The organism is Dactylosporangium sp. NPDC049140, from assembly GCF_040648435.1.
The window spans coordinates 1-56,027 of sequence record NZ_JBEZDS010000039.1 but is presented as its reverse complement, the minus strand read 5'-3'; the positions used below and the strand labels follow the sequence as shown (position 1 = coordinate 56,027).

Sequence of the window (56,027 nt, the reverse complement as noted above, 5' to 3'; positions counted from 1 at the left end):
GCCCGGCGACGACGTGCTCGTGGGGCATGTGCCGGTGTAGCAGCAGAACCTCGATCAGGGCGCGGGTGCCGGCGGCGTCGCCGTGGGCCTTGCGGACGGCTTCCCACCAGGCGTCGTGCACGGGGGTGAACTTGCCGGCGGCGCGGGCCTGCTCGAGCGCGGTGGACCTGGGCAGCGCGCCGGGTTTGCGCAGCAAGGCCTCCAGGTAGTGGTCCAGGTCCAGGCGGGCGCCGCTCTTGGCCATCAACCGTCGTGCCGGGCAACCTCGGTGCGGCCGTCGTAGATGACCAGGTGGGAGGCGTGCAGGTGGACCCGGACCTGCCGGCCCACCAGTCGCGCCGGCACCGAGTAGCGGTTGGTGCGGACGGTGACCTGGCTGTAGCGGTCGACGCGCGGGCCCAGCCAAAGGCCGGTCTCGAACGGCTCATCCGGCAGTGGCGCCAGCAGCGGCTGCTCGATCGCGAACAGCTCCCCGACCGCGTGGGCCCGGCTGCCGATGCGCCGGGCGTCATCAGCTCGGTCCCAGACGTCGACCACAGCGTTGAGCTGCTCGAACGACTCCACCTCGGGAACAGGGACGAGGTGGTTGCGGCGGAACCAGCCGATCTGCCCCTCGACACCGCCCTTCTCGTGAGCCCCCTGCAAACCTGGCTGGCAGTAGAACGGATCGACCGAGAAGTGCGAACGAAACGCCGTCCATCGCGCAGTTTCGACCCGCTGCCGAGCGAAGCCGAGGACCTGGGCGACGGCCGCCTTCAGGTTGTCGTAGCGAATCTTGCCGGTCGGAACACCTCCCAGTGTGGTAAACGCGTGGACGTTGCCTTCCAGGAATGCCTCGCTGCCACCTGAGGCAAAAATCCTGTGGACGGCCTTGCCGGAGAAGGACAGCCGGAACGCGAACAACATGCAGGTCACCAGTTCACCGCGCAGGTTGATGGCGACCTCGCCGAAGCCGACCTCGGCCTCCGCGCCCGGCCGGTGGGTCTGCGGGAAGAACACGTTGGCCGGTCCCCGGCCGGCCTCGACGCGGATCTTCGGCTTGCGGTCCGCGACGTAGGCGAGAACAACCTGGTAGGACACGTCATGCATGTCGTGCTCGTCGATCAGCCGGTCATAGATCCGCTTCACGGTGTGCCGCTGCTTGCGGGGTGCGTCCAGGTCCGCGCGCAGGATGTCGTCGATGACCGGCTTGAACGGGTCCAGCTTCGAAGGCCGAGGCGGCATCGGCTTGCGCGGCGCCGGCCACGCCGACGTCAGCGCCGAACGGACCGTGCGGCGACTGACCTGATACTTGCGGGCCAGACCACGCACGGACAGGCCGGCGCGGGAGTCCCGTCGGATCGCCGCGAACAGGTCGACCTTCGACATCGGCGGCATCGGCGGGCTCCCGTCCAGACCCGCCGATGCTCCCACCGTTCGAGGTGGGCCCGAAATTGCCGAACATCGAATCCACCCGATCGAGGTGGGACCAGACATGCCGGATAACTTGCAGGTCACCGACGCCATGTCGGTCGCTTGGTTATGGGCGACGGTCTGCGGCAGGTCCGTGGATTCCCCGAGTGAGACCGGTTGCCGCCCTGACCCGAATCGACGTCCTGATGGCTATGCCCCGTAGAGCGTGAGCCCGCGCGTGAACCTGCGCACCGCGCTCTTGGTCCCGGCGACGACCAGGGCGAAGCACGCGAACGCCGCGGCGGGCTTGCCGCGGATGGCCTCCGCGTACTGGTCGTAGGAATTCGTGGAGAGCATCGCCTCGTCGAGCGCGACGACGACCGCGTCCGGATCCTGCAGGGCGGCGGCATGCAGTGCGTCGATGGCCTGCCTGCCGGTCACGAGCACGGGCATCGCGTGCCTGCTGAGGGGTCCGAGGTCCACGCCGTCGGCCGTCGTGATGCCCGGCCCGGTGACCTCCGACAGGCGCGTGCCGAGCGTGAGGCTCAGGACGGCGGCGGCGTTGACCGCTCGCCAGGCGGGCAGGTCGTCGCGCACGACGACGACGATCCGGTCGGGCGACGGCGTCCGGCTAGTCACGGGTGGGCTCCTTCTCGAGGTCGGGGCGGCTGCGCAGGGTTGTCCGCTGGGCCTCCCGCTGCCACGCGTGTTCCAGGTGCGCGAGGTGCTCGTCCATGACGCGCGTGACGGCGTCGGTGTCGCGGCTCATCAGCGCGGTGAGCGTGCGGGCGTGGACGTCGAGGGTGAACTCGGGGTCGTCGAGTCCGTAGCCGGGCAGCAGGCGCCTAGCCGCCCAGAGCGTGCCGGTCAGCTACTTGGCCAGCCGCAGGAGCGTCCCGTTGCCAGTGGCCCGGGCGATGCCGATGTGGAAGCGCATGTCCAGGGCCTGAAAGCGGTCGGGGTCGTCGGGTCGTTCCCGCATCGCATCGATCGTGCCTTGGAGAAAGGTGAAGTCGGCGTCTCGACCGTACCGGGCGGCGAGCTTCGCGACCGGCACCTCCAGCAGCCGCCGCGCCTCGAGCACCCCGGCCACCTCCCCGATCGTGATCGACGCAGCGGACAGCGCGGTGTCCAAGGGCAGCTCGTCCGAGGTGACCACGGTGCCCCCGGCGCCAGGGCGAACCTCGAGAACACCCGCGTCGACGAGCAGGTGCACACCCTCGCGGACCGTCGGACGCGACACGCCGAGCTGCCAGGCCAGGTCCGCGATCCTGCGACAGGGATTCCTCGTCGGGATCACGAACCCGAAGTCCACGGTGTTCTTCATCGCCGCGCTGCCACAGTTCATCGTCGCCGACCGCGTGCTCGTGCCCGTGCAGATGACCATCCTCGGCTGCGTGTTCATCCTCGCGACCCTCACCGTCGGGACCGCCATCGCGCTCGTCGCCGGAACCGCCCGAGAGTGGTTCGTACGCTCCCCCGAGCGCCTCGCCGCGGTCACCGGCATCGGCGGCGCGTTCATGCTCCTCCTGGCCAGCATCCTCGCCGTGCTGGCGCTGCTGCCAGGCACGCCATGAGAAGACAGCCACTGTCCGTTGTCAGCGAAGTTGGATCGCTGACAACGCAGTGACCTGGGCGGATCAGATTCGATGGCACCGACCGGAGCGCCGGGCGGTGCGAGCCAGAGATCGTGACGCAGTGTTTTGTCATTGAATCTGATCCGAATTCGCGTTCTTCACCCGTCGGCGTGCCGAGGTGTGTCTGTGAGTTTGGGTTCACCGTGACGGGTTGTTTCACGGTACGTCCCGACTCGACTCATGAGGTAAGACTGACCGTCGTGACGAACGGACGTGACCCACGGGCGCTGCGCGACGCCGGAGGAGCCGTGGTGTGGCTGCTTGCCTGGCCTCTCCAACGGCTACTCAAGCTCGCCGATACACCCGCGGAGGTCGCCTCCGAGGCGCGGGAGCGCCCGACCGACGGGTCGACCGTGTACTTGGTCAACTTCGTGCGGGCATGGGCCTGGGGCATACTGGGCGTCGCCTGGACGATACCCGGCCTGGTGGTGGTCAACCTGGTGCCTGGGCGGACCGTGCGGAGCGTGTTCTTCAGCGGGTTCGGGCTGTTACTGACCTGCGTGATACTGAGCGGGCTGCGCGCCGGGCTGGGCGAACGGTATGGCGATCGGGCCGTCGCCCGCCGGTTGCTGACTCCATCCAGCGTCGACATTCTGATCGCGGCGCTGGTCGCCGCGATGGTCGGGATGAGTTGAGGCCGGTGGTCGGCCCGAAGGAGCTGACACCGACGCCCGGCACCTGCAGTGGACAACCTTTACTGGCAGAGACAGCCATCGGTCCAGATGGGCTTCCCCCCGGGATGTGGACACCGGGTTATGCCGCGATCTGTTGCAGGGTAGTCGATGTGAGGGTTCGTTCGTAGTCGGTGGGGCTGTGGTAGCTGAGGGCTGAGTGGCGTCGGCGGTGGTTGTAGAAGGCGATCCAGCGGAACACGTCGCGGCGGGCGTCGGCCTCGCGAGCCCAGGTGCGGCGGTCGACGTCGAGTTCGCGTTTGAGGGTGGCGAAGAACGCCTCGGCGAGGGCGTTGTCATACGACGTGCCGGTCCGCCCGGTCGAGCGGCGCACGCCGTGGCGGTCGCAGACGGCGGCGAAGGCGGCGCTGCCGTACTGGGATCCCTTGTCCGTGTGGAAGATGACGCCGGCGACGTGGCCGCCGCGAGCGGCGACCGCGGCCTCGAGGGCGTCGACGACGAGGCTGGTGCGCATGTGGGTGTTGATCGACCAGCCGATGAGCCGGCGGGTGGCGATGTCGATGACGGTGGCCAGGAACAGCCAGCCGGCCCCGACGCGCAGGTAGGTGATGTCGCCGCACCAGCGCTGATCCGGCATGGTGGCGGTGAAGTCCCGGCGCAGCAGATCCGTCACCGCCGGCGCGGCCGGGTCCGGGACCGTTGTGCGCCGGCGGCGCCGTAGATGTTTCCCGGTGATGCTCCGGCGGCGCATGACCCGTTCGACCCGTTTGCGGTTGACCCGCACGCCCTGAGCGTGCAGCTCGGCGGTGACCCGCGGTGAGCCGTAGGTGCCGCCGGACTCGGTGTGCACCGCGGCGATTTGTGCCGCGAGCTGGTCCTCGGCCGCTGCGCGGTCGCGGCGGGCTGGTTCGGCGGCGATCCAGCGGTAGAACCCGGACCGGGACACCGCCAGCAGCCGGCACAGCCGCTTGACGCCGTAGGCGGCACGGTGGGCGGAGATGAACCGGAAGCGGCTGATCACCGATCCATCTCCTTCGCGAAATAGGCGGCTGCCTTCCGCAGGATTTCCTTCTCCACCCGCAGTTCAGCGACCTCGGCCCGCAGCCGGGCGATCTCGGCGTCTCGTGCCGCAGGGCGCGCGCGGCCGCCGACAGTCGCCGGTAGCCCAGCCGGTCGGCCAGCGCGACGGCCCGAGTCGCCCGGGCGTCGCGCAATCGCGCTGGTCCGGCGGCGCGGCCAGCCGGATGAGGGCCTCCACCTGCTGCTTGCCCGAGTCGATGGCGGTGGCGATGTCCAGGGCTTCGGTGTGGCGGGCGACCGCGTCGTCGGGGCGGTGCTGTGCGAGGAGGATCGCGCCGAGCTGGTTGAGGATCTCGGCTTCGCTGAAGGCGTCGGCGGTTTGACGGATCAGTTCGAGGCCGTCCCGCGCGAGTTGCTCGGCCGCCTGGTCGTCGCCGAGGTCGTGGCGGATTCCCGCCAGCACGCCGAGGCTGATCGCCTCGCCCTGGGTGATGCCCAGGTCCCGGCAAAGGTCAAGGGCCTCCTCGGCCGCGGCCTGGGCACGGGTCGGTGTCGCCGAGGGCGCGGTAGGCGATGCTCAGGTTGCACAGGGCGAGGGCGAGGCCGCTCGGGGAGTTGCGTTCCCGTTGGAGGCGGGTGGCGTTGGTCAGGACGCGCACCGCCGATTCAGCCTGCCCGAGGTCCACCAGGGCGGTGCCGAGGTTGCTGGCGTTGCCGGCCATGGCGCTGCGCCGGTGCAGCCGTGCGTTGATGGCGAATGCCCGCCGGTAGTACTGGGCCGATTCCGCGCTGGGCCGGTTCCATAGCAGGGCAGTGCTGCCGAGACCGTCGAGCGCAGCGGTCTGGCCGTGCAGCCAACCGGTGGTGCGCGCGTGCGCCAGCGCCGCGTTGTAGTGGTGCCACGATGATTCGAATCGGCTGAGCCGGAAGTGCACCAGTCCGAGACTAAGGTGGGCGGCCGCCTGGCCGCGTGTGTTCCCGGCGGTCCGCGCCGCGTCCAGCGCCGTGGTCGCCGCCTCGAACCATTCTCGGGTGCGCCGGCCGAGCCAGAGGTAGCCCCGCATCGAGTCGGCGAGCAGCCAGGCATACTCGGGGGTGGCCGAGCCGGCGGCCTGCGGGATCGCGGCCAACAGGGTGGCTCGTTCGGCATCCATCCACCGCAGTGCGGCGGCCGGATCGGGGAACGTGACGGCCGGCGGGAGCGGCTCGTCCAGGCGCACCACATGTGGATAGAGCTGCCGGGCCGCTGCATGCACGCCGTGCAGGTAGTGCGTGAACAGCCGCTCGACAACGCGATGCCGGTCCGTCTCGCCGTCCTCCGTGCTGGTCCTGGCCAGCGCGTATGCCCGCAGCAGGTCGTGCAGGGCGTACCTGCGCGGCCCGATGACCTCCAACAGGTTCGCCTCGACGAGCCGATCGACGATATGCGCCGTGGTGTCGACGTCGGCGCCGATCGCCACCGCGGCCAGTTCGGTCGAGACGTCCGGCCCGGCGATCAGCGCGAGATACCGGAACGCCCGCCGCTCGACCGGGTCCAGCGACCCGTACGACTGGGCAAAGGCCACCCCGACAGCGGCCCGGTCGTCGCCGGCGACGGCGAGCACAGCAAAGGTGTCCCCGTCGCGGATCCGTCGGGCGTGCTCGGCGATGTCCCGATCCGGCCGGCCGGCCAGCGTGGCCGCCGCGATCCGCAGCGCCAGTGGCAGCCGTCCGCACGCCGCCACCAGCGCGGCCACGTCGTGCGGGCGGCTGCCGCCGCCGGTCCCGCCGAGGATCGCGTCGACGAGCAGGCTTCCTTCGGAGTCGGTCAGCACCGGCAGGTGCAGGACCTGGGCACCGTCCACGGCGACCAGGCCCGTGAGCCGGTCCCGGCTGGTGATCACCACGACGCTGCCGGGTGAGCCCGGTAGCAGCGAGCGCACCTGGCGGACATCGGCCGCGTTGTCGAGCACCAGCAGGACACGGCGGTCGGCCAGGGCGGACCGGCACGCCGCCGCGGCCTGGTCGAGGTCGAGCGGTATCCGGTCCGGACTCACTCCGAGCGCCCGCAGGAAGCCGTCGAGCGCCGCCTCCGGCCGGATCGGCGGTGTGACGTCATATCCATGCAAGTTCACATACAGCTGCCCGTCGGGAAAGCCGGCCGCCCTCCGCCGGGCCCAGTGCAGCACCAGCGCCGTCTTGCCGACCCCGGCGGCCCCGGTGACCACGATGATGCGCGGCCCGACGGAACCCCGGCGCCCGGCCGTATCATCCGTCGTGGCGGCATGTCGATCCAGCTCGGCGATGGCCTCACCACGGCCGACGAAACCGCTCACCGCCGCCGGGAGCTGGGCCGGACGTTCGTATGCGACGGGCCGGGACCGGCCGGTCGCCGCTGCGGCCGTCAGCGTGGACGGCCGCTCCGGCGCCCTGGACCGCCCCACGACCGGCCACCCGTCAGTCAGCAGGGCAGCATCGTTGGCAAGGATCCGCCGATGCAGTAGCTGAATCTCCGGGTTGGGCTCCAGACCGAGCTTGGCGCGCAACCGCCGACGCAACTCCCGGAACTCGTGCAGAGCCTCGGCGGTCCGCTGCGTCCGGTACAAGGCGAGCATCAAATAGCCGGCGAGCCGCTCGTTGAGCGGATTGTCGGCCACCAATCGCACCAGATCGCCGATCAGCCCCTGCGGGTTGCCGAGCGTCAACTCAACGTCGGCCAGTTGCTGCCACGCCGTGATATGCCGCTCCTGCAGCCGAGCCCGGTGCGCGTCGACGAACCCGGCGTTGATGCCGCTCAGCGGCACGCCCTGCCACAGCCCGACGGCCCGGCGAAGCTCCGGCAGAGCGGCGGCCGCGGACTCCGCATGGCGCGCCTGCCGGACGTGCCATTCGAAATGCAGCAGATCCAGATCCTGCTCACCCACCTGGGCGACGTAGCCGCCTCCCCCGGACGCGATCGGGTTCGCACCGCCGGCGCGCAACGCCCGCCGGATCGCCGACACCGCCATCTGCACCTGGGCCACCGCGGTGGCTGGCGGACTGTCACCCCACAACGCGTCGACGAGCTGGTCGCCGAGCACGGGCACGCCGGCGTTGAGGAGCAGGTAGGCGAGGACAGCCCGGCGTTGAGCCCGGTCGATGACCACGGGGACGCCTCCGACAGTCACCCCTACCGGGCCGAGCACGCTGAACCACACGCTGGCCTCCCCGTCCGACCCGCCATCTGAACCGGCCGGAACAGTATGAGCGACCCGATCACCGCATCGCGGCCCGAGGGGCCGCGGCGGTTCGCGGCGTCGCGCGAGGGGTACCCGGTTGATAACGCGAGAGCAAGTGCTCGACACCGCCCGGGCCTGGGCCGCGACCAGCCTGCCCGGTGGCAGCGGCGAGGTCGTGCTGTGGGAATTCGAGCTGGGCTGGGTGGCCTGGCCGGTCGCCCCGCCGCGCCAGCCCGGCCAGCTGCCGACCCTGCTCGGGGCACCGAAGGCGGTCATCGACCGGGAATCCGGCGAACTGTCGCAGTGGCCGTCGCTCTCCGCCGAGCTGGTCGCCGAGCGGTACCGCGCCGACCGGACGGCCCGCGAGCGGCTGCCCGAGGACGTCCGCGAGGTACTGACCGCCGTCGGCTGGCGCTCCGGCCGGGACGTGTCCACCCGGGTACACCACTGGCTGGACGGCGTCTACCAGCAGATCCCCGCCGCCCCAGGGCGGCTGCCGCTGTTCCCGGCCGCCGAGCGGGGCGCTGGCCGAGTTCGGTGGGCTGCGCTTCACCCAACTGTCCCGGGTCGGCTACGCCGGTGGCGGGTTCCGCGTGGAGATCTGGCCCGACGTCGGCCGCGTGGTCCTCGACACGTACACCGATGTCGCCGCAGGCCGGGGCCAGCCGGTCTTCCCGTTCGCCTGGTACGAGGACGGTTCCAGCGACGCGGTACTGGCCGAGGACGGGCGGGTCTTCCTGCTGCACCCGACCGCCACCTTCCGGCTCGGGGCCGACGTGTGCGAGGCGGTCACCGGCCTGGTGCGCGGTACCCGCTGGCCCGAGGTCGACGGGCACGGCGACCCGCTGCCGCAGTAGCCCGCCGTGGCTCGGGCTGAACGTCACTCTGCGGGAGCCCCGATGGGCAGCTGTTCGAGTTTGCAATTGTCCACCGAGGTACCCGCTGGCCCGAGGTCGACGAGCACGGCGACCCGCTGCCGCAGTAGCCCGCCGTGGCTCGGGCTGAACGTCACTCTGCGGGAGCCCCGATGGGCAGCTGTTCGAGTTTGCAATTGCCCACCGAGCACTCGCGGGGTGCCGGCAAGGTCACCCACGACCTGTACGAGATCGTCCGGCAGGGCGCGTTCAGCACCGATGAGCGCGTGGATGCATTCCTTCGCATCCTTCAGGTCAGCCGGGAGTGGGAGCTGCCCACACACCTGCCGGTCGACCAGGACGGGCTTCCGATCGCCAAACTGCGGCTTCGCGGAGTTTGTCGCCGACGACCCGGCGTCCTGGGATTCCTACCGGGAGGCGCCGCACAAGTCCGGTCGGACGTTCGACGACGTCATCGCGGAGTACGGTCTGACTCGGGACGACTTCCCCGAGCCGAGGAAGTGGGGCTGTTCGATGGACGACCAGCAGGTTTTCTACCACGCGATCTATCGGACGCCGGCGAAGATCCCGCCAGCCACCGGCCTGTTCTGCCAGGAGAAGACACGCGGCCCGCTGCGGACCGTCTTCTGGAGCAGCGCGACGAGGCAGTGGGTGTTCAACCGGGCGGCCGGGGGGAGATTCCTGGCGGACGACGAGAAGACGGAGCGCAAGACGGTGGTCTCCCGGACGGAGGCGGAGCGGATCGCCCGCGAGGAGCTGGGGACCGAGTTGCCGAGCGAGGCGGAGATCCATCAGATCGTGCTGCGGGGCGACGCGGGCCTACTGAGCCCGTAGTACGCCGCGACGGCGAGGATGGCCGCTGCCCGCCGAGCGCGACACCACCACCGACCCCGACCCGACCCGCCCGGAATTCGAGCGCCCTCGACGACGTGATCGCGCAGTACGGTCTGACCCGGGGCGACCTTCCGCCGGGCTGAGGAAGCGGGTGTCTTCGATGCGCCAGAGCGTGTTCTACCACGCGATCTACCGGACACCGGAGAAGGTGCCTCCGGCGGGCGGCCTGATGTGCGACGAGGCGACGAGCGGGCCACCCCGGACGGTGCTGTGGAACCACGTGAGCCGGGCGTGGGAGTTCAGCCGGAGCGCGGGGGCCAGGTTCCTCTACGACGAGGAGGCGAGGGAGCGCAAGACGGTGGTCTCCCGGGCAGAGGCGGAGCGGATCGCCCGCGAGGAGCTGGGGATCGAGCTGCCGACCGAGGCGGAGATCCATCAGATCGTCTTGGCGGGCGAGGCGGCCCTGCCGATGAGCTAGCCGGCAACAGCACCACGCCCGCTGACCATGCTCCCGCGGACGACGCCCCCCGGCGGTGGCGGCCCAGCACGGCAGGCGTCGGCGCCGCCGAAGTTGGGGCGGTACGCCGGGAGTCGCCGTACGGTCCACAGTGGACAGCCGACGAGCTGACCCAGAATGGCCCGCAGGTGGCCCGATTCAGCGAGCGGCTGTGGCTCGACGAGCATTGCGGGTGGAGGTGGAGTGGCCGCGGCAGTCGGCGCCGGCGGTGCACCGGGCATACGCGGCCCGTACCCTCGCCGTCAACGAGATCGGCATGCACGCGGGGCGCGACGTGGCCTTCGCCCGGCTGCTCGCGGACCCAGCGTACGTGGAGGTGCAGGGCCGGCCCAGCGCCGCTCCGCGCCTCGGGGACGTACCCTGTGGTTCGTGCTCGGTGACGGATCGGTGCTGATGCTCCGTGGGGCCGCCCGGTGATCGGCTCCACCACGGTACTGTTGCGGGCCGGCGTGCCCGCATGGACGGTCGCCACCCGGATCGGCGACGCACTCGGGTTCCAGCTGTCCCGCCAGCCCAACCGCAGGATGGTCCTCACTGGTCCGGTCCGGGTGCCGGCACTGCGGCTCGTGGTCCAGGTGGAGCGGCAGCGGAACAACGAGCCGCCGCCCGAGCTGTTCATCGGGTACGACACCCGGCTCACGGTGTTCCCGGCCGACCCCGCCGACCTGGCCGCGGAGTTCTTCGATGAACTGTGCCGCGTGTTGGCGATGCCGGCACTGCTTGTCCACCGCCAGGTGTACGTCGCCGCCGCCTGGACGCCGATGCTCGGGCTACGCCGGTTCCCCGCCAACACCTACGCGGGGACTGCCGGCCGGCACCACTGGGCCGACTATGCGCAGCCGCCGGCCGCCGGTCCACCGATGTGGCCAGGGGCCGGAGCCGGCCCACCGCCGGTCGACCGGCTGGCCCCCGACTGGATCGCCCCGGACTGGATCGCGCCCGACGACGTGCCGGGCCAGCGCTACCAGCGGGTCCTCGCCGAACCCGACGCCGACGAGCCGCGCTTCGCGTACGCCGACGCGATCGCCGACGAGCAGCCCGAGTACGCCGGATTGATCCGCGCCCAGCTGGCCCACAACCGCGACATGCGGGCCGGGCTGCCGTGGGATGCCGACCGGACGGTGGCGCTGCACCGGCTGGAGCGCTCGTTGCGCGACAGCCTCACCCCGACCCGGTGGAGTCACCTGCTCGGGGAGGCGTGGCAGGTGCGGCGCGGATTCGTCGAGACGATCGACACCACCGCCGAAGCCTTCCTCCGGTTCAGCAGCCCGCTACCCGGTGAGATCCCGCTGCGGATGGTCTTCCTGACCCGGGGCGCGGATCGGGTCGTCGACGAACTCGCCGGCTCGGCACACCTGGACCGGCTGGTCGGCTTGTCCCTGTGGGGCAACCCGATCGGGGACGGCGGCCTGCGCCGGCTGCTGCGCTCCCCGTACCTAGGCCGGCTGCGCTGGCTCAGCCTCCAGAACACGGGAGTCACCCGGGCCGGGATCGAGTCGATCGCCGTCAGCGAGGCGCTGCCGAACCTGCGCTACCTGGAGGTTGACTCGCGGCTGCGGCTCAACCCGGCGGCCGGGTACGACTACCCGGGCGGGTATGACGCCCGTGCCCTGGTCGCCCGCCAGCCCGGTCCGCTCGCCGACGAGCTGGCACAGCGCTACGACCGGGCCTGGCTGCGGTGGGCCGCCACCCCGCTCGGACGCCTCGGGCTGGCGCCGGAGTACGACGAGGTCTGACGGATGTGCCGAGTCGATAGGATGCGGCCGTGACGTACCCTTTGGCGCGTACCACGGAGGAGGTGCTCCGTTACCTGGAGCTGCACCCCTGCGTCAACTGCGGATCGCCGGATTTCGGGTTGGACAGCGTCGTCTTCTCTGACGGCAGCGAGCTGGTGCGTCGCTACGCGGGGGCGTGCGCCACCTGTGGCGCTCCCCGGGAGTTCCTGTTCCGGGTACCGGCGCAGCCGCTGTCCCCCGCCCCGGACGGGTACACCCGCTTCGGTGGTCTGGAGCCCTCCGAACTGCTCGACGCCGGGGAGTGGATCGAGCTGTCCGACGACTACGCGCAGGGGTACCCGGCCGACCCCGCGCTGATCCCGCCGGCCGACCTGCCCCGGGTCCGGCGCCGCCTGGCGTACGCGCTCGCCGCCCTCGACGAGGTGGTGAAGTTCGCGCCGCCCGGCGCCGACACCGTCCCTGAGGCGGCGCTCTGGACAGACCGGGGACGGGCACTGTGGCAGCGCGATCCGGCCCGGTTCCGCCTGCCCGCGATCGACGCCTACCGCGACGCCTACCGCGACCTGATCGAGCTGCTCCGCCGCGCGGCGGCCAACTCCGGGCCGGTCGGTCCAGCAGTGTCAGGCGAAGCGCCTGCTGGTGCTGCGTCATCGGCGGGGGCGGCCGGGCACGGGCCGGTCTCCCTGGCGCTGCCGCGCCCCCCGGACGGGCCGGTCACCGACCGGACCACTGGGCTGCGGCGGCTCTCCGAGGCGCAGCTGCACTGGGCGGCCCGGCAGCTGATCGCCGCGGAACCGCTGCTGCACCTGGCCGATCCGCACCGGGCGGCGGCGCACCTGGGCTGGCGCGAGGCCAGTCAGCAGGACTACCCGGGCGGGCTCGCCGTCGACCCGCAGCTGGGGTTGTCCGGGGAGCTCGGCTCCGAGCTGGGCCTGGACGACGACGAACAGGGGGTGCAGAGCATCACGCTGGCCCTGTGCGACGTGGCCCGGCCACCGTCGGCCGCGACCGCCGAGTTCTGTGGAGACGTCTTCGCGCTCGCCGTGCGTACCCTCACCGACAAGCTCGGAGCTCCGACGGCCGTCGAACCCGGCGGCAGCCCGCAGGTGCGCTGGCAACTGGCTGACGTCACGCTGGTACTGCGGCTCAGCCCGGTGACTGTGGAGCTCACCGGGTACCGCACCGCCGACTTCGACGACCTGCTGCGCAACGTCGCGCAGGAGCAGTGACCGGGCCGGTCGCGACGGGCGAGGAGTGGGAGCGGTTCGCGGCGGCGCTGGCCCGGGAGATCGCCCGGCTGTCCCGGAACCGTGCGCCGTCCGGACGGGCCGGGCGGATCGAGCGGAGCGCGGCGAGGGTGTTTGCCGCGGACTTCCGGCGGTGCACGACACCCAGAGGGTGTCGTCGCCAACGCTGTAGCAGCCGTGGAACTGCCGGACCCCGTGCAGCTTGTGATAGTTGCCGGGCAGTCGGTCCGGGTGCCCGGCCGGCGCCCAGGCCGCGCCGCCGTGCGGGCGGATGGTCAGCGGCCCGAACTCGTCGAACGCGAAGACCCGGTCTGGGAACTCGGTCATGACCTGCTCGATCCGGGCGAGCTTGACCGCTTTGTCGGGGTCGTTGGACTCCTTCCACGTCTTCGTGCGCTGGAAGGTGATGTTGTGCTTGCGCAGCAGCTGCCGGAGCCGTTCCCGGCCGACCCGGACCCGGCGTGGTCCGTGGTTGTGGGCGAGGTAGTCGGCGAGTTTGCGCAGGCTCCACCGGGTGAACGGCTGGTCGAGGGCTTCGGGTCTGGTGCTGGCCGTCGCGACGATGAACGCTTCGTCGTCTTCACTGATCAGGCGGGGACGGCCACCGGCCCACCGAGGGTCCAGACAGGCCATGCCCATCTCGTTGAACCGGTGGATGACCTGCCGGACCGAGTCCTCATCCGCCTGTACAAGCCGGGCGATCACCGGCACGCTGTTCCCGCCGGCCGACGCGAGCACGACCATCGCCCGCCGCCACCTGATCGCTGAGCCGGTCCCTCGCCTCGTTATTCGCAGCAGCTGCTGACCTTCCTGGTCAGACAGCCGCCGCACACGCACGGGTTCTGCCACCCGCCCAGCCTGAACGCAGACACGCCACCCCACCGGGAGGTGGGGCGGCGTGTCATCCAACACCGTGAACGTTCGTGGTCAGAGCACTAGCGGCGGGCGGTGCAAGCCCCAGCGTGCTCGGTCAGCCACTGCAGCGCAGGAGCCAGCGCGACCGCGTCCTCGTCGATGCCACATCCGGTGCACCGCTTGGTGAGGTATCCGGAGAGGCCCATCTCAATCCACGCCTGCGCTCCGCCGGCGGTCGTGACAATGTCCGACACGATCTCCCGATACTCTTCCATGCGGTCATCGTGCTGTCGGCTGCGGGCTGTTGCTGCGCTAAGCCCGCACAATCATCAACGGCCCATCACCCTCACGCCATAGCCATTTCGCCCGTGCGGGTGCTGGTCGATCGCCGCGACGTCGTCCACCTCACCGGTCGACCTTGCTCTTGCCGAAAACCTCATCCGTGCAGGTCAGGCGGCATGTTGGTACTGGTGGAGGATGCCGCCGATGGGATCGCGTCTTCGTATGTCGAGGAGGGCGATCTTGTTTGGGTCGACGATCGGTGTGGGTAACGGGCGCAACGGTCGGGCGTTCGCGATCCCCTGGTGTGGGCGGTGTTCGTTGTAGAACTGTTCGAACTCGCGTAGGGCGTGGAGCAGGTGCCGCTGGTTCCAGATCAGGGTCCGGTCCAGGAGTTCATGGCGGCAGGTCTGGACCCACTGTTCCATGATCGAGTTCATGCTCGGCATCTGGATGCCGCTGAGCACGACGTCGATGCCCGTGTCGGCGAGGGTGGCGTCGAACAGTTCGGGGAGCTTGCCATCCCGGTCGCGGGCCATGAACCGCGCCCGGGAGTCGTTGTCTTCGAGGTCGATGACGAGGTTCTTCGCGGCCTGTACCACCCATGCGGTGGTTGGGTGTGGGGTGGCGCCCAGGATGTGGATTCGGCGGCTGGCGTGCTCGATCGCCGCGAACGCGTACATCTGCGCTCCGGTCGGGGTGACCGTTTCGAGGCAGTCACATGCCGGCAGGGCATCGGCCTGAGAGCGCAGGAAGTCGGCCCTGGTGCTGGACGCGGGCTCGGGTGTCGGGTCGATCCCAGCTCCTTCAGGATCTCCCAGACGGTGGACGTGGCCGCCTTCGCTCCCAGCACCAGCAGTTCGCCGTGCAGGCGCCGGTAGCCCCAGCTGGGTTCTCCCGCGCCAGGCGCAGCACCAGGCCGCGGACGGAACGCACGGTCCCCGGGCCGGCCGGGGCGTTTCGGCTGGGACATGCGCGCGTGACGGCGGGCGAGCGGGTCGCGGTGCCAGCGCAGCACCGTGTCGGGGCGCACCAGCAGCCGTAGTCGGCGCAGCACGTCGCGCGGCAGCCGGTGGAGCAGGGCCGCCAGGAACGCCCGATCACTCGCGTCGAACCGCACCTTCTCCTTGCCGAGTTGGCGTTCCAGCACCGTGATCTGATGGCGGAGGGCAAGGATTTCCACGTCCTTGTCCCAATTGCTCATCGGCAGCAGGCGCAGCACCGCGAACGCGTTCGTCACGGTCAGGTAGGCCGGTCGCAGCAGCACGGCAGCCCATCATGCCGCATCGATCACCAGCTACGCCCAGGCCCAGAGCCCAGCAACCGGGCCAACATTTCCGACGCCCCCACATGGCCATCACCAGGGCGGATGGGGTTTTCGGCAGTGGCACCGCCGGATCGCTCAGAGATCGGTGATGTCGCCGTTCATGGCGAAGGCGTTCACAGCGTTGAGGAACCGTTCGAGGAAATCGTGAAGGTCCGCGGCGACGACAGTGATGCCGTGGTTGGTGCCGCCGTAGACGCCGCCGATGTAGCTGGCATCCTGGAGCCGGAAGACCCGGCCATCGGTCACCGCTATGGCATACAGGTCGCCACCGCCGTTGCTGCCGAAGACAACGACATCGATGTGTTCGGCGAGCGGCTCGCCGATTTGGTCCGCCCGATCCTGCTGATCGAGCGCGGCCAGCACGCCATCTGGCGCGTGGAGGAAGTAGCCGTTGCCGATGTCGGGCAGCGTCACCGGCCCGACATGCCGGTGTAGCGCGACGAGCTCATCCGGGGTCCACGGTAAGCGCTCTCGCAGCAGATCAAGCTCGGCCCCGGACGCCGGCGGCCCCACTCGGTGATCGTCCGCCTCGAACGGAAAGCCCTGACACAACATCGCGAAGCGCCCGCTCGACCGCAGCCTGCAATTGCGTCGCCCACTCGCCCAGCCAGCGCTCGGTCAGCACCGATGCCCACCTCACGTCCTTCGTCCACGCATGGTCTCACGGCTCGTAGCCCCAGGCTACGAGCGCGGATCGCGGAAGATCCGGAACCAAGATCGTCGGTTCGCGGTCGGCCGTCGTTCCGTGCCGCTCGATCTGCGTTTCTAGCGGGTCGGGTGTGCTGTCATGTCGCGGCATCCGGGCCGTCGTCGGGCCCGGGTATCACCTGGCATGCTTGGTCGATCGTTTCGTCACGAACGAGCCCGTCGATCGCCTCGATCATGGCGGTGATGCCTGGCCTGGGAATGATGACCAGGTCCGTCGACCAGAAGTAACTGCCGCCGGCGCCTTCGCCGGTATGCGCCCATCGGCGTAGCACTGCATCGATCGCGTCGAGGGTCATGAGGCTCACGTAGTAGGTCGGGCCGTCGGTGACTGTGTCGACGTGGTCAGGGTGCCGCAGCGGTCGGCCGGCTCGTGGACATCCTGTCATCGGCTTGTCGGATGCCCTGCCGCAGGAAGCTCGACCACTCGTTGTCACGATGGATCGAGCGCCGGCGAGCGCGGTCGGCGGCAGATCAGCGCGCCGGATCATTGGCTCCCAGCGCATATGGTGCATCATCGGCGGATGATCAACGCGGACGAGCACACCGAAGCCACCACCGATCTTGTCAAGTTCCTCGAAGCCCAGCGTGCCAGCGTGCTCGCCATCGTTGACGGGCTTGACGAGGAACAACTGCACACGGCCGTCGTACCGTCGGGGTGGACGCCAATTGGCCTGGTAGAGCACCTCGGGTATGCCGAGCGGTACTGGTTCCAGCGGGTCTTCACCGGCACCGCAGTACCGCTGGCCTGGCCCGCCGAGGAGGAAGCCCCGCCACACGCGACGCGCCGTACGTCGGAGGTCGTGCTCGGGTTCTACCGCGACCAGATCGCGCGCGCGAACAAGGTACTGGCGTCAACGCCCCTGTCGGCGCCGCCGCAGGAACGCCACGGCAACGCAGAGATCCCCGATCTCCGGTACATCGTGCTGCACATGATTGAAGAGACCGCCCGCCATGCCGGCCACCTGGACATCGCACGCGAACTGCTCGACGGCCGTACCGGCCTCGGCCCTCGCTAATAACGACGAGCAGCCACCGAAGAGCAGCAGTCCACACCGTAAACCGTGACTGCGGTACTAGTATCGTGTGATTCTGTTGCCGTTATCTAGTCATGACCGTTGATGAGAGCGGCTGTGATGTTGAGGGTCCATCATGGCCTGGTGGTGTTGACGGACGAGCAGGCAGCCGAGCTGCGGGCGGTGGTCGACAGCCGTGACGTGCCGGCGGTGGTGGCGACGCGGGCCCGTACAGGCATCACGGGTACTGCCGGGCCACGGCACGCCATGGTCCGGTGGGGTCGCCGAGGCGATACGCGCGATCAGGACCGTCGCCGGAACCTCAACGGGCAACACGCCGCGCCCTGTGTCGGCGCGCCTGACCCGCGCGAGGTGCGCACAGGCTCGGGTTCAACGATGACCGACGCCGGGGTGCATGCGTGCCGCCAGTCGCTCGCCCGTGATTCCGACGGCGAGGACGGCGATCAGGTAGAACACCAAGGAGATCGACACGAAGCCGAGTTGGCCTGTCTCCAGGGCGGCCACGTACACGGCCTGAGAGACAGGCGTCAGGGTGCCGTGGTCGTTCACGAAGTACTGACCACCCTCGATCACGGGCTGACCCGGTGGTAACGGTTGCGCCGACGCAACTATTGTCAGGACCAGTGCCGCAACGGCCAAGGCCGCAAAGGTCGCAAAGACCGCGGCCACCACGGCGCCCGGACGCCGTAACGTCGGTGTTCCCGGGGCCGGGTCCTCGTGCGCGTACCGGCGCGCGACGAGCAATGCGGAACCGAACACCGGAAAGATTCCGATGACCGCCACAAGCCACATCAACATCGGGACCGGATGATAGCCCGGAAGCAGAAGCCAGCCCGCGAGGCCCGCCGAGTAGGCCGCGCCGGCAACCGCAATGCGGAGGATCAACTTCACCCCACCAACGATATCCGTTCGATGCTCGCGGCCTTGAGCTCGGGATTGCCGCACCGTGTCCACTGGAGTCGTGTGATTCTGTTTCCGTTATCTAGTCATGGCCATGGATGAACTCGGCTGTGACGTTGGAGGTCCATCATGGCCTGGTGGTGCTGACAGGCGAGCAGGTGGCCGAGCTGCGGGCGCTGGTCAACAGCCGTGACGTGCCCGCGGTGGTGGCGACGCGGGCCCGGATCGTGTTGTGGACGGCCGAAGGCCGGATGCGCAAAGACATCGGTGTGCTGGCCGGGGTGTCGCTGCCCACTGTGGACCGTTGGGTCGACCGGCACGCCCGGTTCGGGCTGGCTGGCCTGGAAGAGCATAAACGCGGTGGCAGGCGGGAGCAGGTCCCGGCCGCGGTGCGGGCTCGAATCCTGGCGTTGACCCGCACGACCCCGCCGGTGGAGACGGGGCTGTCGCACTGGTCGAGCCGGGAGATGGCCCGCTACGTCTCGCGGACCGAGGAGGTGTCGGTGTCCTGGCACTACGTGGCGAAACTGTGGCGGGACAACGACCTGCAGCCGCACCAGCAGGGCACGTTCAAGCTGTCGAGGGACCCGCGGTTCGCGGAGAAGGTCGCCGACATCGTCGGGTTGTACCTGGACCCGCCCCGCGGCGCGGTAGTCCTATCGATCGACGAGAAAACCCAGATCCAGGCGTTGGATCGCACGCAACCGTTGCTGCCTATGGACTTCGGGGTCACCGAGCAACGCACCCATGACTACCTCCGTCACGGGATCACCAACCTGTTCGCCGCATTGGACGTCAGCTCTGGGCAGGTGACCGCGGCGTGTTACCCCGACCGCACCGGCGAGCGGTTCCTCGCGTTTCTGCGGCAGGCCGTCAAACCCCATAAGGGTAAAGAGATCCACGTGGTGCTGGACAACCTGTCCACCCACACCACCCCAGAGATCAAGACCTGGCTGGCAGCGAACCCGAACGTCACGTTCCACTTCACCCCCGTCGGATCGAGCTGGTTAAACCAGATCGAGATCTGGTTCGGGATCATCACCCGCCAGTCCATCCGCCGGGGCACGTTCACCTCGGTCACCGCCCTCATCGCCCGCATCCGCGACTACGTCACGCACTGGAACACCGACGCGGAACCCTTCACCTGGACCGCCACCGCCGACGAGATCCTCGCCAAGGTCCGCTGCGTCCAGACCAGCATCAAGCAACTCGTCGACAACAATGCCAGGTAGCGTGACCCTGTTGCGTTAGAACCAGTTAGCCGACGGCGATGCTTGGATTCCAGGCGGCCAGCGCCATGACCCGTTCCACCGCCTGTTTCGCCACCTTGGCCACACGCCGCGATACGGCGAGGTCGTTCGTGTCATCTCCGTACACGTCGTAGACCCCCCGCAACGCCCCATCCCGGTGACTGATACCGATCAAGAATGCGTCATTGAACTGCGCGCCCAGGTCCCACACCAGGTCGACGCACGAGATCAGGTCCCCGCCAGTCCACTCAGGACCCCACCGCGCCAATCGGTCGAGCCGGTAGTCGTACGCCTCCGACACATCGGCAGACGTCCAGCTAGGCCCCGGACCAGCTGCGACCAGCCCGACGTCCGAGACAGCACATGCGCCGATCGGTCGTGACGCACGTACCAGTAGAGAGCGTCGACACTGTCGAACAACGCAAACCGCGGCCCGACGGGCAACAGGAAGTCGTGCCCATCAGGGGGCGTTACCACCCCGCAGCGACCAACCGACGCTCCTGCCGGGCAGCACCAGCCTGACCGGCCACAGCATGTTGTCGGCGAACAACTTGTCCACGCACATATTGTGCGGCACCGACCTTAGCCCAGCATCGCACTGCCAAGATCCACTATGTCGGGGCGGCCCAAACTACCACTGACAGCCCGGACGGATAACGCAGCCAGGATCACGCGACACTAGCCGGCATCCCGCCGTGATCCTCACCGTCAACGCCGGAATCGCTCTGCTGGCCAGCACGCCAGTCCTGACATCGGTAGGACCGGAAGCCCTCGGCCTCGCCGAGCCAGTTCACCGTCGGTGACGAGCTCTGGTCGGTCGTCGCAACCCAACGGCGGCATGTGCGGATGCCGTTGGGACACCTTCGGTGCGTGGGACCATCTGCTGATGGTCACATGGCTCACCGATCCTGACGGCTACAGGATCGAACTCGTGCAGTGGCCATCGGACCATCCGGCCGGCATGACGGCGGCCGACTTCGCTTGACCGATCCGGCCGAATACGTGCGGCACCGCCGAACGCGACCTCGTCAGCAGACAGCCGATCGCCGCCGTCACGCCGTACAGCGTGCGACACGAGGCATGTCCACAAGCGGCGCGGCCGTACTAGCCATCACGCTTCGTGGCGAGCGGATCGCGGCTATGAGCGTGCACGGCCGATCACGAGGCAGGAACTCAAGGATGATCACATGTTGGCACACGTCCGTGGGGGCGTGCGGCCGGCGCTCGTCTGTGTCAGGAGTTCTCGGGCGAGACGCGCGGCGAGCTGGCGCAGTAAACCGGCGATGAGCAGCCGGAGCCGACCGGGAGGGCGGTCTGGCACCGTCGGGCTGCACGGCAGGGCCGAGTACATGAGCGGAGTACCCGCGTCTGTGACCGGAGGAAGCGGGGGGAATTCGTGCATCAGGCGACTCTCCTTGTTGTGATGGGGGCCCTCTGAAGATAGTTGCATACGCCGGATATTGCAAACGCTGGTAATGGGCAAAGGCCGTGTACCCTAGTTGCATGGCGGTACGGGAACAGGGCGTCGATGACGCCGTCGTGTGCGCGCAGAGCTGGCGAGCCTTGGCCGGGTTGCACGCTCGGATCGAGCAACGGCTCGAGCGAACCCTGCAGGCCGCGCACCGGTTGAGCGTCGTTGAGTACTCGGTGCTCGAGCTGCTGTCGCGTCAGGAGCGTTGGCACATGCGGATGCAGCAGCTCGCCGACGCGGTCGTGCTCAGTCAGAGCGCCACCACTCGGCTGGTCACCCGGCTGGAGCAGCAGGGCCTCCTGGGCCGTTACCTGTGCGAGAACGACCGTCGGGGCATCTACACCGAGGTCACCGAGGCCGGCCTGCGACTGCTGGCAGAGGCCCGCCCGACCCACGACCAGGCCCTCCGTGAGGCGATGCACGACGCCGAGCAACTGCCCGAGTTCGCCGGCCTGGTCGGCGCGCTGCGCAGCACACCCGCCTAGATAATCGCTTCCTCGTAGCCATACTCGGCTGATGATCGTCGACGCGACAATGCCGCCCGCGTGGAGCGGGCCGAGCGGACACGTCAACATCTCACCCCAACGGCGTGGCCGCGGCACGTTCGCGATACGCGACGGGCACCGGGTCGCCTATCTCGACTATCACGGCAGCGGCGCGGAGACGATCGCCCACCTGCAGGAGAACGCAAGGATCACCCCGATGTTCTGCGCCTTCCAGGGGGCGCCGTCCATAGTCCGCGGCGCTGGGCGCCCGCCGGCGGGTGCGTGACGGGCAGCAGCTGACCGTCGCCGTCCTGGCCGCCGCGGAACCGCTGCGGCCGCCGCCGCCCGCGCCGTATCCGGCGCAGCTGAACGTGCTGCGGGTGGTGTCGGGGCGCAAGCCCTCGTCGCCTTCCGCGGCAACCAGTACTCGGTGCCGCCGGGCATGCCGGGCAGCAGCATGGTGGCTGATCTGGCTCGTCGCAGCAACGGTCCGATCGGCCATGATCGAGTGAGATCAACTCGGCACAAGCGTTAGCCGACCTAGCGATGCGTCGCTGGCGTGAGATACGAAGCGTGACGATTATCAGGTCGGTCGCCGCGCGGCGCTCGCGGCAGATCCGGATGCCTGACGGCCATCATCGACGCGCTGCTCGAGCGCCAACCCTTCATCTCGGCGCTGCAGGTCTGGGAGCAGATCCTCGACAACACCGATATCGAGGTCTCCTACGGCAACGTCGCCATGGTCGTCAACCAACGGCGGACCTATTTGGAATCTGGCGCGCCTACTGTTCTCGACCATGATCGAGATTCCTTGGGACAGGTTTCCCCTGGTGGACGGGCATTCGAAGGCGACCGAGAGGCCCTGACCGCCCCCGCCGACCGACTCGCCGACGTCGCAACTCCATCCGGCCCGACACCGAACGAACTCGGCAACGGCACGGCCTTCATTCCGCTCACCGCCGTGCGCGCCAGCCTCCGGGAGGGCCCTCCGTGACGAGAGCACCTCGCACAGAATCTCGGACGCCCCGTGCGGCCGACCTGCACGGGGCGCCATTGCTGCCCTTCAATCAGTTCCCCAGCGGGGACACGGGCGCTCTGCTGAAACCAACCGCCACTGGTCGAAGCGATTCACCGGACTCGTTGGGCGATCCTCAGCTCAGTCAGGTAGCGCTTGACAATTTGACCCCCGTAGTCCGCGTCGATCAGCCGCGCGATGGAGTTCAGCAATGCGCTGCGCTGCACGTCCGGCAAGGCACGGTGTCCGGAGTAGGTCAACAGCAGATCCAGGTAGTCAGCTGTCGAGTACGGCAGCTCCCACTCGTATCGGTAGAACTTCGCAGGCCCGAATCGACCCGACGAGGTGAGCTCCCGATCGTCTTCGACGATGTCACGAGCGGTCTCAAGACGCAGGCCCGGTGGGGTCGACGGATCGAATCGCTCGTAGCACTTCTGGATCTCAACGAAGAATGCCTCGGTCCAGGTGCCGCCAGCGATGTGGTGGGTTCCCACGGTGGCCAGCAGGCCACCGAGACGCAAAGCGTCAGCAGACTTCGACACCCGCACCGCGGGTTCGATCCAGTGAAACGCGGTAGCGGAAAACACCATGTCGAACGGTTCACCGGGCAAGGGCCACTCCTCGAACGCCGCCGTAACGACCTCCACCGCGTCGAACGCGGCAAGATTTCGCCGAGCCACAGCCGCCATGTCCGCGCCCAACTCGACAGCCACGATGCGGTAGCCCCGCTCGGCCAGCGGCACGGTCGCCTGCCCGGTGCCACAGCCGATCTCCAGCACTCTTGCCCCAGGCGCTACCCCGGCCGCAGCGAGATCATCAAACATCTGCACTGGGTACCGGGGGCGGGCACGGTCATACCGTGCCGCGTCCTCATTAAAGGTCTCTCGCAACCTCACGTCGTCATTGCTATCGCTCACCAACAGAGAGTACGAGCGCAGCTCCGACGGCAGGCCCCCAATTTTCGATGCCAGGCACGGCAGGGTCCAGCCGCTCGCCCGCCTGCCGATCGTTACCGGAAATTCGCAATAACGTGCCCAAATCATGAGCCGCGCCTGGATCGGCCACGAACCGGCACTACGCAGTTCGGGGCAACTTCGATGGCACACATGCCCACCCCAAGGTCAACCCAACCAGCATCGTGAAGGGGCTCCAGCATCCACCCGTGCCATTCAATCGTGTCCGCCCAGGCAGCGGACCTGGGCCCCGAGCACCTTGGGTGGCAAAGAACAATGCCCTGCCGCGGCAGCGCGGCAGGGCAGCCCCCGGATAGGCGCCAAGAGCAGCCGGCCGCCATGTCTCTGCCGCTGGCGATGCTGAGGCTGGAGCGGCCTGCACGCCGCGGCGACCTACGGTCAGCGGGGCGTCGCCTCGCGCCGAACCTCCGGGGCCGGTGAGTGGGCGCTGGACCCGGTGCGGGGTCAGTGGTTCGGACACGGGCGGTCTCCTGTGTCAGTAATGCCCTGGTGCGTGCACGCCGGGGCGGAGCGTGGATGGGGCATGGTGCAGGTGGTGGCGGCTGTTCGGGTGCGGGCCGGTGCGGCGTGCCGGGTCAGGCGCGGCGGAATACGGCGATGCGGCCGTCGTCGAGCTCGACTTTGTGCATGTCGGCGCGGAAGAGGTGCTCGGTGAAGGCGACGAGGTCGAAGTAGCGCTCGGGGATGCCGGCGGTGGCGAACGCGGCGGTCCAGCCGTAGCGGTCGCGTTCGGTGCGGGCGAACGTGTGCCGGGTGTCGTGGATGTCGGCGAACGCGGTGGTGACGGTGTCGGGGGTCGGGTCGGTGGTGCTGACGCCGGGGAGGGTGAGCCAGATGGAGCGCAAGGAGGACGCGGCGTTCGGCCCGGTCGACCGCATCGGCCAGCTCACGATGCGCAACCTCGACATCGCCGACTCGCACGCCACGCTCGAGCAGTACGTCACGCTCAACGTCATCGGCAGCCCGCACCCGATGCTCGTCGGCGCCAACCAGACCCCGTCGGCCGACCTGCTCGGCGCGATGCCGGCCGGCGGTGCCGCCGCGATCGCGGCCCGGAGCAACGGTCTCGCCGACGATGAGCTGCGCGACCAGGCCGCCATGGAGGCCGGCACCGACCAGGCCAACCGGTTGGTGAGCCCCGGTTGTCATGAAGTCGTCAAAATCTCTCCGGCGTGTCGTTTGCTCTCGATCGCTCGCCGCTGTGGGATGCGCGTCATGACCGATGCGCACGACCAGGGGCTCACCCTCCACCTGATTACGCATGTGCCGGCCCACGAGCCGCGTGAGGAAGATCCCCACTACCACCTCTTCGAGCAGGTCAAGGCCCGGATGAAACGCCAGCGACTGTGGCGTTGCGCGATCAACGACAACTACTGCGGCGGCAACGTCGAGCTGCACCACTCGCACATCGAGTTCTCCCAGGCCGGCGGCGTCGACCTGGACAAGATCAACAGGCAGCTCGGGCTGCACCTCGACGACGACGGCGACTTCCAGGAGTGGATCGAGTCGCCGGGCAACCTCGAGCCGCTGTGCGCGGTACACCACCGCACCCACTTCGGGGTCCACGTGATCCCGGGCCCGCTGTGGGAGCCGCTGCGCTTCCGGGCCGCCGACGTCAAGCCGTCCGCCGAGTTCGTCCCGGCCGACGAGGTCGACGACGACGGCAAGGACGAGAAGACGGTCGTGAAGACCACCAAGACGACCACCGTGCGCCGCCGGCCGACGAAGTCCGGCGAGATCGAGGTCGACAAGATCGAGGACGAGAAGACCAAGGTGAAGGTCGTCGCCGGCCACCACACGGTCGAGGAGCACGTCGAGCGCACCCACAACGTGGACAGGGTCGCAGTGCCGCGGCCGAGGGCCCCGCACAAGCCCGAGCGCCGCGGCTTCTTCGCCCGCATGTTCGGCCGCGACTGACGGGCCGCACCTACACCCGAGCGTCGACCTTCACGACCACGCCGTCGATCTCGTGCTCGAGCCTGTGGCGGCGTTCCCCCTATTCCGCGATGTAGCCCTTCACGCCGGCCGCTCGGCGAGCCCGAGATCGGCGTGGTCGGTCCACAGCCGGTCCAGGGTGCCGACGGCCGCGGCCGCGTCACGCAGCAGCACCAGGGCAGCCCAGGTGTCCTTCCCGCCCGACACCCCCGCCCGGTACAGGTCGTAATCACGCAGGTTCGGCGCGGACCCGGCGGTGGCCGTGGCGCCGGGCCCGTGGGCGGAGGCTGCGGGCAGGACCAGCAGCGGCAGCACCGTCGGCATGGCGAATCCTCCAGATCGGGGTCAAAGGCGGCGGCTTGCGCCGTTCGGTGCTCAGGGACTGTGGTCAGCGGGCCGTGGCGAGGGCCGGGAGGCCGCGGCTGCTCAACGCCGCGTACCGACATGACACGGGCTCGGCGTGGTGCCGGCCGCCGCACTCAATGACGCCCAGAACCCGTCTAGGGTCCGCGAGCTTGTGGCGGGTCAGCGCCTCCAGCTCGTCGATCCTGTCCGCCCGCAGCGCCTCGTAGTGCTCCAGCTCAGCGGCGTGGGCGTCGAACACGGGGACGTCGGGAAACGCCCGCAACCACATCCGCAGGTAGAGACCAACGCCGACGGTGTTGAACGGCGCCAGCGTGCTGGTCCGCATGTACAGCAGGCACACCTCGGCGGCGGTCCCCGGACGGGTGTCCAGGCCAGCCGCGACACGCTCCAGCAGCTCCCGCCGATCGCGGCGGTCGGCAGTCGGTGGGTGGTGGCGAGGCGTTCGATGGTGCACAGCATCGGCAGGTCGAGCTGGGCGTGGGTGCGGCCGTAGGCGCCGTAGCCGTGGGCGTGGAGGATGAGCGCGTCGGTGCCTTCGGCGAGGCCGGTGACGTGGGCGATGTGTAGGCGGCTGGCCGGCAGGTCGGCGGTGATCCGGGTCCGGAAGGTCAGGGTCGGGTCGCCCGCGCCGCGGACCAGCGGGCGCGTCAGGAGATCGACGCCCGCAACGAGCTCGACAGCGTCGCGCACCAGGTGCAGCGCCGCCTCGACGAACTCGGCGATCAGGTCCCCGAATATGAGCGGGCCCGGGCCGGGATGCTCGTGCAGGAGGCCCGGATCGGGTGCGGAACCCTGACCAACGATCTCCTGCAGATCCTGTTCGGGCTGCAGTCCTCCGCGCAGCAGCAGACCGGTGGGGGACAGCCCGCGGGACAGGAGGCAGAGCACGCCGCTGGGCGGTCCAGCGGGTCGGTTCCGGCCGATGACGTCATCGACGCCGACTTCAGCGGAGGGTGAGCCATGGCCGCGCCGAACGGCGAGGGGATCCACGCCGCCACCGATGACCCGGGCCGACCGGCGAACCGGCCCGAGACCGAGGCGGCGGCCCGGCCGGGGACCCGGCGCTCGCCGAGGTGCGAGAGCGGGCGCAGCGGGCGATCGCCGACGCCGACAACGCCTGCAAGCGGGCCGAGCGGACGGCCGCCGAACGGGTCACCGCCGAGCGGCAGCGGGTCGCCGCGGCGTGGCTGCCCGTGCTGGACAACCTCGACCTCGCGCTGCGCCACGCCGGCGCGGACCCCGAGGCGATCGTGCAGGGCGTGGCACAGGTCCGGGACCAGGCCGCGGACGTCCTGGCCCGGCTCGGCTTCGGCCCGGTCGGTGAGCCCTTCGACCCGGCCCGGCACGAGGCGGCCGAAGCGGTTGAGGAGCCGTGCGTACCGGCCGGCACGATCGTGCGGGTCATCCGCCCGGGCTACGGCGGCGACACGCTCCTGCTGCGCCCGGCCGTCGTGGCCGTGGCCCGCGCCGGCGGCGGGGGGTGCCGAGGGGGCGGACGCGGATCGGGGCTCCGATGGCGGCTGACCGGCGCGACTTCTACGAGGTCCTCGGCATCCCGCGGACTGCGACGGCGGAGGAGATCCAGCGCGCGTACCGCACGCTGGCCCGCCGCAACCATCCGGACGTCAACAAGGAGCCAGGCTCCGAGGACCGGTTCGAGGACATCACCGAGGCCTACGACGTGCTCTCGGATCCGAAGAGCCGCCGCAAGTACGACCGGTTCGGCGCCCAGTGGCGGCAGGTGCCCGACGACGTCGAGCAGCGCGCCGGGGCACGGTAGCGTGCGTCGGCCGGCGCCGGGTTCCCCGGTCAGGGCGCCGGCTTCGGCGGTCGGGGCGGCATCGGCGGGGAGGTCGACCTCGAGGACCTGCTCGGCAGCATCTTCGGCGGGGGACAGGGCGGTGGCGGCGACCGTTTCGGACGTGGGCCGGTGCCCGGCGCCGACACCGAGGCCGAGATCACCATCAGTGTCGAGCACGCCTACCACGGCGGCCGGCGCCGGATCACGCTGCGGCGATTTGCACGTCGCGCAGGTTGACGCCGGTGAAGCGGGTGGCGAGCCAGTCGAACGTGGGTCCCAGCTCGGACCAGCCGGTGCGGTTGACCTCGGCGCCGAAGAGAGCGACCGAGTCCTTCTGATTGTTGTCATGCTGCTGCGGATGAGTCGTGTCGGGAGGTACAGCGGGAATGGGGTGGTGGATCGCCCACACCGGCTGGCACTACTGCTCCGACAGCAGCGTTACGGAGAGGCAGTGTTACGGCGAGCCCAGGCCAGCGTCGCGGGCTCGGGCCACGGCCGCGGCCCGATCCGCGACGCGGAGCTTGGCGAACACGTTCGATACGTTGTTGCGTACCGTCTTCTCGGTGAGCCCGAGGCGGGCGGCGATCGTCGCGTTGTTCGCGCCGGTGGCCATGAGGGCGAGGATGTCGCGTTCGCGGCTGGTCAGATCGGGAAACGGATTCGTGGTGTGTTCGGCGCCACCGGCGAAGAACTGGGTCAACCGGGCTGCGACCGCCGCACCGAAGATCGCCTCGCCGGATGCCACGACCAGGATCGAGCGCAGGATGGTCTCGGGTTCAGCGCCCTTGAGCACGTACCCCCTGGCGCCGGCACGCATGGCGGCGAAGATGGATGCGTCCTCTTCCACCATGGTCAGCACCAGGACGGCGACACCGGGTACCGCTGAGACGATCTGCCGGGTGGCGTCGACCCCGTTGACGCCCGGCATCCGCAGATCCATGACCACGACGTCGGGCCGCTGCGCCAGCGCAATGGCGACCGCCTCGTCGCCATCGGCGGCCAGGCCGACCAGCTCGGTATCCGGGGAGTCGGCGATCAACGAGCGCAGGCCGTCGCGGAACAGTGGGTGATCGTCGGCGACGACCACGCGGACGGTCATGGCGCGGCCTCCGGCAGCGGGAAATCGGCGTGCACGAGGGTGCCGCACGGTTCCCGGCGGCTGATTACACACCGGCCGCCGAGTTCGGCGGCCCGCTCGCGCATCGAGTTCAGCCCGACCCCAGCGCGGTACCCGTCGGGCAGGCCGGCACCACCGTCCGCAATGGACAGTTCGAGCCCGCCGTTGACGGCGAGCCGGACGGAGACCGGCGATCCGGGGGCGTGCCGGGCAGCGTTGGTCAGCGCCTCGACCGCGATCCGGTACGCGGCGACCTCGACCGCGGCGGGCAATGCGGGCAGATGGCCGGAGACGTCAATGTCGGCCGCGCCGAGCTGCATCGCCTGCTCGCGTACCGCGCCGGCGAGCCCGAGCTCGTCGAGGATTGGTGGGCGCAGGTCGTAGACGATTCGCCGGATGTCGTCGACCGCCGCCTCGGTGGCGTGCCGGAGCGTGGCGAGCAGTTGTGTGGTCGGCTCGTCGGTGCCGGTGGCCCGCCGGGCGGTGTCGATGCCGAGCGCGATCCCGGCGAGTGTGGGGCCCAGACCGTCGTGCAGGTCGCGCCGTAGCCGTCGCCGTTCCTCCTCGCGCGCCGCGACCAGACGTTGCCGGGAGGCCTGCAGGGCGTGGGTCAGCACGATCGCCCGCGCCGCCACCGCGACCTGACTGGCCAGGCCGGACAGCAGCCGCCGCTCGTCCGGCAGCAGGTCGCTGTCGGTGCGGGTCTGCAGCGTGAGGTGCCCGATCGTCTCGCCCGCGAACGGCAACGGCAGTTGCTCGGTGCTACCTGGCACCGCGCGCCCGTAGGTGCAGAGGATTTCGCCGCCCGCCTCGATCGCGACGTACCTGAGCCGGAGCGCTTCGGCGACGGTACGGGCCGCCGCCGGAAGGATGTTCTCGGGCACCCCGGCCGCATCGAGCCGGTCGCCGAGCCTGGCGAACGCGGCAGCGGGGTCGTCGCGCAGCCCGTACACGAGTTGGTTGATCCGCCGTTGCGCCAGGTCGCGTAACGGGAGCACGGCGAGCGCGGCGGCGCCGGCGGCGGCGACCTGCGGGACCAGCCCGTCGACGAACAACCCGAGCGAGACGACGACCACGACGTACACCATGACCAGCACGACGCTCAGGAACCCGTAGACAAGCGTGCGGCTGAGCACCGCACGGGTATCGAAGAGGCCGTGCCGGACGATGCCGACCCACGCCGCGAGGCCGAGGGCGATCGCCGCGCTGTTCTCCAGGATCGCGACCGCGGCGGTGTTGCCGGTGGTAATGCCCACGACGACACAGGTCAGGTACGCGGCGGGCACCACGAAGGAGACCCACGCGGCGGAGCGCAGGGCGGTCGCGTACGGTCCCGGTCCGCGCCGGGCGAATCGCCACATCGAGACACACGCGAACAGGCTCAGCGGCCCCAGCACCAGGATGCTGATCACCAGGACGTTCGCCGCGGGTACGCCGATCGGGTTGTAGACGCCAGGCACGTCGATCGAGTCGGTGGACAGCGCCGCCCACACGAACAGCACCGCGAGCTCGATCGCGTAGACCCAGCCGAGTGCGCGCCGCCAGCGCGTGTCCAGCCGCCGATCCGGGAACAGCAGGATGCCGAAGGTGGCGACCAGCGGCACCCCGACCAGCGCGAAAGGCATGTTCACCAGGTACAGCCAGGAAGCCAGCCGTAAATGCCCGAGGTGCACCGCCACGTCGGACGCCGCACCCAGCCCGGACGCGACCGGGGTGGCGGTGCCGGAAACCAGGAAGATCCAGCCGGTGCTGCTGCGCGGCTGGGTGCGCAGGATCGCCGCGCCGACGAACGCGACCGACAGGTAGATCGCGGCAATGACCGACAGCATGACCGACAGCCAGGTCAGCTCGCCGGTGCCGACGAGGGCGAGGCCCAGCACGGCAAACAGCACGGCCACCGTGATGGCGGCTACGCTGACGGGGCGTCGATGCGCGGTCATCACCGATGATTGTGCGCTGCGGCCCGCCAACTGGGAAGCGCCCGCAACCAGGCCACGGTCGGCCTGGTCACGGGCGCCGCCGATGGTGTTCATGCGGCGACGGCGACCGGCTGCGGCGCCGGGGCTGCGGCGCCGGTCGGCAAGTCCCACTCGTCGTTCGGGGTACGGGCAATCTGGTACGCCACGGCCAGCGAACCGATGCCGATCACAACCCCGGAGGCGTAATCGACGGCCGGGCTGACCGCGTGGCCGACCGTGTGCAGGACGACGTACAGGATGTAGAGCGCACCGACCCACCACCCGACGGCGTGCGACCGCCACAACGCGATGCCCAGGATCGTCATGCCGACGATGTGGCCCAGGACGAAGGTGAGCACCAGGACGTTGAAGATGGGATCGGCCATGATCGCGTCGACGAGCGCCGCAGCACCCGCCCGGTCGGGCAGCTTCGAGCCTTCGTACAGCGCAAGTTGCACACCGCCGAGGCTGATCAACCCGGCGAGCCAGGCCAGCGCGGATAGTCCACCGCCGAGAAGGGCAAGTTTCGGCGCGCCCCGGCGGGCCAGCCGCGCAGCGTAGACCATCGCGGGTACCAGGCAGATCAACGCGAGCAGCATCGCATTCGACGCGGCGGCCAGCCCCGAGTGCGCGATGTAGTCGCGGAACTGGTCCGCGGCCGGCGCCTCGTCGTTCTGAGTGACGACCAGCGGGATGGCGGCTGCCACGCCGCTGATTGAGAGGGTGACCACGGCTGCGGTTCGGGAAACGGTACGGATGTCCACGGTGTACTCCTGTTCCGATGGTCGGTTGGTCGTCACCAACCATCGGCGGCCCGGTGTCCCGGGCGGCAGAGGTGCGTGTCCCGCCACCGTCGGGAATCCCTGAGATCCTCACCTGATACTGACCCCCGACGGCATGGAGACCAGCGGACTGCGCTATATCGCCCGAGGCGGGGAGTTGCACGCCTTCCTTCGATCCACCTGGTACCACACCGATCTCGACACGCGGCGCACCGCAGCGGTCGATCGGGCAGTGTAAGAGCCTCAGCGCACCAGCGTCCGCAAACCGCGATCGGGGCGCTGAAGACTCGGCAGTAATCGTTGGTGTTCGACACATGCAGGAATCTGCCTGCGGCAGCGTGATCTTGCCCGTCACGACGCTCCACGATCACAATATTCGGCGTGTACACCAATGCCGCATGGCAGTTGATCGACGAGGCGCGAGCCGACCTGCCCGTGCATGCAGACGCGGACGACGTCGCCACACGGATGAAGGCCTTGCTCACACCACGCGAACCCGCCGACATCCTCGCGTTGGCCCAACCCCTGTGGGACCTGTTTACCAACTCGTACCGGGTCGATCTGTGGGCCGCCGCATACCTCATCAACGGCGGTGCCTCCGACGACGGCTTCGACTATTTCCGCGGCTGGCTCATCGCACAGGGACGCACCACATACGAGCAGGCACTCGCATCACCGGACGGCCTCGCCGACCATCCCGCGGTCATCCACGCCGCGGCCACCGGCGAAGACCTCTGGGGCGAAGCCATGATCAGCGTCGTCTGGGACACCTACGAGACCGTCACCGGCAAAGCACTGCCCGACGACGCCTACACCGGCACCTATCCGGACCTCGACTCGGACTCGGACTTCGATTTCGACGACGACGCCGAGATGCGCCACCGCCTGCCCCGACTCACCGCCCTCTTCCACGGCAACCAGACCTGAACAGCCGGCCGTGTTAAGCCGCCATTCCCCAGAGATCTTGGTTTCCGGATCTGCCGCCGAGGGTGCGCGACCTGGACCACGTCTGTTACGCCGCGTGACGACGTCCCGCTTCGGTCGGCGCGCTGAACTGCCGATGAGCGGGCACGCGATCTCGCGCGGACTCAGCGCAGGCCATCCTCGCGACGCTGCGGTACCCGCCAGTACCGGTGCCCGCCCGCGGCCTCTTGTCATCCGCTCGCGATGGCATGCCGGAAGGGTCGACAGGATCTGACGATGGCCGGATCATCTCGCTCTGGAGCGCGCGCGGGCCGTGGTCAATAGTCGAGACAGATGGCTGCGTTGGTGATGCCGCTGTATATCGTGCCGACCTGTAATGCTGGGTCGCCGAACAGCTGGGCCTCGCCGCGGTAGACAGCGACGATGGCCTCCTCGCCTCGCCACCAGGTGTCGGCGACGCCGGCGATCTCCAGGAACTGGTGAACGACGTCGGTGAGCCGTGTGCGGGAAAACCGCATGCACGGTTCGATGGGCGGGTGCTGGAAACGGAACACCCTGGACAAGGTCACCGCAGTGGGACAACCGGCCGGGAAACCGCCGGCACGAAGGCTGTGGGACCTACGCCCAGATCGAGTCACCGCGCCAGCGCCCGACCCTACGCTACGTGTTGATCAAGCTCGGTGGCCGCCCGGGTGATCTTTGCGGGGTGCCCGGTTGTGGCACGGCGGAATACACGGCCAGCGCCATCAGCCGGGCGAGCGCCCGGTGCGGGTTCGCCGGAGCAGGGCTTCGCCGGCCCGGACACCAGGGCCGGCGCCGTCATCGACTGGCTCAAGGCCGACTACGGCCTCGGCCACGCGGTGGAGCTTGTCCACATCATCAAGAACGGCCCGACGATCCCGGTAAGCACGTCGGCACCACGGGCTCGCCCCGCGACGAGACCGACACCCTCTGGCTGGACGGCAAGGCCACCCGCCCGGCCTGACCGGCTGTCGGGTTCGCGACTGCGGCGCCGCGAACAAATGTCCGGACCGGCCTGGACGGCAAGGCCACCCGCCCGGCCTGACCGGCTGTCGGGTTCGCGACTGCGGCGCCGCGAACAAACGTCCGGACCGGTGCATCGAACGCTTCGACAGCAACCCAAACGATGCACTCGGGAGTCCCCATGCGTATGAAGTTCCTGACCCTGCCCGCCGCCGTCGCCGCCTGCGCGCTGCTCGTCGCCGCGTGCGGGCCGGCGGTGCGGCACCAGAGCGGCGACGCCGCACCGGCCGGGGCGCCCGCGTCGAGCGCGGCGGCGCCGCCCGCGGCGAGCGGGGATGCCATCACGACGCCGGCCTCCTCGCCGGCGTCGCGGGCCTCCTCGCCGGGCCCGGGTAAGACCGCGAAGCCGGTCGTGCTCGGCCCGACCGGCCTGGGCCAGCTGCAGCTCGGCATGACCCGTGTGCAGGCCAACGCGACCGGGCTCGTGACGTTCAAGGAGCCGACGGACGCCGGGTGCGAGCTGTCGCATCTGTCGGCCGCGCCGAAGGCCGAGGCCTACGCCAATCTGTCCCGCACGCTCGGCGTGGCCGCCATCGACGCCTACGACAGCAGCGTCAAGACCCCCGAGGGCGTGCACATCGGCATGCCGATCGCGGAGGTGCGGCGCATCTACCCGAGCCTCGACGTCACGGTCCTGAACGACCTCGGCCACACCGGCGTGCCGGTGCCCGGCAACAGCCAGGCCGTCTTCCGCATCGGCCGCGACGCCGACAACAAGGTCAAGGAGCTGACGCTGCAGTACCGCAATCAGAACTGCTACGAGTAGACCGCCGCGGCCGACCAGCGCAGGCCGGCCAGGACCCGATCGGTGCGGTCGAGGCCGCCGGCCTGCTTGATCTGCAGGTAGATGCCGAAGTCGCGGCCGGGCACGGCGACGGTCACCTCGCTGAAGGAGACCCCGCCGGCGCACGATGCCCAGGTGCGCACCAGCGCCCGGCCGCCGCGGTCCACGCCGACGGTCCGGTCGGGCCGGCGGACGCAGCCGCCGTGCTCGGGAAACGTGGGCTCCGGCCCACGTTCGCTGAGCACCGCCAGGGCGCGGCTCGCGCCGACGAAGACGCCCGGCGCGGCGCCGCCCGGCCAGGCCGCGAGGTCGGCGGAGACGACGAGCGCGGGCGCGTGCCCGGCGGGCAGGCCCAGCGCGGCCGGGTCCCAGCCGGCGTCGCGTAGCTGCCCGGCCCACTCCGGCGGCACGGCGAGGGAGAGGGCGCCGGTGGCGTCGCGGACCCTGGCCCAGCCGGGCGGGGTGACCAGCGTGGCGGCGGAGCCGGCGAGGGCAAGGACGGCGGCGAGCGCGGCGGCGGCGACGCCGGCGGCCCGGCCGAGCCGTCGGCGGACCCGGCCCCGGGCCGTGTGCTGCTCCATCGCCGCCGCGGTGCGCCGCAGGGCGTCCGCGAAGACGGGGGCGGACGCCCAGCGCTGACGCGGGTCGGCGCGCAGGGCGCGACGCACCAGGTCGTCCACCGCCGACGGCAGGCCGGGCCGCAGCTGGGACGGCCGGGGCCCGGCCCGGCCGGCTCGCTGCGGTGGTCGGCCGGTGAGCATGTGGTAAAGGGTCGCGCCGATCGCGTAGACGTCGGCGCGCACATCCAGGCCCCCACCGGGGGTCGCCTGCTCGGGGGGCATGTAGCCGGGGCTGCCGGCGGCGACGGTGAAGCCCGAGGCGTTGGCGAGCGCCTTGGCCAGCCCCAGGTCGGCCACGAGGATCCGCTCCCGATCGCGATCCGGCTGGAACAGCACGTTGGAGGGTTTGAGGTCACGATGCAGGACACCGTGTTCGTGCAGCACCGCGACGGCCCCGGCGATCTCGGCCGCCACGTGCAGCGCCTCCCGCGGCGGCAACGGCCCGGCGTTGAGCCGGTCGGCGAGGGTGCCGCCCGCCGCGAAGGGCATCACCAGATAGGGCCGCCCGTCGGGCAGCTCGCCGACATCGAGAATCCGCACCAGACGGGGGTCGTCGGCCCGGCGCAGGATGCGGCCCTCCTGCGTGAACCGGTCGCGCAGATCCGGGTGGTACGACCAGTTGTCGGCCAGCACCTTGATCGCCACGGAGGCGTCGAGGGCGTCGTCGGCGCCCAGCCACACCGTGGCGAACGCTCCGGAGCCAATGCGCCGGACCACGCGATAACGACCGATCTTGTCCGGGACTGACACGTTCGTATTATGGCCGCACCACGCGAGGAACGGGGAATGCCGATGCCGGACGACGGCGAGCTGGACGAGCTGGCGGGCCGGGCCGCGGCCGGGGATCGGGCCGCCCTGGACGCGCTGCTGGCCCGGATCGGCCCGCAGGTGCTGCGCCAGTGCCTGCGGTTCCTGCCGTGCCTGCAGGACGCGGAGGAGGCCTGCCAGGACACCCTGCTGCAGGTGGCCCGGAACATCGGCGGCTTCGGGGGCCGGTCCCGGTTCTCCACCTGGCTGTATGCGGTCACCGCGAACTGCGCCCGCCAGACCTACCGCGGCCTCAAGCGCCGCGCCGGCGAGCACCCCGTGCCGGTGTTGCCGCTGGACGCCGCCGACCCACGCACCACGAGCGTTCTCGTCGGGTCCCGCCTGGACCTGCTCGACGCGCTTGAGCGGCTGGAGTCGCATCGGCCGGAGCTGGTCGCGCCGCTGGTGCTGCGCGACGTGTGCCAGCTGACCTACGAGGAGGTGGCCGAGCACCTGGGCATCCCAATGGGCACGCTGAAGTCGCGGATCCACGACGCCCGCCGCCACGTCCGGGCCTCGCTGCAGGGCGCCTGACCACGGTGATCGGCCCCGGTGTCAGGGGGCGCCGCTAGCCCGGTCCAGAGCTTGCCGGCGGCCGGACGTGAAGGTTCTGTGGCGGTTGGCCTTCGGCCGGCCGGTGCTTGGCAAGCTGGGCGCCGTGAGGACGGCAGCGGTGGCGCGAGGCTTGGGCGCCGGCGTCGCGAGCGTGGCAGCGGCTCTCGGCGTCGGGTGGACGATCCTCGCGTCGGCGTCGCCCGCCACGCCGTGCGACAGCGATCTCGTGTGCCTGCCGGACCTGGGGCCGGTGATCCACGCCGTGCTGGCGTTCCCGGTCGTCGTCGCGGTCGTGGGGCCGCTCGCCGGCCGCCTGGTTCGCGTGCCGCGGCCCTGGTGGCTCGCGGCACCGGTGGCGTGGGCGGTGGTGCTGGCGTGCGTCGGGCTCGGGCCGGTCGGCGGGCAGGCGTCCTGGCCGTTCTCCAGCGCCCTCAGCTGCCTCGCGATCTGCTGGTGCCGTACGGGTTGATCGCGTGGTGGACGTCCCGGCCGGCGCCGGCCGGAACGCAGGCCGCCGCGCCCTGTACAAGATCCTGCTACCGCAGGAGTGGGCGGCGCTGGACGCCTCGGGTCGCTTCGACGGCTCCCCGTTGGACTGCACCAGCGGGTACGTCCACCTCTGCACCCGCGCCCAGGTCGCCGCGGTCGCCCGGTGCCGCTTCGCCGGCGCCGGGCCGCTGATGCTCGTGGCGTGCGCGCCGACGCGTTCGGCGAGCGGCTGCGGTGGGAGATGATGCCCGACGGCCGGCGTATCGAGCTGACAAGGTGATCAACTACGGTGCCGGTGTGCAACACAACGGCGGCGACGAGCCGCGGCCGGTCGAGGTCATCGGGGTCCGTGAGTACCGCGTGCCGTTGCCGTTCGCGGCGTCGTCGGTCAAGGCGCCCGAGCTGTCTGTGGCGCCCACACGTCGGCGGCGGTGGCTACGGGTGGTGCTGGCCTGCTGGGTCGCGGTGGTGGTGGCCGCCGCGCTCTACCTCGCTCCCGGCACCGACGCGAGGCCCGTCGCGGCGACCGGTTCGGCGGCGCCGACTGCTTCGGCGCGGTCGAAGAGCCGGGCCGAGGTGAAGGCCGACCTCATCAACGACGGGCTGGCCGCGCAGAGCCGGGCGCTGCTCGCTGGCGACCTGGACGGCTATCTGGCGCACGTCGACGTGCGGCTGCACGATGAGTTCACGCAACGGTTTCACTCGCTGCGGGCGTTGGGCGTGGCACGGTGGACGGCGCGGGTGACGAAGATGCCGCCGGACATTGGTGACCAGTCGTCCGTGGTGGTGACGGTCGGGTACTGCCTCGGCGACGCCGGCTGCGAGCCGGCCGTGCTCGTGCTGCCGAGCAGGTGGACGGTGCAGGACGGGCGAGCCGTCGCGACCAAGTTCGAGCGCACGGTGCTGCCGTGGGATCTCACGCCGTTGCGGGCCGTGGCCGGGCGGCGGGTCATCCTGGCCGTGCCCGCCTCGCACGCCGGCGATCTGCGCCCGGCGCTCGCGGCCGCCGACCAGGCGGCCGACATCGCCGACCGGTTCGCCCGATGGGGAGCGCCACCGAAGCGGTACGTCGTCTACTTCGCCGGGCCGGACGAGTGGCGTACCTGGTTTCACGGGCGCGGGAAGACGTCCGACGGCTACGCCGCGGGCCCCTACGGGATGAAGGTCCGGGCCGAGCAGATCGGCCGGGACGGGCTGAGCCAGCTGCTGGCCCACGAGTTCACGCACGTGGTGAGCGTCGGCCTGCAGGACGACGACCGGGAGGACTGGTGGCTGGTGGAGGGGCTGGCCGAGTACGTCGCGGATCGGGACGGCTCCTGGACGCGGGACCGGCTGCCATTCGTGCGCCGCTATCTGCGCGCCGGCCGTTGGGACGGTGCGATCACGCTCGGCAGCATGCCGGAGGGCGCGTCGGAGGACGACGGGCGGGCGCGGTACGGCATCGCGCTGCTGGCCGTGACCTGCCTGGTGAAGCGGTTCGGTGAGGACCGGATGCTGGACTTCTTCACCGCCGTCGTCCGCGAGCAGTTCGACCCGGAAACCGCTGCGCCCAAAGTGTTCGGCGCGGAGTGGGCGCCGGTCGCCGCGGCCTGCGCCGCCGAGGTGCGGGCCCGCGCGCGATGATGAGGCACAGTGCTGACGACCCGGTTCACGAGACGACTCGGCGCCCGCTGCAACCGCAGCGACGCCAGATGCGGCAGCAGCGCCGCCGCGAACGCCACAAGGGCACTCAAGCCGGATCCGCACTGGTCGATCACAGAATCGGTGCCGGAGCCAGCACGTCGTGTCCGCCGGCACACGCGACGTACGAGCACGCGGACCGATCAGGTGCGCACATCTGCCGCGGATGGTGCGCGGTGGAAGGACGGTGCTCGTCGAATGGAGCGACCGGCGCCTCGAGGCAGGCGACGGCGCGCTGGCGATCGTGCAAGCGTCTGGTTCCGTGTACCGGCACGTTGTCGCCGCGGCGTTGGATCACCCCGACTCTGATGGCGTCGCTGGCGGATCGCTGCGGGTGGGCCGCGGCGAACTGGCAACATTCAGCGTCGCGGCGGATGGCGCCGACCCGCTCCTTCCGGCCGGCTCGGGTTCGATCCCGGCGGAGGATGGACGACCTGCCCGCGGAGCTGATCCGGGCTGTTCCTGGGGGCGAGGTGTTCCGTCCATCGGCTCGGCGTGTGCTGGTACACCGAGGTCCTTGACGACGACCGGCGGCTTTGGCGGAGCCGGCCAGAGCTGCAGGCGCAGCGGGAACGGGCTGCCGGTGCGTGACTGCGCGGTGAGCAGTTCGTGCGTCAGCGACACGCGCAGGCGTAGGCCGCCGGCCGGTACGTCGAAACGGTCGCCGTCGTGTTCGCCGTACGTCGGGCAGGTCAGGCGCAGTCGGCCCGACGGCGAGCGCAGGCTGCACTCGGCGACGATCGCGAAGGCGTCCACGTCGAGCGGTGCCGGGGCGGCCAGCACTTCGACGGTGACGACGACGTGGTCGTTGACGCCGGTCCAGATCGCGACGGCGTCGTCGGAACACCTTCCCGAACGGCGTGCAGCCGCCGACGCGCAACGCTCGACCACCCAGGTCGCGCACGTTCCGGCCACCTGACCAGTGCAACACATCCATCACCGCCTCCGCTCAAACGACTTCCAGACCGTTCACCATGGTGCTTCACCACGGGCAGTGCCAAACCGAGCACGGCGCACCCTCATGCCGCGACTGGCGCGGAGGTACCGACTGTGCCGATGGTCATCGGTGGGACGAGGTACCGCGCAGGTCGGCCGTCTTACCACCGGGCGACCAACAGCTCATCCAGCGTCATCCCGAGCCGGCCGTAGGTGACCACGCTCGTCACCACGAGGTACGGTCGCAGCGATCGGATCTTCGGGAAACGCGCACGCCGCTCAGCCCTAAGCTACGGAGGACGAGGCAATGACCACTCTGTACGAATTCGCCGGCGGCGACGAGGTGCTGCATCGCCTGGAAGAACTGTTCTACACCAAAGTGCTGGACGACCCCGTGCTGCGCAGCGTGTTCCCCACTCGCCAGCCGAGCCACGTCGAACATCTCACGTGGTTCACCGCCGAGTCCTTCGGTGGCCCGAACAGATTCACCACCGGCCCCGGATTTCAGTACCTCATTGACGTCCACCGCCATCTGAAGATCACCGACGAACAGCGGGAACGGTTCGTCGCCCTTTACCTCGAAGCGATCGATGAAGCCGGCCTACCGGACGACGACGCCTTCCGCGCGGCCGTAGGCGAGCACCTTGACTTCGGCGCCCGCGTGGCCCAGCAGAACTCGCATGCCGAGACCGATGACCAGCTGCATCCGATCCGTGAGGTCTCCGCCTGGACATGGCCGCGACAGTCTGAGAACTGACGGGCATCTCGCCATCGGCAGCACTTGATCGGCTGCGCGCTCATGGTTCCCCTCTAGTCAAGGGGTTGTAGCGAGGTTTGTTCTATCCTGGTTCGTGGCGGGTCCGGGCTGTGACTTGTCCGAAGAGGCGGTTGCCGGGATCAGGCCGTCCGTGCTGGATTGCAGAGTCGCTCCCGATTGATGCGCCGGTTGCCGACCCGCGAGAGCCGGTGGCGGCGTTGGTCGCCGGAGGACGCTTCGAGTGGTGCGGTGCCGTTCCAGGAGGCGAAGTGCGCGCTGGTGCGGAACCGGCGGATGTCGCCGATGTCGCCGAGCAGGCGGGCGGCTGCGGACGGGCCAATGCCGTAGAGCTCGGTCAGGGTGCTGCCGTAAGCGGCCAGGAGATGGTGGAGCTGTTTGTCCGCGGCCCGGATCTTCGCGTCGATGGTGGTGAGTTCGTCGATGAGCTCACGGGCCAGGTCGTGGCGGGTCTGCGCGACGATGCCGGTCGGCGGCGGTACGGTGCGCAGCAGGTAGCTGGCCTGGCCGCGGGTTAGGAACTTCTTCGCCCCGCCGGGAATCAGCTCGAGCAGCAGGTGGTGGATGCGGCTGACCGTCTCGGTCCGGGCCCGGCCGAGTTCGTCGCGGCGGTCGATCAACAGCCGCAGCACCACGGTGGCGTCCTCCGCAGCCACCTCACGCAAACCTTTGGCACGTAACGCTGCCACTGCACGTCCGCCGCGCCCGGCTCGTGGCGCTGCTCGCTGGGCCGCCGCCGCAGTGCAACTCTGCCCGCAGACGACCGATATCGAGGAAGCCCAAGCGTGGGCGGCCGACTGGGAGGCGGCCGGTGTTGAGGGCGTGATCGCGAAAGACCCGGACGGCCGCTACCAGCCCGGCCGGCCAGGCTGGATCAAGCTGAAAACACGGTCAACAGCCGAAGCGATCGTTGGCGGTGTCACCGGCAGCCTGTCCGCGCCCGGGGTGTTGCTGCTCGGCCTGTACGACGCCGCGGGCCGGCTCCGCTACGTCGGGCAGACGATGCCGGTCGGTGAGGTCGGCCGCGAGCTCGACATGGCCCTGGTGCGGTACGTGACCCTACGCCGCGGCGCCGACGTCCGGACGCCGTGGCCGCGGCCTCTGCCGGCCGCCTGGTCTGGGCGGCCGGGGGAGCGGAGGCCGGTGCCGTACATCCCGGTCCAGCCGACGGTCGTGGTCGAGGTCGAGGTGGATGCGGCGTTCGACGAGGACGCAGGCCGGTGGCGGCACCGGACCCGGTTCCTGCGTGTGCGGGCCGACCTTTCCGCGTATGACGTGCGACGAATGAGCGCATCGTGAGTGACTGAAAGCTGCACGAGGAGAGGATCGCTGCGCTGTTTCGGCAGGTCAGCACGGTTGGCTTCGGCAGGTCGGCACAGTCGACGAGTTCCGTGGCTTTTTGTGTGTCTCGACTACTGCGCGTATGGCATGGATTTCCGTATCGCGATCGTCTTGCTTATCGCCCGCGTCGTTGACGACACCCGCCGTGCCCTACGACTGTGCCTGCTGCTGCTGGCCGCTGCGCCGGTGTCCGGGATCGCAATCTACGTCGGCGTGCACGTGGTCCCGGCGCTCATCAAGCCTTGATCATTCGCAGCCGTCGTCGAACTCGGCGAGTCGGTCCGGGGTGACCATGCGCAGGTCGCCGACGTCCGGGCCGTGCCGGTGCAACAGCTGCTGCAACTGGGCGGTCGTGCACCAGGTTTCGCCGCCCCGCGGGTCGATGACGCGGTGCCAGGCGCGTTCGCCGTGGCCGTCGAGGTCGAGTCAGCAGGCTTCGACCCGCCAACCGCCGGCGTGCAGCACCGCCTCCATCAGGCGGTGATCGCTCGGCGTTTCGGCAGGTCCAGAGCCCAGCATGCCTCGACGCGACCTGCAACACTGGAATTCTGTGGAAGCCCGTTCCGGTACGATGCCGCTGCGCGTCGGCGAGGTGCTGTCCGCCGGGCGGTGCGGCTGGTGCGCCAGGTCGCGCTGGACGCGGTCTGGTCCGCGCTGTGCTTCCGCCCGGCCTGCCGGAGTTTCTGTTATGCCGGTCGGCGCCGGCCTGTCTTCCAGGTATGCGCAGATCATCGTTTGGGAATGCGACCGTTGACCGGCGGCAGGTGCTGCGGGCGGCCGGACTGGTCGGCCTGTCCGGGCTGGCCGTGGTGGGTGGTGTGGCCGGGGGAGCAGCGGTGGCCGACGCTGCCGCCTTCGTGCATCCCGGGCTGCTGCACACCGCGGCCGATTTCGACCGGATCCGCAGGAAGCTGGCGGCGAAGGACCCCACGGTGACGGCGGGGTGGGGGCGGCTGACCGCGAACGGCCGCTCCAGCGAGAACTGGCGGGCGCGGCCGCTGGCCACCGTCGTGCGGGGCGGTGACGGGCAGAACTACCCGCAGTTGTACTTCGATGTGCACGCGGCATACCAGAACGCGCTGCGCTGGCGGATCACCGGCGACGTGGCGCACGGCAACGCCGCGCGGGACATTCTCAACGCCTGGTCCGCCACCATGACCACGCTCACGGGCAACGCCGACCGGTTCCTGGCTGCCGGCATCTACGGCTACCAGCTGGCCAACGCCGCCGAGATCGTGCGTGGCTACGACGGTTTCGACGCGGGTCGGATGCGCGACCTGCTCATGCGGGTGTTCTACCCGCTCAACGACCAGTTCCTGACCAGTCACAACGGCGCGTGCATCACCAACTACTGGGCGAACTGGGACCTGTGTACCGTGGCGTCGGTCATGGCGATAGGCGTCTTCGCCGACGACCGTTCGCTGTTCGACCGCGCCGTGGAGTACTTCAAGAACGGCCCCGGCAACGGCTCGATCCGTAAGGCGGTGCCGTTGCGGTACCCCGGCGGCCTCGGCCAGTGGCAGGAGAGCGGGCGCGACCAGGGCCACACCGTCATGGGCGTCGGCCTCATGGCGACGATCTGCGAGATGGCCTGGAACCAGGGCGTCGACCTGTACGGCTACGACGACAACCGGTTCCTGGCCGGCGCCGAGTACGTGGCCCGCTACAACCTCGGGCTCGACGTGCCTTTTACCACCTTCCGGTGGGGCACGGGGCAGAACTGTGCGGGCCGGGAGCAGACCGTCGTTTCTGCCGGCTCGCGGGGCCAGCTCCGGCCGGTCTGGGAGATGGTCTACAACCACTACGTGCAGCGTCGAGGGCTTGCCGCGCCCAACGTGGCCGCCATGGCCGCCCAGGTGCGGGTCGAGGGCGGCGGGGGCGACTACGGCTCGGCCAGCGGCGGGTACGACCAGCTCGGCTTCGGCACGCTGCTGTACACCAGGGACCGCGCCGCGGCGGCGAGCACGCCGGCGTCAGGTGCCGCCCCAAGCGTGCGCGCGAGCGCCGCGCCGAGCCGGGGTGTGGCCGGTCTGAGCTCGGCGGATGCGATCATTCCGGAGGACTCCACCGGCGCCAACGGCGGCGAGCTCGACCTCGCGGGGCAGCAGGGGGCCGGGCGGGGCGGCCTGGGCGCGGGGGCCACCGCCGGCGTGGTGGGCGCGGCGGCGCTGGTGGCCGTGGCGGCCGGTGGCGCTCTCGTCTGGCGCAGGCGCCGGGGGGCCGGGAATTCCTGATATATCGCGATGCGGACGCCGGGTGGGTACGAGCGAGGCGGTCGAGGAGCTGCGCCAGGACGCGCGGCGGACCGCGGCCGCCGTCGTCGCGGCCAGACGTCAACTGCCGCCGGGCACCACCTGAAGCTGCGGGAACCACCGGCAGTCCTGACGGACACCCACTCGAGTGCTGGCAGAGGTCGGCCCGAGCCGCTCGCGTTCGCCCGCAGCCGTTCTCTACACGGCTGCGGGCGTCATGCTCTCCTGGCGGTCAGGCTCTACGGAGGGCATTACGGTGCTGGTGGGGACGGCGTGGGTTCCCGCTCAGCTGATCTCGTCGTGTCGGTTGGCGGTGAGGGGCCGTTGGCGGTCGAGGGTGTTGACGATACGGCCGGTGGGGAATGACAGGCGGCCGACCGGAACGACCCAGTGAGCCCAGGCCGTAAGGGGATCCGGTAGGGGCAGATTGTGTTCGGCAGCGGATTGGCCGACGTGGAGCAGGCCGTGGAGGAGGGCTTGCCACTGCTGGGCTTGGACCGGGGTCATGGATGGGTCGGCGGGGTTGGACCAGTGGCCGCCTTGATTCCGGTGCGGCTGGAGGGCCTCGAGGAGCTGTGCCCACGTGTGGTCGGGTTCGTTGGCGGCGGTGTGGTGCAGGTGGAGGAAGAGGGCGGCGCCGAGGGCGGGGAATGCGACGAGGGCGGCGAGCAGAACCATGCCGGCCCGGTACGGTCGGTAGGCCACCTTGCGCAGATTCCCGGTTGTGGGGTCGCGGATCGTGGCGTGCTGCTCGGCGAGGTCGGCGTCGCGTTGGCCGCGTCGGATCGCGGTGAGCAGTCCGTAGCTGTTTGCCAGTCGTTTGACCGCGCGTGGCGTGGCGACGAGCAGTGGTGGGCCGAGCAAGTCCAGCCGGGCGAGTTCGTCGGGATCGAGTGTGAGCGGGTCGACCCGTTCGACCACCCGCGCTGCCGGCAGCCTTACCCCGAACATGGCCGCCTCTGCTGGCTCCTGCCCTGTGTCTCGGGCCGGGCCGTGCTGATCTTGGTCAGTGGTTTCGGCCGCAGTGGGATGCGCGTCGCGTGGGGTCGTGGTGGCGGCTGGGAACCTGTCGGTGGATGCGGCGGCGGGTGAGTTGGGTGCGTCGGGTGGGGGCATGGATTGGTCGTTGCGGGTGCCGACCAGGGTGCGCATCAGTCGTTGGTAGCCGCCGGTGTCCAGTGGTGGGAGGGTGAGCACGACCTGGAAGATCTTTTCAAGGTATTGGGCCGGGGTGGAGCGCCATAGTTCCTCGTCGTCGGGGTCGACGGTTGCCGTCTCCTGGCTCTGGGCGGCTGGTGTGGTGTCGTTATGCAGGAGGTCGTGGTAGTGCGCGGCGATCGCCCGTAGCAGCCAGCGGGGGTCTACTGCTACCACGACGACGAACAGGTCGACGGCGAGCAGCAGGTGGATGGCCTCGAGCATTTCAACCACTCGCCGGGGCGGACAGCGGTCCAGGTCGTCGATGTACAGGATGATTCGGTCGATGCGGGGCAACCTGTCGCCGGCCGCGTCGGGGCCGACCTGGCTGCCGCTTCGCCCGCCTGGACGAGTCGTACCGTCCTGGTTGTCGGCGTCGGCTGGGGTCGCCACGGCGGCCCGAGCAGGCCCGGTCGGGGTTTGGGGGTCGCCGGCGGCGTTGGCCAGCAGGGCGGCCATGTGTTTGAAGTCCTCGCGGATCTGGGTCATCACCCCGAGGTGGCTGCGGTAGTCTGCGCCGGCGACCCGATCACCGACGAGCCCGGCCAGCTGACCGGCGGCCGTCAGGTTCTGCACCTGCCGCTCCAGGGCGTTGACTTCGGCGGCGGCGACCTCGGCAGCGGTCTGCACACGTAGGCGTTGCGCGGCGGCGAACCGGAGCGCCGTGTTCCACGCGGCGTTCGCACGGGCATGGGTGGTACGGGCGAAGCCAAGCACAAGATGCACGCTCACCAGCAGCCCGGCGATGCTGGGAAGTGCCGCGAACCATCGCCACAGCGCCGGTAGCCCCCAGGCGACCGCGACCGCCACGGCGATCGACGCCAGGATAAGGCTAAGGAGCCCAGCGACGGTGCCGAGCGGGATCCCGCGGATGAACCGCCACGACGCGCGCCCGGTCTCGCCCAGCGCGGCCGCGGTCCGCGCTGCCTCCTCATACACCTGTTCCGGGCGGTCACCGGCGAGCACCCGCAGCTGCATGCGCTGATCCTCTGAGAGCGACCTCCACGGCCCCACTGGCTGCCGCAGCGCCTGCTGTAACCGGTCGCGCCGTCCACGGGCCACCTGCAGCCGCTCCCGCACGCCGCGTTCGGCGACCAGCTCGGCGGCCAGCCGGGACTGTCGGCGCTGCTCTGCGCCCAAGTCCCCATCCGGTGACGCGGCGAGCTGCGCAAACAGCTCTGCGACCAGGCTGGCCCATAGGTCGGTCTCGGCGTAGTGCCAGGCGTTGAACCGAACCTGCCGCACCGCACTGTGGGCAAGCGGATTGTTCGGCCGAGCCACCAAGGTCACCTGCTGCTGCAACAGCCCCAGGAAATGGCTCTTACCCTCGCCCCAGTCGCCGAACAATCCCACCGCCAGCGGCGGCCGTGCGGTTCGTGCGGTGATCAGCTCGGCCAGCGCGATCGCATCCCCGGCACGGGTCAGTTCATCGGTGGCCGCGGTGGTATCGGACCGGTAGAACGGCAACCGCGACACCGGCCGATCTTCGATCACCTCCCACAGTCGTACGGTGGTGTCGTCGCTGCCGGTGGCCAGTACCGGCCGGCCGTCGACGGAGCCCCAGACGCCCCAGCGCAGTGGGCCGGTGTGGCCGGTGAGGGGCTCGCCGAATGGTGCGGCTGCGATGGGGTCCCAGAGCCGTACGGTGGTGTCGTCGCTGCCGGTGGCCAGTACCGGCCGGCCGTCGACGGAACCCCACACTCCCCACTGCGAGGGGCCGGTGTGGCCGGTGAGCGGCTCGCCCGCGACTGGGTCCCAGAGCCGCACCCCCCGGGCGTCGCCGGTGGCCAGCACCGGCTGGCCGTCGATCGAACCCCACGCCCCCCACAACGCCGGGCCGGTGAGCGGCGCGCCGAGCGGCTCGCCCGCGACGGGGTCCCACACCTGCACCATGTTCCTGGCGTCGCCGGTGGCCAGCAGCGGCCGGCCGCCGACCGAACCCCATACTCCCCACTGCACCGGGCCGGTGTGGCCGGTGAGCGGCTCGCCGAGTGGTGCGCCCGCGACTGGGTCCCAGAGCCGTACGGTGGTGTCGTCGCTGCCGGTGGCCAGCACCGGCTGGCCACCGACCGAACCACACACCCCGCACTGCACCGGGCCGGTGTGGCCGGTGAGCGGCTCGCCGAGTGGTGCGCCCGCGACTGGGTCCCAGAGCCGTACGGTGGTGTCGTCGCTGCCGGTGGCCAGCACCAGCCGGCCGCCGACGGAGCCCACACCCCCCAGCCCACCGGGCCGGTGTGGCCGGTGAGCGGCTCGCCGAGCGGCACCCCTTGCAGTAACGGAGCCCCACCACTCCAGTACGGCGGCGCATCACCCACCCGCAGAGCGGACTCCGGCAACAGCCCTTCCTCGTCGCCTTCCTCGTCCTCACGCAGCCGGTCGGTGATTCGCCGCAACTCGGGCGCGCCGAAGGACGATTCCTCGGCCGGCGACACCTGAAGCGGGGGAAGCGCCGGAACGTCGGGCTTGGCCGGCACCCGTTGCGGCAGCTCACCCATCGTCCAGAGCCGATGTGCCGCCCCTTCCTCGTCCTCACGCAGCCGGTCGGTGATTCGCCGCAACTCGGGCCCGCCGAAGGACGATTCCTCGGCTGGCGACACCTGAAGCGGGGGAAGCGCCGGAACGTCGGGCTCGGCCGGCACCCGCTGCGGCAGCTCACTCATCGACCGAGTCTGACAGCGGCAATCCGACAAGACTGTCCGATATCCAACGCCTCCGAGCTCGAGAGCACCCAGCCTGACCCGCAACAGACGGACGCCGACGAGCTCGGCGTTCGCAGCCAGATGAGATCGTCATCCGTCGGTTGCTGGCGCGCCGCCACAGCCCTGACCTATCCGCCTTCACCGCAGCGGCCCACGCTCTGCGGATCGACGTCGGCAGTCTCGTGAGACAACGACACCGCCTGGAACGCGACCCGGAACCCAGCTGCGCCCTCGGGCACCGATCGGCACCCGTTCGATCCGGACGCTGTGCTCGACGTCGTGCGAGCGGCGGCTCCGGCGGGCGGCGTGCCGGCGCCCTTCCGATACGACTCGACCCGCGGCTTCGATCACGTCGCGGACCAGGCGCGCTGGGACTGGCAGCGCGCGATGACCGTTGCCCTTGTCGAGCACTACGGCGTCTGGGCCTGCGGCTGGCTCGCCGAGATGGCCGGCCTGACGGCTGACGGTGCGATGGTGCTGCGGTGGAGCGGCGCTCGAGACTCGATCACGACACCGGAGGAGACGCTCGATGCCGTCGCCGGGGCACTGCTGGACTGGCGGATATTCCTGGAAGACCTGGCCCTGAACTCCCGAGAACAGCGCGCGCACATCTAGCCGCAGGTCTCGTGCGCCGGGCCGACGTGAAGATCGCCACGCTCAGTGGCGACGGCTCGGCGCCGCTGGCTCGCACTCGTGCCGATGTGCGCGCACCCGAAGGTGCTTGATATGCAGGGAAGGCATCACGAGGCGGGCGGGCAGTGCTGGCCCGGGCCGGACGCGAGGAGGGCATGTGGAGCGCGGCGAGGTTTGGTGGGCGCAGATCGACGGGAAGCGGCCCGTCGATCTGCTCCAGGGAGGTGCGGGGCCGGATTTCCTGGCCATGCAGATCGTCGAACCGGCCACCCCAGAGCAGAAGCTCGGGTTCGTCCTGATGTCTGGCGAGCAGGCGGTAGACGTCGATGAGCGACGCCGGATCGTCGAGGAGGCCGGACCGGACCCACGAGCCATCGGCATCGAGGTCTTCTTCGGAGCCGAGGAGGGCCTAGCGGAGAGCGGCGTGGTCCGAGTGGCGCTGCCTCAGGACGGGAAGATCTTCTGCACCTGGAGCACGACTGTCAGCGAAGAGTCGCTGATCAAGCGGATCGGCACTCTGACCCCAGCCAAGCAGCACGAGTTGGAAGTCGCCCTTGCGCTCGCCGGCCGAGAGTGACCACGTCTGAGCTCAGGGCCGCGCGACGGGGGCGACGACCCACGCCGGGGGTACGATCTCGTGCCGCCACTCTAGGGAGGTCGACGTGGCAAGCCCACAGTCACGTGCGCGGATCTGCCGCAGAGCGGGCTTGGATTCCCTGGACGTTACGAGCAGTCAATGGATACCGTCGCTCGGTGGGGCATGCCAGGCGGTACAGCTACGTCGGGCCACCTGAGCTGCGCGCTCGGGCGGCGACCGTGGACGCCGTTGCCGTCGATACGGCTGCTGCCCTCGCGCAGTGGCTCGCCAGGCGCGACCGCGGTGAGCTCGCCGAGCCCTTCACGTTCGTCGTGGCGCCCGACGGCGAACTCAGGCTGGCACCCCGTCGCTCCGAACACGTCGCGCTGGCCGGCGGACACGACGTTCTCGCAGCCGGCGAGATCGCGTTCGCGTCCGCTGTTTCCGGCTGGCACATCGTCCAGGTCACCAACCAGTCGACCGGGTACTGCCCTGACCCGGACTCCTGGGCGGCTGTCGGTGAAGCGCTGGACCGCATCGGCCTGCGGCATCCAGGCGACTTCACCGACAAGGTCATATTTCGACGCTGCCCGTCCTGCGGGGAGCGCAACGTCGTGCGGGACAACGACTTCACCTGCGTCCCGTGCGGCAGCGCCCTGATCGACACCGATCCGCAGCAGTACGACCCTTCCGTCGACCTCACGACGTCCAGCCCTTCGGGACGAATCACTTGATCAGCAGCTTTCTATGCCGCTGAGCGTGCTTGCGGCGACCGGGTGCAAAGGGTGCCGCTGGTGCGTGGTGTGAACCGGTGCCGCCTCATATGATCTCGGCATGTTGGGGGTGCACTTCGCCATCACGCCGGAGCAAGAGTGCTCGTTGCTCGCCGCCGACGATGCAGACGACAGCGACACGGTGGCTGCGCTCGTCGAAGATCTCGAGGAGTCATGGTCCGAAGGCGACCTGAAGGTCGACACGGACAAGGCGTGGGACGCCATCCATCGCTGCCTGACTGACGGCACGCTGGAGCCCGACGCCGGCGAGTTCCCGTTGTCCTTCGCCATTCTTGGCGGACGACATCTGTACGACGATTACTACGTCGTGTATGTCAGCGCAGACGAGGCCCGTGAGGTCGCCACCGCGCTGCGCGGCGTAGATCGCACCTGGTTGCGCGGCCGCTTCGACGACATCGACGAATCCGACTACGACGGCGCCGGTGACGACGGCGATTTCGAGTACACCTGGGAGGGTTTCGTCGACGTTCGTGCGTTCTACGATCGGGCTGTCGCCGTTGGGCGCGCGGTGCTCTTCACCGCCACCTGACTCAGGACCGACCGCGCGGATCTGCCGCGATCCGGTCGCTACGGAACATGATGGCGAGTCGAGAACCCGGCTCGCGGACATGCCGTTCAAGCTCGTACCGCGTCACAGCGCGATCGGGTGGTAGGCCAGCGCGGCGTCGACGATCTCCTCCGCCGTCGCGTCCCGCAGCTCGGGCGGCGGGTGGAAGATGAGTCCGCTCGCGCCGGGCATCACGGTGTTGCGCTCGAACGCCTCGATGTACCAGTCGTCGGTCGGGTCGGCGAGGATGCGACGCACGATCTCGACCAGCTCGTCTCGGGTGACGTCGGGCATTCGGACTGGCGGCGGCGCGCACGCCCGCTCGATTAGCTGTTCACGGTCGGGCGCTCCGCAGTGGTAGTGGAAGTCGTCGAGCCCGAAGTTGTGGCCGGTCGTCTCGTTCAGCGTCTCGATCGCAGCGGTGGCGTCGTCACCGCGGTCGACGAGCTCCTCGATCCGCAGTATCGCCTCCCCGATCGCGACCTGCCTCTCGGGCATGACCGGCCAGCGCCCCACCGCGTCGCGCAACTCCACGCGGTGGACCCTACCGGCGCCTGACACGGCCCGGGCTGAGCGGCCAAGACCCGTTCCGAACCGGACGGGTGCCAAGCACCCTGAAATCGGTTTTACGGATCTGCCGTGATTCTCGCGCGGTGGCCAACCCGGAGGTCGTCACGCTCCGCGGCCGCGGCTCGGCGCCGCCGGCGCGCACAAGTAGCCGATGTCAGTGCATCCGATCATGGGGCCAGCGCATAGCGTTCGGTGGAGGGTCCTGCCCTCACCTGCGTGGTGCGTAGTGCCCGTGACGGTTGGTTGTATAAGGGTATGCCAGCAGCGGTGGAGTGGCTCGATCGTCGAGTGGCCGACGCGGTGGTTGAGCGGTCGTTCCGCGTTCGAGGGGCGGCCGGAGGTGTCCCGGGGGTGCTGTGGCTGCCGGCCGCCTATTCTGTTCCACCGCCGTTGATCCTGTTGGGCCACGGTGGCGGCGGACATAAGCGCAGCCCACGGATCGTCGCCTTGGGCCGGTGGTTCGCCTCTGTGTGCCGGACTCGCCGCCGTTGCGATTGATGGGCCGTACCACGGCGATCGCGTGCCCGCACCGCTGCCGACCGCGGAGTATCAGGCACGCATCGCCGCGACGGGGATTGGTACGGTCCTCGACCGAATGACGATCGACTGGCGAAGGACCGTCGACGGTATCGCGGAGACCGGTTTGATTGACGCCGGCCGCCTTGCCTTCCTCGGCATGTCGATGGGCACCCGATTTCGGCCTGCCGGCCGTCGCGGCCCTCGGCGAGCGGGTCCGCTGTGCCGTGTTCGGCAAGTTCGGCCTCGAGCAGGGCCCAACCATGAATCCGGTGATGGCGACGACCGAACGGGTCACCAGCGACGCGCAACGCATCACCGTTCCAGTGCTGTTTCACGTGCAATGGCACGACGAGGTCTTCCCCAGGCAGGGACAGTTGGCGTTGTTCGACCTGTTCAGGTCGTGCAATAAGGAACTCGTCGCGTACCCAGGACCGCACACCACAACATCGCCAGCCGCGATCGCGGCCTGGCGCGACTTCATCCTGTGGCATCTGATCCGCTAAGGCTCAGGCGTTCAGGTCCCCTGGACCCCCGCGGGCGTCCGGATCTGCCGCAGATTTCGCTCGGCGTCACGTCGGCGGCGTCGCTACGGCCAGCTCATCAATTTGCTGGCGCGCCGCGGAAGGCACCACGACCGGCCTCGGCAGGGCAAGCCGTAGCCTGCTCCTGGTCTACACTCGGCCTCGTGCCCGCCCCCGGCCTGGACCTGTGGCTCGTCCTGCTGGAGCTGGCCCTCGCCCTGGCCACGATGGTCGGACTACGGTATGTGACCGCGCCCTACGGGCGCCACGGCCGCCCCGGCTGGGGCCTGACCATACCGGCGCGGGTCGGCTGGCTCGTGATGGAGTCGCCAGCCTTGCTGTGGTTCCTCGCCGTGTACCTCACCGGCGCGCACAAGGCCGCTACCGTGCCGCTGGTCCTGCTCGCCTTGTGGCAACTGCACTACATTCAGCGCACGCTTGTGTATCCGCTGCTCATGCGCACCGGCGCCCGGATGCCGGTCAGCATCATGGCCATGGCGATCACGTTCAACATGCTCAACGGGTACGTCAACGCACGCTGGATCGGCGACCTCGCCGACTACCCGGCCAGCTGGCTGGCCGATCCACGCTTCCTCGGCGGCACCGTCTTGTTTCTCGGCGGCCTGGCCATCAACCTGGACGCCGACCGGCGGCTCCGCCGGCTGCGCGGCCCTCGCGAGACCGGCTACCGGATACCGCATGGCGGCGCGTTCCGCTGGGTGTCCTCACCCAACTACTTCGGCGAGATCGTCGAGTGGTTCGGCTGGGCGCTGGCCACCTGGTCACTGCCCGGGCTGGCATTCGCCCTGTACACCACCGCCAACCTCGCGCCCCGCGCGCTGGCCAACCACCGCTGGTACCACGAACACTTCCCCACCTACCCGCCACAACGCCGGGCACTGCTGCCCCACCTGCTGTAAGACGTCGATGAACCCACTAGCGCCGTAACTCGGGACATCCGTCCACGCGCCGCGCGGTGTGCCGGCCGCTCTCTTCCGGCACCTCCTTCGTTCTGATCAAGCTCCAAGGAACCCGCAAGTGACTGCCCAACACGGGTACCCGTAGATGCCGCCGCACGGCTTGGTACGAGTGGACAAGCGCCGCCCGTGCGTCACATTCAGGAAAGTCCTTCCCCGGGCAGTGCCGTGAATGCCGAGCCGAGGTGCGAGGTCGCCAGGGCGGCCGCGGGCCGGTCGGCCAGGTCGCGCAGCCGGGCCGTCCGCGACTCGCGGGCCGTGTCCGGGGCCACCTCCAGCGCGTACGGCACGCCCGGCGCCACCAGCTGCACCGGATGGACCAGCAGGTCGCCGGTGACCAGCACGGCCTCCTCGCCGGCGGTGACCAGCACCGACTGGTGACCGGGCGTGTGACCCGGGGTCGCCAGCGCCGCCACTCCGGGCGCCAGCGGCGTGTCGCCGTCGAGCAGCCGCAGCTGCCCGGTCGCGCGCAGCGGGTCGAGCAGCCGCTCGCGTAGCGCCGGGTTGATCGACATCACGGCGTCGTGCTCGGCGCGCTGCAGCAGGTACGCGGCGTTCGGAAAGTAGGCGGTTCCGGCCCCCACGACCGCCCACCCGATGTGGTCGGTGTGCAGGTGGGTGAGCACGACGGTGTCGACGTCGGCGGGCGCGATGCCCGCGGCCGCCAGTTCCTCAGGCAGCCGGCCGGGTACGGGTGCCCACGCGGCGGCCGGAGCGTCCGCCGGACCGATGCCGGCGTCCACGAGCACCACCCGCCCGGCCACGCGCACCACGAAGCAGCGGAACCGCAGCAGCCACTCCCCGCCGGGCCCGACGGTGGCCGGATCGAAGGCATCGGCGCGGTGCCACTGCTCGGGCGTGGCGGCGGGAAAGACCTCTTCCCGCGGCTTGAAGAACGGCCCGGCCCCGTCCTCCAGGGCGATGACCTCGGCGGCCCCGACCGCGCGGACGACTGGCATGAGGGCAGTGTACGGGCGCCCGGCCCAGCCTTGGCCCACTGCGCGTGCCGGCCGCGCCATCGGCCGGCGCGCGCCGCCGCAGCCACCACGCGAGCAGCCCGCCTTCCGGAGCTATGCTGCGGGCCACCTCGATCGCCCCGCGGGGGTGCTGCAGTTGTGGGGTGCCGCACGGGCGCCCGAGCGGGCAACACACAAGTGGGCACCACCCGGCCGGGCGCCGCGCGGACGGTCGTCTGAGCCGCGCGCGAGCGGTCTATCCCCAGCACCGCATGGGCGGGGCGGTAGGGCGACCGGCCCGGCACCGCGATAGATTGCCGCGTGGTCGACGAACGGGTACAAAACGCACCGGTCCGGCTCGCCATCGACTTCGGGACCTCGCACACGGTCGCCGTGGTCCGCCGCGTTCGCATCCCGCTCGCGGGGCACCCAGCCGGCGAAAGCTGTCGTTTCGCAACCGGATCGCGGGGGAGCCGGGCCGCGAAGGCGGCCGGCCGTGAAAGTAGCGTGAAAACGAGCGCCTGAACACACCGACCGTTAGATTGACGCATGTAGATCACGTTCCCGGCAAAAGGGGTAACGGCATGCGAACGCGACTCGTTCTCGCCTGCGCGGCCGTGGCGCTCGTCTTCGGCGGCGGCGCCTACGCGGCGGCTGCGCCGGACCAGACCGGCGCCGCCCTCCAGGCGAGCGGCGGCTTCGACTTCACCCGGCCCGACGTCGTCGCCAGCGGCCTGGAGGTGCCGTGGGGCCTGGCCTTCCTGCCCGACGGCAGCGCTCTGGTCGCCGAGCGGATGAGCGGCCGGATACTGCAGTTGCGGCCCGGCTCGGCCGCGGTACCGGTGGCGCAGGTGCCCGGCGTGGCACCCAGCGGCGAAGGCGGGCTACTCGGCCTCGCCGTCTCGCCGACGTACGCGCAGGACAGCTACGTCTACGCGTACTTCACCGCGAGCGCGGACAACCGCATCGTGCGCTTCCGGCTGGCCAGCCCGCAGACGCCGGAGGTAGTGCTGAGCGGCCTGGCCAAGGCAAGTATCCATAACGGCGGCCGGATCGCTTTCGGCCCGGACGGCATGTTGTACGCGGGTGTCGGCGACGCCGGCCAGACCGCGAACGCGCAGAACGTGCAGAGCCTCAACGGCAAGATCCTGCGGATGCGCCCCGACGGCGGCGTCCCGCCGAGCGGCAACCCGTTCACCGGCTCGCTGGTGTACAGCATGGGGCACCGCAACGTGCAGGGCCTGGCGTGGGACAGCGGGGGCCGGCTGTACGCCACCGAGTTCGGCCAGAACACGTGGGACGAGGTCAACCTGATCGTGGCCGGCGGAAACTACGGCTGGCCGACGGTCGAGGGCATGGGCAACGACACCCGTTTCCGCAACCCGCTGCTGGTGTGGAGCACTTCGGAGGCCTCGCCCAGCGGCGCCGCCATCGCGAACAACACCCTCTTCGCCGCGGCGCTGGCCGGTCGGCGCCTGTGGACGGTGCCGCTCAACGGCAACGGCGGCGTCGGCACCCCGACGGCGGAACTTCAGGGCACCTACGGCCGCCTGCGCACCGTCGTCGTCGGCCCGGACGGCTGGCTGTGGATCACCACGAGCAACCGCGACGGCCGCGGTACCCCGACCGCCACCGACGACCGCGTGGTCCGCTTCCCGCCGTCGACCACCACGTCCCCGTCGGCGTCGGTGTCTGCCTCGGCATCCCGCTCGGCGTCTCCTTCCGCGTCGGCCTCTGCGTCGGCGTCGGCGTCTCCCAGTGGCGGCGGGGCCTGCTCGGTGCAGTGGGACGTCAACGAGTGGAACACGGGCTTCACCGCCACGGTGACGATCACCAACCGCGGCGCGGCGCTGAACGGCTGGACGCTGACGTGGACCTTCCCGGGCAACCAGCAGATCACCAACTCCTGGAACAGCCAGGCGACCCAGTCGGGCGCCGCCGTGACGGCCCGCAACGCGGCCTGGAATGCGACAGTGCCGGCCGGCGGCACCGTGAGCTTCGGTTTCCAGGCGACGTACTCGGGCACGAACACCCGCCCGGCCGCTTTCCAACTCGGTGGCCGCCAATGCACCTGACCGCCCACCTCACGTAGCCGATCACGATGAATCCCGATGCCCGCCGGCATCGGGAATCATCTGACTTTATGGTTTCGCAAGGGCTCCGTACTCGAATGGCGCGGCGCGTATCTGCAGGTCCACGCCATCTCCTCGACAGCCACCGACGTTCCGCCTTCACCAAGATGACGCCAGCGTGCCGATTCGGTGCCGATGGTGCTCGACAGGTACACGGCATCCGATCACGCCCGGAACACGACGGATCACAAACCACGCCGCTTCGACGATCCGCAAAAGCGCTGATCGAGGATCATGACCGGCCATGATCGGGTGCGCACTCATGGCGCCCCTCTAGGTCAAGGGGTTGGAGTGGGGAATGTTCTAGGCTGATCGGAGGCGGGTTCAGCGTGTGACTTGTCCGAAGAGCCG

Annotated in this window: 58 protein-coding genes and 5 pseudogenes (1 of these 63 running past the window's edge); 34 read left to right on the top strand and 29 right to left on the bottom strand. The window is 70.0% G+C overall.

Going from position 1 to position 56,027, the window contains the following annotated elements; translation table 11 throughout:
• From istA to AB0B76_RS42190, 4 genes and pseudogenes are all read right to left on the bottom strand, one after another.
• Window positions 1-1,368, bottom strand: a pseudogene (gene istA, locus AB0B76_RS42205) (IS21 family transposase) (it extends 242 nt beyond the left edge of the window).
• 234 nt (window positions 1,369-1,602) lie between these two features.
• Complete coding sequence (locus AB0B76_RS42200; protein ID WP_360386422.1) at window positions 1,603-2,031, bottom strand: DUF2000 domain-containing protein; 429 nt, start codon at window positions 2,029-2,031, stop codon at window positions 1,603-1,605.
• Window positions 2,024-2,161 (bottom strand): hypothetical protein, encoded by a 138-nt coding sequence (locus tag AB0B76_RS42195; protein ID WP_360386419.1) that lies wholly within the window; start codon window positions 2,159-2,161, stop codon window positions 2,024-2,026. Before AB0B76_RS42195 ends, AB0B76_RS42200 begins: the two co-directional genes overlap by 8 nt.
• A gap of 102 nt (window positions 2,162-2,263) precedes the next feature.
• Window positions 2,264-2,719, bottom strand: a complete 456-nt coding sequence (locus AB0B76_RS42190) for an FCD domain-containing protein (RefSeq protein ID WP_360386417.1) — start codon at window positions 2,717-2,719, stop codon at window positions 2,264-2,266.
• Between AB0B76_RS42190 and AB0B76_RS42185 the strand changes: the two genes are divergently transcribed.
• Together AB0B76_RS42185 and AB0B76_RS42180 are read left to right on the top strand one after the other, a co-directional pair.
• Entirely contained in the window at window positions 2,661-2,969 is a 309-nt protein-coding gene (locus AB0B76_RS42185; protein WP_360386580.1) for a LysE family transporter, read from the top strand. The two genes, AB0B76_RS42190 and AB0B76_RS42185, sit on opposite strands and share 59 nt — an antisense overlap.
• Before the next feature lie 311 nt (window positions 2,970-3,280).
• The gene (locus AB0B76_RS42180) at window positions 3,281-3,664 is read left to right on the top strand and encodes a hypothetical protein (RefSeq protein WP_360386415.1); all 384 of its coding nucleotides are present in this window, start codon (window positions 3,281-3,283) and stop codon (window positions 3,662-3,664) included.
• Window positions 3,665-3,782: 118 nt separating this feature from the next.
• On the opposite strand, the gene AB0B76_RS42175 is transcribed toward AB0B76_RS42180, so the two are convergent.
• From AB0B76_RS42175 to AB0B76_RS42165, 3 genes are all read right to left on the bottom strand, one after another.
• Window positions 3,783-4,682, bottom strand: coding sequence for an IS3 family transposase (locus tag AB0B76_RS42175; RefSeq protein WP_360386413.1), 900 nt, complete (start codon window positions 4,680-4,682; stop codon window positions 3,783-3,785).
• Between the two features lie 63 nt (window positions 4,683-4,745).
• The gene (locus tag AB0B76_RS42170) at window positions 4,746-5,144 is read right to left on the bottom strand and encodes a tetratricopeptide repeat protein (protein ID WP_360386410.1); all 399 of its coding nucleotides are present in this window, start codon (window positions 5,142-5,144) and stop codon (window positions 4,746-4,748) included.
• A 49-nt stretch (window positions 5,145-5,193) separates the two neighbouring features.
• The gene (locus AB0B76_RS42165; RefSeq protein WP_360386407.1) at window positions 5,194-7,806 is read right to left on the bottom strand and encodes a BTAD domain-containing putative transcriptional regulator; all 2,613 of its coding nucleotides are present in this window, start codon (window positions 7,804-7,806) and stop codon (window positions 5,194-5,196) included.
• Between the two features lie 187 nt (window positions 7,807-7,993).
• Here AB0B76_RS42165 and AB0B76_RS42160 point away from each other — a divergent pair.
• The 7 genes and pseudogenes from AB0B76_RS42160 to AB0B76_RS42130 all read left to right on the top strand — a co-directional run.
• Window positions 7,994-8,386 (top strand): annotated as a pseudogene (locus AB0B76_RS42160) (hypothetical protein); the annotation flags it as partial.
• Between the two features lie 16 nt (window positions 8,387-8,402).
• Entirely contained in the window at window positions 8,403-8,735 is a 333-nt protein-coding gene (locus tag AB0B76_RS42155; RefSeq protein WP_360386577.1) for an SUKH-3 domain-containing protein, read from the top strand.
• A 288-nt stretch (window positions 8,736-9,023) separates the two neighbouring features.
• Window positions 9,024-9,587: a hypothetical protein gene (locus tag AB0B76_RS42150; RefSeq protein ID WP_360386404.1), complete on the top strand. Its 564-nt coding sequence runs from the start codon at window positions 9,024-9,026 to the stop codon at window positions 9,585-9,587.
• A gap of 160 nt (window positions 9,588-9,747) precedes the next feature.
• Window positions 9,748-10,065, top strand: coding sequence for a hypothetical protein (locus AB0B76_RS42145; protein ID WP_360386402.1), 318 nt, complete (start codon window positions 9,748-9,750; stop codon window positions 10,063-10,065).
• Window positions 10,066-10,276: 211 nt separating this feature from the next.
• Window positions 10,277-10,498 carry a hypothetical protein gene (locus AB0B76_RS42140; protein WP_360386400.1) on the top strand — a complete coding sequence of 74 codons (222 nt, stop codon included), beginning with the start codon at window positions 10,277-10,279 and terminating at the stop codon, window positions 10,496-10,498.
• Between the two features lie 19 nt (window positions 10,499-10,517).
• Window positions 10,518-11,840: a hypothetical protein gene (locus AB0B76_RS42135; RefSeq protein ID WP_360386397.1), complete on the top strand. Its 1,323-nt coding sequence runs from the start codon at window positions 10,518-10,520 to the stop codon at window positions 11,838-11,840.
• A gap of 29 nt (window positions 11,841-11,869) precedes the next feature.
• Window positions 11,870-13,069: a DUF6301 family protein gene (locus AB0B76_RS42130; protein WP_360386395.1), complete on the top strand. Its 1,200-nt coding sequence runs from the start codon at window positions 11,870-11,872 to the stop codon at window positions 13,067-13,069.
• A gap of 82 nt (window positions 13,070-13,151) precedes the next feature.
• On the opposite strand, the pseudogene AB0B76_RS42125 reads toward AB0B76_RS42130, so the two are convergent.
• The 5 genes and pseudogenes from AB0B76_RS42125 to AB0B76_RS42105 form a co-directional block, all read right to left on the bottom strand.
• Window positions 13,152-13,936 (bottom strand): annotated as a pseudogene (locus tag AB0B76_RS42125) (helix-turn-helix domain-containing protein); the annotation flags it as partial.
• A gap of 86 nt (window positions 13,937-14,022) precedes the next feature.
• Window positions 14,023-14,217: a hypothetical protein gene (locus AB0B76_RS42120; protein ID WP_360386393.1), complete on the bottom strand. Its 195-nt coding sequence runs from the start codon at window positions 14,215-14,217 to the stop codon at window positions 14,023-14,025.
• A 174-nt stretch (window positions 14,218-14,391) separates the two neighbouring features.
• Window positions 14,392-14,904 (bottom strand): integrase core domain-containing protein, encoded by a 513-nt coding sequence (locus tag AB0B76_RS42115; protein WP_360386390.1) that lies wholly within the window; start codon window positions 14,902-14,904, stop codon window positions 14,392-14,394.
• Window positions 14,905-15,623: 719 nt separating this feature from the next.
• Window positions 15,624-16,061 carry an SMI1/KNR4 family protein gene (locus tag AB0B76_RS42110; RefSeq protein ID WP_360386388.1) on the bottom strand — a complete coding sequence of 146 codons (438 nt, stop codon included), beginning with the start codon at window positions 16,059-16,061 and terminating at the stop codon, window positions 15,624-15,626.
• A 272-nt stretch (window positions 16,062-16,333) separates the two neighbouring features.
• Window positions 16,334-16,552 (bottom strand): hypothetical protein, encoded by a 219-nt coding sequence (locus AB0B76_RS42105; RefSeq protein ID WP_360386386.1) that lies wholly within the window; start codon window positions 16,550-16,552, stop codon window positions 16,334-16,336.
• 225 nt (window positions 16,553-16,777) lie between these two features.
• On the opposite strand from AB0B76_RS42105, the gene AB0B76_RS42100 reads away from it, so the two are divergent.
• Window positions 16,778-17,272, top strand: coding sequence for a DinB family protein (locus AB0B76_RS42100; protein ID WP_360386385.1), 495 nt, complete (start codon window positions 16,778-16,780; stop codon window positions 17,270-17,272).
• Window positions 17,273-17,659: 387 nt separating this feature from the next.
• Here the strand turns inward: AB0B76_RS42100 and AB0B76_RS42095 are convergent, their stop codons facing one another.
• The gene (locus tag AB0B76_RS42095; protein ID WP_360386382.1) at window positions 17,660-18,181 is read right to left on the bottom strand and encodes a hypothetical protein; all 522 of its coding nucleotides are present in this window, start codon (window positions 18,179-18,181) and stop codon (window positions 17,660-17,662) included.
• A 146-nt stretch (window positions 18,182-18,327) separates the two neighbouring features.
• Here AB0B76_RS42095 and AB0B76_RS42090 point away from each other — a divergent pair, with 146 nt between their 5' ends.
• Window positions 18,328-19,422, top strand: coding sequence for an IS630 family transposase (locus AB0B76_RS42090; RefSeq protein ID WP_360386575.1), 1,095 nt, complete (start codon window positions 18,328-18,330; stop codon window positions 19,420-19,422).
• 25 nt (window positions 19,423-19,447) lie between these two features.
• On the opposite strand, the gene AB0B76_RS42085 is transcribed toward AB0B76_RS42090, so the two are convergent.
• On the bottom strand, window positions 19,448-19,741 hold the full coding sequence (locus tag AB0B76_RS42085; protein ID WP_360386379.1) for a hypothetical protein: 294 nt from the start codon (window positions 19,739-19,741) through the stop codon (window positions 19,448-19,450).
• A gap of 1,202 nt (window positions 19,742-20,943) precedes the next feature.
• On the opposite strand from AB0B76_RS42085, the gene AB0B76_RS42080 reads away from it, so the two are divergent.
• Together AB0B76_RS42080 and AB0B76_RS42075 are read left to right on the top strand one after the other, a co-directional pair.
• Window positions 20,944-21,396 (top strand): MarR family transcriptional regulator, encoded by a 453-nt coding sequence (locus tag AB0B76_RS42080; protein WP_360386376.1) that lies wholly within the window; start codon window positions 20,944-20,946, stop codon window positions 21,394-21,396.
• A 73-nt stretch (window positions 21,397-21,469) separates the two neighbouring features.
• Window positions 21,470-21,652: pseudogene (locus AB0B76_RS42075) on the top strand (pyridoxamine 5'-phosphate oxidase family protein); the annotation flags it as partial.
• An 872-nt stretch (window positions 21,653-22,524) separates the two neighbouring features.
• Here AB0B76_RS42075 and AB0B76_RS42070 read toward each other — a convergent pair.
• Together AB0B76_RS42070 and AB0B76_RS42065 are read right to left on the bottom strand one after the other, a co-directional pair.
• A complete protein-coding gene (locus AB0B76_RS42070; protein WP_360386572.1) occupies window positions 22,525-23,307 on the bottom strand; it encodes a class I SAM-dependent methyltransferase in 783 nt (260 codons plus the stop codon).
• A 653-nt stretch (window positions 23,308-23,960) separates the two neighbouring features.
• Window positions 23,961-24,230, bottom strand: a complete 270-nt coding sequence (locus AB0B76_RS42065) for a hypothetical protein (protein ID WP_360386373.1) — start codon at window positions 24,228-24,230, stop codon at window positions 23,961-23,963.
• Here AB0B76_RS42065 and AB0B76_RS42060 point away from each other — a divergent pair.
• Window positions 24,220-25,302, top strand: a complete 1,083-nt coding sequence (locus AB0B76_RS42060; RefSeq protein WP_360386370.1) for a hypothetical protein — start codon at window positions 24,220-24,222, stop codon at window positions 25,300-25,302. The genes AB0B76_RS42065 and AB0B76_RS42060 overlap by 11 nt on opposite strands.
• Before the next feature lie 99 nt (window positions 25,303-25,401).
• Here the strand turns inward: AB0B76_RS42060 and AB0B76_RS42055 are convergent, their stop codons facing one another.
• Entirely contained in the window at window positions 25,402-25,644 is a 243-nt protein-coding gene (locus AB0B76_RS42055; protein ID WP_360386367.1) for a hypothetical protein, read from the bottom strand.
• Window positions 25,645-25,708: 64 nt separating this feature from the next.
• Window positions 25,709-26,011: a hypothetical protein gene (locus AB0B76_RS42050; protein WP_360386364.1), complete on the bottom strand. Its 303-nt coding sequence runs from the start codon at window positions 26,009-26,011 to the stop codon at window positions 25,709-25,711.
• A 368-nt stretch (window positions 26,012-26,379) separates the two neighbouring features.
• Between AB0B76_RS42050 and AB0B76_RS42045 the strand changes: the two genes are divergently transcribed.
• From AB0B76_RS42045 to AB0B76_RS42035, 3 genes and pseudogenes are all read left to right on the top strand, one after another.
• The gene (locus tag AB0B76_RS42045; RefSeq protein ID WP_360386362.1) at window positions 26,380-26,643 is read left to right on the top strand and encodes a hypothetical protein; all 264 of its coding nucleotides are present in this window, start codon (window positions 26,380-26,382) and stop codon (window positions 26,641-26,643) included.
• 116 nt (window positions 26,644-26,759) lie between these two features.
• A pseudogene (locus AB0B76_RS42040) lies at window positions 26,760-27,137 on the top strand (nucleotide exchange factor GrpE); the annotation flags it as partial.
• A 62-nt stretch (window positions 27,138-27,199) separates the two neighbouring features.
• Window positions 27,200-27,466, top strand: coding sequence for a DnaJ domain-containing protein (locus AB0B76_RS42035; protein WP_360386360.1), 267 nt, complete (start codon window positions 27,200-27,202; stop codon window positions 27,464-27,466).
• 223 nt (window positions 27,467-27,689) lie between these two features.
• Here AB0B76_RS42035 and AB0B76_RS42030 read toward each other — a convergent pair whose 3' ends face one another.
• The 4 genes from AB0B76_RS42030 to AB0B76_RS42015 form a co-directional block, all read right to left on the bottom strand.
• A complete protein-coding gene (locus AB0B76_RS42030; protein ID WP_360386358.1) occupies window positions 27,690-27,896 on the bottom strand; it encodes a hypothetical protein in 207 nt (68 codons plus the stop codon).
• 45 nt (window positions 27,897-27,941) lie between these two features.
• Entirely contained in the window at window positions 27,942-28,574 is a 633-nt protein-coding gene (locus AB0B76_RS42025) for a response regulator transcription factor (RefSeq protein WP_360386355.1), read from the bottom strand.
• 8 nt (window positions 28,575-28,582) lie between these two features.
• The gene (locus AB0B76_RS42020; protein ID WP_360386353.1) at window positions 28,583-30,544 is read right to left on the bottom strand and encodes a histidine kinase; all 1,962 of its coding nucleotides are present in this window, start codon (window positions 30,542-30,544) and stop codon (window positions 28,583-28,585) included.
• Between the two features lie 89 nt (window positions 30,545-30,633).
• Window positions 30,634-31,326 carry a hypothetical protein gene (locus AB0B76_RS42015; RefSeq protein WP_360386350.1) on the bottom strand — a complete coding sequence of 231 codons (693 nt, stop codon included), beginning with the start codon at window positions 31,324-31,326 and terminating at the stop codon, window positions 30,634-30,636.
• Between the two features lie 399 nt (window positions 31,327-31,725).
• Here AB0B76_RS42015 and AB0B76_RS42010 point away from each other — a divergent pair, with 399 nt between their 5' ends.
• Complete coding sequence (locus AB0B76_RS42010) at window positions 31,726-32,271, top strand: DUF4240 domain-containing protein (RefSeq protein ID WP_360386348.1); 546 nt, start codon at window positions 31,726-31,728, stop codon at window positions 32,269-32,271.
• A 314-nt stretch (window positions 32,272-32,585) separates the two neighbouring features.
• On the opposite strand, the gene AB0B76_RS42005 is transcribed toward AB0B76_RS42010, so the two are convergent.
• A complete protein-coding gene (locus AB0B76_RS42005; protein ID WP_360386345.1) occupies window positions 32,586-32,822 on the bottom strand; it encodes a hypothetical protein in 237 nt (78 codons plus the stop codon).
• A gap of 611 nt (window positions 32,823-33,433) precedes the next feature.
• Here AB0B76_RS42005 and AB0B76_RS42000 point away from each other — a divergent pair.
• Window positions 33,434-34,078, top strand: a complete 645-nt coding sequence (locus AB0B76_RS42000; RefSeq protein ID WP_360386342.1) for a hypothetical protein — start codon at window positions 33,434-33,436, stop codon at window positions 34,076-34,078.
• Here AB0B76_RS42000 and AB0B76_RS41995 read toward each other — a convergent pair.
• Window positions 34,069-35,466 carry a serine/threonine-protein kinase gene (locus AB0B76_RS41995; RefSeq protein WP_360386340.1) on the bottom strand — a complete coding sequence of 466 codons (1,398 nt, stop codon included), beginning with the start codon at window positions 35,464-35,466 and terminating at the stop codon, window positions 34,069-34,071. The two genes, AB0B76_RS42000 and AB0B76_RS41995, sit on opposite strands and share 10 nt — an antisense overlap.
• A 9-nt stretch (window positions 35,467-35,475) precedes the next feature.
• Here AB0B76_RS41995 and AB0B76_RS41990 point away from each other — a divergent pair, with 9 nt between their 5' ends.
• The 4 genes from AB0B76_RS41990 (at window position 35,476) to AB0B76_RS41975 (ending at window position 38,190) form a co-directional block, all read left to right on the top strand.
• Window positions 35,476-36,057, top strand: coding sequence for an RNA polymerase sigma factor (locus AB0B76_RS41990; RefSeq protein ID WP_360386338.1), 582 nt, complete (start codon window positions 35,476-35,478; stop codon window positions 36,055-36,057).
• 172 nt (window positions 36,058-36,229) lie between these two features.
• Window positions 36,230-36,547 carry a hypothetical protein gene (locus AB0B76_RS41985; RefSeq protein WP_360386335.1) on the top strand — a complete coding sequence of 106 codons (318 nt, stop codon included), beginning with the start codon at window positions 36,230-36,232 and terminating at the stop codon, window positions 36,545-36,547.
• A 4-nt stretch (window positions 36,548-36,551) separates the two neighbouring features.
• On the top strand, window positions 36,552-36,812 hold the full coding sequence (locus AB0B76_RS41980; RefSeq protein WP_360386332.1) for a DUF952 domain-containing protein: 261 nt from the start codon (window positions 36,552-36,554) through the stop codon (window positions 36,810-36,812).
• Between the two features lie 52 nt (window positions 36,813-36,864).
• Complete coding sequence (locus AB0B76_RS41975; protein WP_360386329.1) at window positions 36,865-38,190, top strand: hypothetical protein; 1,326 nt, start codon at window positions 36,865-36,867, stop codon at window positions 38,188-38,190.
• 351 nt (window positions 38,191-38,541) lie between these two features.
• Here AB0B76_RS41975 and AB0B76_RS41970 read toward each other — a convergent pair whose 3' ends face one another.
• Complete coding sequence (locus AB0B76_RS41970; protein WP_360386327.1) at window positions 38,542-39,162, bottom strand: hypothetical protein; 621 nt, start codon at window positions 39,160-39,162, stop codon at window positions 38,542-38,544.
• Between the two features lie 328 nt (window positions 39,163-39,490).
• Between AB0B76_RS41970 and AB0B76_RS41965 the strand changes: the two genes are divergently transcribed.
• The gene (locus AB0B76_RS41965; protein ID WP_360386324.1) at window positions 39,491-39,940 is read left to right on the top strand and encodes a group II truncated hemoglobin; all 450 of its coding nucleotides are present in this window, start codon (window positions 39,491-39,493) and stop codon (window positions 39,938-39,940) included.
• Between the two features lie 140 nt (window positions 39,941-40,080).
• Here the strand turns inward: AB0B76_RS41965 and AB0B76_RS41960 are convergent, their stop codons facing one another.
• Window positions 40,081-40,614, bottom strand: a complete 534-nt coding sequence (locus tag AB0B76_RS41960; RefSeq protein ID WP_360386322.1) for a transposase — start codon at window positions 40,612-40,614, stop codon at window positions 40,081-40,083.
• Window positions 40,615-40,627: 13 nt separating this feature from the next.
• Here AB0B76_RS41960 and AB0B76_RS41955 point away from each other — a divergent pair, with 13 nt between their 5' ends.
• From AB0B76_RS41955 to AB0B76_RS41945, 3 genes are all read left to right on the top strand, one after another.
• Window positions 40,628-41,257 (top strand): hypothetical protein, encoded by a 630-nt coding sequence (locus AB0B76_RS41955; protein ID WP_360386319.1) that lies wholly within the window; start codon window positions 40,628-40,630, stop codon window positions 41,255-41,257.
• 129 nt (window positions 41,258-41,386) lie between these two features.
• On the top strand, window positions 41,387-41,545 hold the full coding sequence (locus AB0B76_RS41950) for a hypothetical protein (RefSeq protein ID WP_360386316.1): 159 nt from the start codon (window positions 41,387-41,389) through the stop codon (window positions 41,543-41,545).
• Window positions 41,546-42,018: 473 nt separating this feature from the next.
• Window positions 42,019-43,533 carry an alginate lyase family protein gene (locus tag AB0B76_RS41945; RefSeq protein ID WP_360386313.1) on the top strand — a complete coding sequence of 505 codons (1,515 nt, stop codon included), beginning with the start codon at window positions 42,019-42,021 and terminating at the stop codon, window positions 43,531-43,533.
• A 303-nt stretch (window positions 43,534-43,836) separates the two neighbouring features.
• Here AB0B76_RS41945 and AB0B76_RS41940 read toward each other — a convergent pair whose 3' ends face one another.
• Window positions 43,837-46,962 (bottom strand): P-loop NTPase fold protein, encoded by a 3,126-nt coding sequence (locus tag AB0B76_RS41940; protein ID WP_360386311.1) that lies wholly within the window; start codon window positions 46,960-46,962, stop codon window positions 43,837-43,839.
• Between the two features lie 755 nt (window positions 46,963-47,717).
• Here AB0B76_RS41940 and AB0B76_RS41935 point away from each other — a divergent pair.
• The 4 genes from AB0B76_RS41935 (at window position 47,718) to AB0B76_RS41920 (ending at window position 49,983) form a co-directional block, all read left to right on the top strand.
• Complete coding sequence (locus AB0B76_RS41935; RefSeq protein WP_360386309.1) at window positions 47,718-48,065, top strand: hypothetical protein; 348 nt, start codon at window positions 47,718-47,720, stop codon at window positions 48,063-48,065.
• Between the two features lie 175 nt (window positions 48,066-48,240).
• Window positions 48,241-48,660, top strand: a complete 420-nt coding sequence (locus AB0B76_RS41930; RefSeq protein ID WP_360386307.1) for a hypothetical protein — start codon at window positions 48,241-48,243, stop codon at window positions 48,658-48,660.
• Window positions 48,661-48,899: 239 nt separating this feature from the next.
• The gene (locus tag AB0B76_RS41925; protein WP_360386304.1) at window positions 48,900-49,394 is read left to right on the top strand and encodes a hypothetical protein; all 495 of its coding nucleotides are present in this window, start codon (window positions 48,900-48,902) and stop codon (window positions 49,392-49,394) included.
• Window positions 49,395-49,494: 100 nt separating this feature from the next.
• Entirely contained in the window at window positions 49,495-49,983 is a 489-nt protein-coding gene (locus tag AB0B76_RS41920) for a YfbM family protein (RefSeq protein WP_360386301.1), read from the top strand.
• Window positions 49,984-50,085: 102 nt separating this feature from the next.
• Here AB0B76_RS41920 and AB0B76_RS41915 read toward each other — a convergent pair whose 3' ends face one another.
• The gene (locus AB0B76_RS41915) at window positions 50,086-50,535 is read right to left on the bottom strand and encodes a hypothetical protein (RefSeq protein ID WP_360386299.1); all 450 of its coding nucleotides are present in this window, start codon (window positions 50,533-50,535) and stop codon (window positions 50,086-50,088) included.
• 683 nt (window positions 50,536-51,218) lie between these two features.
• Here AB0B76_RS41915 and AB0B76_RS41910 point away from each other — a divergent pair.
• Both AB0B76_RS41910 and AB0B76_RS41905 read left to right on the top strand, forming a co-directional pair.
• Window positions 51,219-51,593, top strand: coding sequence for a hypothetical protein (locus tag AB0B76_RS41910; protein WP_360386296.1), 375 nt, complete (start codon window positions 51,219-51,221; stop codon window positions 51,591-51,593).
• Window positions 51,594-51,775: 182 nt separating this feature from the next.
• Entirely contained in the window at window positions 51,776-52,531 is a 756-nt protein-coding gene (locus AB0B76_RS41905; RefSeq protein ID WP_360386293.1) for a DUF1295 domain-containing protein, read from the top strand.
• A 197-nt stretch (window positions 52,532-52,728) separates the two neighbouring features.
• Here AB0B76_RS41905 and AB0B76_RS41900 read toward each other — a convergent pair whose 3' ends face one another.
• Window positions 52,729-53,547 carry an MBL fold metallo-hydrolase gene (locus AB0B76_RS41900; RefSeq protein ID WP_360386291.1) on the bottom strand — a complete coding sequence of 273 codons (819 nt, stop codon included), beginning with the start codon at window positions 53,545-53,547 and terminating at the stop codon, window positions 52,729-52,731.
• A gap of 581 nt (window positions 53,548-54,128) precedes the next feature.
• On the opposite strand from AB0B76_RS41900, the gene AB0B76_RS41895 reads away from it, so the two are divergent.
• Window positions 54,129-55,619 carry a PQQ-dependent sugar dehydrogenase gene (locus tag AB0B76_RS41895; protein ID WP_360386288.1) on the top strand — a complete coding sequence of 497 codons (1,491 nt, stop codon included), beginning with the start codon at window positions 54,129-54,131 and terminating at the stop codon, window positions 55,617-55,619.
• Window positions 55,620-56,027: the final 408 nt, after the last annotated feature.

What these genes read in the sequence shown, in the direction of transcription:
- AB0B76_RS42195 (WP_360386419.1), bottom strand. Translation starts at nt 2,161, where the DNA reads ATGAGCCGCGACACCGACGCCGTCACGCGCGTCATGGACGAGCACCTC.
- AB0B76_RS42190 (WP_360386417.1), bottom strand. Translation starts at nt 2,719, where the DNA reads ATGAAGAACACCGTGGACTTCGGGTTCGTGATCCCGACGAGGAATCCC.
- AB0B76_RS42150 (WP_360386404.1), top strand. Translation starts at nt 9,024, where the DNA reads ATGCATTCCTTCGCATCCTTCAGGTCAGCCGGGAGTGGGAGCTGCCCA.
- AB0B76_RS42145 (WP_360386402.1), top strand. Translation starts at nt 9,748, where the DNA reads ATGCGCCAGAGCGTGTTCTACCACGCGATCTACCGGACACCGGAGAAG.
- AB0B76_RS42120 (WP_360386393.1), bottom strand. Translation starts at nt 14,217, where the DNA reads ATGGAAGAGTATCGGGAGATCGTGTCGGACATTGTCACGACCGCCGGC.
- AB0B76_RS42115 (WP_360386390.1), bottom strand. Translation starts at nt 14,904, where the DNA reads ATGTACGCGTTCGCGGCGATCGAGCACGCCAGCCGCCGAATCCACATC.
- AB0B76_RS42105 (WP_360386386.1), bottom strand. Translation starts at nt 16,552, where the DNA reads ATGACCCTCGACGCGATCGATGCAGTGCTACGCCGATGGGCGCATACC.
- AB0B76_RS42100 (WP_360386385.1), top strand. Translation starts at nt 16,778, where the DNA reads ATGATCAACGCGGACGAGCACACCGAAGCCACCACCGATCTTGTCAAG.
- AB0B76_RS42080 (WP_360386376.1), top strand. Translation starts at nt 20,944, where the DNA reads ATGGCGGTACGGGAACAGGGCGTCGATGACGCCGTCGTGTGCGCGCAG.
- AB0B76_RS42060 (WP_360386370.1), top strand. Translation starts at nt 24,220, where the DNA reads ATGGAGCGCAAGGAGGACGCGGCGTTCGGCCCGGTCGACCGCATCGGC.
- AB0B76_RS42055 (WP_360386367.1), bottom strand. Translation starts at nt 25,644, where the DNA reads ATGCCGACGGTGCTGCCGCTGCTGGTCCTGCCCGCAGCCTCCGCCCAC.
- AB0B76_RS42050 (WP_360386364.1), bottom strand. Translation starts at nt 26,011, where the DNA reads ATGCGGACCAGCACGCTGGCGCCGTTCAACACCGTCGGCGTTGGTCTC.
- AB0B76_RS42035 (WP_360386360.1), top strand. Translation starts at nt 27,200, where the DNA reads ATGGCGGCTGACCGGCGCGACTTCTACGAGGTCCTCGGCATCCCGCGG.
- AB0B76_RS42020 (WP_360386353.1), bottom strand. Translation starts at nt 30,544, where the DNA reads ATGACCGCGCATCGACGCCCCGTCAGCGTAGCCGCCATCACGGTGGCC.
- AB0B76_RS42000 (WP_360386342.1), top strand. Translation starts at nt 33,434, where the DNA reads ATGCGTATGAAGTTCCTGACCCTGCCCGCCGCCGTCGCCGCCTGCGCG.
- AB0B76_RS41990 (WP_360386338.1), top strand. Translation starts at nt 35,476, where the DNA reads ATGGCCGCACCACGCGAGGAACGGGGAATGCCGATGCCGGACGACGGC.
- AB0B76_RS41965 (WP_360386324.1), top strand. Translation starts at nt 39,491, where the DNA reads ATGACCACTCTGTACGAATTCGCCGGCGGCGACGAGGTGCTGCATCGC.
- AB0B76_RS41950 (WP_360386316.1), top strand. Translation starts at nt 41,387, where the DNA reads ATGGATTTCCGTATCGCGATCGTCTTGCTTATCGCCCGCGTCGTTGAC.
- AB0B76_RS41945 (WP_360386313.1), top strand. Translation starts at nt 42,019, where the DNA reads ATGCGCAGATCATCGTTTGGGAATGCGACCGTTGACCGGCGGCAGGTG.
- AB0B76_RS41920 (WP_360386301.1), top strand. Translation starts at nt 49,495, where the DNA reads ATGTTGGGGGTGCACTTCGCCATCACGCCGGAGCAAGAGTGCTCGTTG.
- AB0B76_RS41900 (WP_360386291.1), bottom strand. Translation starts at nt 53,547, where the DNA reads ATGCCAGTCGTCCGCGCGGTCGGGGCCGCCGAGGTCATCGCCCTGGAG.
- AB0B76_RS41895 (WP_360386288.1), top strand. Translation starts at nt 54,129, where the DNA reads ATGCGAACGCGACTCGTTCTCGCCTGCGCGGCCGTGGCGCTCGTCTTC.